Genomic DNA, 57,671 nt, shown 5'->3' with positions numbered 1-57,671 from the left:
TCATCAGTCGGTGCGCCCATGGACGCACCCGGAAAAATTCTATCGATCGGTGCCTATCTTTCTACAAACAGCACCAATACATCGGTACTGAACGAACCATCGGCCTCAATCTCGAAATATTCGCGCACTTCATTGCCCATCGACTGCTGCAACTCGCGGATCGCCGCGCGCATCACTTCAGGCGTGCGCATGCGCTCGACCCAGCTGTTGTACTCCAGGCGAAGACGCTGACGGGTGGTGCTGCGGGTGTGCAACCCTGCCTCGCTGACCTGGCGCAACCATTCGCCGGCGGAATAATCGCGCACATGGCTGGTATCGCGAAGCACTTCGACGCTCTGCAGGTAAGTGTCGAACAACGGGCTACCCGGTGACAACACATCCACGAACGCAGCAACGCCACCCGGTTTCAAGACCCGACGCACTTCGCGCAGTGCCAGGCCGAGATCGCTCCAATGGTGCGCCGAATAACGGCTGAAGACGAAATCGAATTCACCATCGGCGAACGGCAGGCGCTCAGCGGCACCATTGACCGTGGTCACGTTGCTCAAGCCCCGGTCGACAGCCGCGGCCGTCACCACGTCGAGCATCTGCTGCGACAGGTCATAGGCCACCACTTCTTTCACCAATGAGGCTACGTGAAAACTCACATGGCCGGCGCCACACCCCAGGTCCAGAACCCTGGCATCACCCTGCCCCGCCAGCTCAGCCTGTAGCAACGCGAACTCGGCACCTTGAGCGTGGACGGCGCTGCTCAGGTAGGCCGAAGCCTGTTCGCCGAATTGCTTTTGGACTACCTGGCTGTGCTGGGCGGTGCTGGTCATGGGGACTTCCTTTTTGGGGTGAGTCTTGGGGTGTTCATTCGGGCCTCATCGGCCGGTCCTGACTACATCAATATCGGATCAATCACGCGTCGCGAAACAACCAAGGCTGGCTCGCACGATGCTTGGCCTCAAACGTCGCAATCGCATCGCCGTCCTGCAAGGTCAGGCCGATATCGTCGAGGCCGTTGAGCAGGCAATGCTTGCGGAACGCATCGATTTCGAAGTTCAACACCTTGCCATCCGGACGGGTCACGGTCTGGGCTTGCAGATCGACCTGCAACTGATAGCCCGGATTGGCCTCGACCTGCTGGAACAGCTCATCGACTTCGGCATCGCTCAAAATGATCGGCAACAAGCCGTTCTTGAAGCTGTTGTTGAAGAAGATGTCGGCGTAGCTCGGCGCAATGATGCTGCGGAAACCGTACTCTTCCAGCGCCCACGGCGCGTGCTCACGACTGGAGCCGCAACCGAAGTTCTCACGGGCCAACAAGACGCTGGCGCCTTGATAACGCTCGGCGTTGAGGACGAAGTCCTTGTTCAGCGGACGCTTGGAGTTGTCCTGGTAAGGCTGGCCCACATCCAGGTAGCGCCATTCATCGAACAGGTTCGGGCCAAAACCTGTGCGCTTGATTGACTTCAAGAATTGCTTCGGGATGATCTGGTCAGTGTCGACGTTGGCACGATCCAAAGGCGCGACAAGTCCAGTGTGCTGGGTAAAAGCTTTCATGCTGCGCTCCTTTAGATCAATTCACGGACGTCGATGAAACGACCGTTCACAGCGGCGGCCGCGGCCATGGCCGGGCTAACGAGGTGCGTACGGCCACCGGCGCCCTGACGGCCTTCGAAGTTACGGTTGGAGGTCGAGGCGCAATGCTCGCCGGACTCCAAACGGTCCGGGTTCATCGCCAGGCACATCGAGCAACCCGGCTCGCGCCATTCGAAACCGGCTTCGAGGAAAATCTTGTCCAGGCCTTCCGATTCAGCCTGCGCTTTCACCAGACCCGAACCCGGCACCACGATCGCCTGCTTGATGGTCGAGGCCACTTTTCGGCCCTTGGCGATCACCGCAGCAGCGCGCAAATCTTCGATCCGCGAGTTGGTGCAGGAACCAATGAACACGCGGTCCAACTGAATGTCGGTGATCGCCTGATTGGCGGTCAAACCCATGTATTTCAAGGCACGGACGATGGAATCGCGCTTGACCAGATCCATTTCCTTGGCAGGATCCGGTACGTTCTGGTCCACCGCCAACACCATCTCAGGCGAAGTGCCCCAGCTGACTTGCGGCTTGATCTGGGTCGCGTCAAGTTCAACGACGGTGTCGAACACTGCATCGGCGTCGGACACCAGGTCTTTCCACGCCTGGACAGCCAATTCCCATTCCGCACCCTTCGGAGCGAAAGGGCGGCCCTTGACGTAAGCCACGGTTTTTTCGTCAGCCGCCACCAGACCTACGCGAGCGCCGGCCTCGATGGACATGTTGCAGATGGTCATGCGGCCTTCAACGGACAAATCGCGGATCGCACTACCGGCGAATTCGATGGCGTGGCCGTTACCGCCAGCCGTGCCGATCTTGCCGATTACCGCGAGGACGATGTCCTTGGCAGTCACACCGAACGGCAATTGGCCTTCGACGGACACCAGCATGTTTTTCATTTTCTTGGCAACCAGGCACTGGGTGGCGAGCACGTGCTCAACCTCGGAAGTGCCGATACCGTGAGCCAGAGCACCAAATGCGCCGTGGGTCGAGGTATGGGAGTCGCCACAGACCACGGTCATGCCCGGCAAGGTCGCGCCCTGCTCAGGGCCGATGACGTGGACGATGCCTTGGCGGACATCGTTCATCTTGAATTCGACGATGCCGTACTCATCGCAGTTGTCGTCGAGAGTCTGGACCTGCAAACGCGAGACCTCGTCGGCAATGGCTTCGATGCCGCCCTTGCGCTCCGGCGTGGTCGGTACGTTGTGGTCCGGGGTCGCGATGTTGGCATCGATGCGCCATGGCTTGCGCCCGGCCAGGCGCAGGCCTTCGAAGGCTTGCGGCGAGGTCACTTCGTGAATGATATGACGATCGATATAGATCAGCGCAGAGCCATCGTCGCGCTGCTTGACCAAATGCGAATCCCAGAGCTTGTCGTAGAGCGTTTTGCCGGCCATCAGACGGTTCCTCATCAGCTTGTTTCTATGCCCCGGGTTTTGACTTTTTCAATAACCCTTTGGCTTGTGAGGCTGATCCTATGGGGTTACATTAAATAACTCAAATTCATATTTTTTATGCTTTGGATAACCAACTGGAATACACCCATGGACCTGGCCAATCTCAATGCCTTTATCGCTATCGCCGAGACTGGAAGTTTCTCCGGCGCGGGCGAACGCTTGCACCTGACCCAACCGGCTATCAGCAAACGCATCGCCGGGCTGGAGCAGCAATTGAAGGTGCGACTGTTCGATCGATTGGGCCGAGAGGTCGGGCTGACCGAAGCTGGTCGCGCGCTGCTGCCACGGGCTTACCAGATCCTGAATGTCCTTGATGATACGCGCCGCGCCCTGACCAACCTCACGGGCGAAGTGACCGGTCGTCTGACCCTGGCCACCAGTCACCACATCGGCCTGCACCGTTTGCCTCCCTTATTAAGGGAGTTCACCCGGCGCTATCCCGAGGTGGCGCTGGATATTCAGTTTCTCGATTCGGAAGTGGCCTACGAAGAAATTCTCCATGGCCGCGCCGAACTGGCTGTCATCACCTTGGCGCCCGAACCGCACGCATTGGTCAAAGCCACTCCAGTCTGGGACGATCCGCTGGACTTCGTGGTTGCCCCGGAGCATTCGCTGCTCACCAACGGCAGGGTCAGCCTGGCGGACATTGCCCGGCATCCCGCCGTGTTCCCCGGCGGCAACACGTTCACCCATCACATCGTGCAGCGCCTGTTTGAAGCCCAGGGTCTGACGCCAAACATTGCCATGAGCACCAACTACCTGGAAACGATCAAAATGATGGTCTCGATCGGCCTGGCCTGGAGCGTTCTGCCGCGCACCATGCTTGATGATCAGGTGGCGCGGATACCTTTGCCGGGCATACAACTCACTCGCCAGCTAGGCTATATCCTGCACACGGAAAGGACACTGTCGAATGCTGCACGGGCCTTCATGGCCCTGCTGGACGCTCAACTCGATCTGCCAGGGATTCAAGGCTGATTTGTGCTACGCCTGTAAAGCCGCGAAATCCTGTGCCAAACGCCCATTCAGCCCAAGGCTTGCCAATGCCGAAATCTGTTGACCGTATTCCGCCCATGCCGCGTATTCAGGCGCTTGATCCAAAAAACTCGGAACAGAGTTGGGAAAGCGCCTCGCAATTGCTGGCCGCGCTTAACGGCGCGCGTCTGGGTGCGTGGTACTGGGACATTGAGCGCGGGCAGATCAGCTGGTCCCGAGGCACGCAGGCGTTGTTCGGCTTCGATCCCCGGCAACCGTTGCCGGCCAACCTGGAATACCTCGACCTGCTGCCCCCGGAAGACCGGGCGAAAACCATTCGCGCCTTCCACGCCGTGATCGGTGGCGCGCCGCTGGAGCAGGCCATGCACCACCGTATCCGCTGGCCCGATGGCAGCCTGCACTGGCTGGAAGTCAGCGGCAGCCTGTTGCCGGACAAGCACGGCCGGCCACGCATGATTGGCGTGATCCGCGAGATCACTCACCAGCGTCAGCGCGAGCAAGCGTTGAGCAGTTCGGAAAAACGCTTCGCCACGCTGTTTCACCTGTGCCCGAACATGGTGCTGTTGACCCGCCAGGAAGATGGCCTGATCACCGAAGCCAACCAGTATTTCGAAAGCCTCTTCGGCTGGCCGGTACAAGATGCGATTGGCCGCACGACGCTCGAGCTGGGCCTATGGGTGCAGCCTGAACAGCGGGCAGCACTGGTCAAGGCCACCAAGGCCAAAGGCGAGCTGGTCAGCATGGAGGTGCAATTTCGGGCCAGTAACGGGCAGATCCACGACGGCATCCTCAGCGCTCAAAAGGTCGAACTTGAAGGCCAGCCGTACCTGCTCAGCACCTTCCTCGACACCACCGAACGCAAAATTGCCGAACACGCCCTCAAGGACAGCCAGGAGCGTCTGGACCTGGCCCTGGACTCGGCGCAACTCGGCACCTGGGATTGGCACATTCCCAGCGGCATGCTTTACGGCTCGGCACGCGCGGCTCAACTGCACGGGATGGATGCCAAACCTTTCCATGAATCCTTTGACGCGTTTTTCGAAGGGGTACCCGATGAAGAACGCGACACCATGCGCGACGCTTACCGCAGCTTGCGCGAAGGTCCGGCCGGCAATTATCAATTGACCTACCGCGTGCAACTGCCGGACGGCACCTCACGCTATCTGGAAAGCCGCGCCCGCCTTTATCGGGATGAAAACGGCGTACCGTTGCGCATGGCCGGCACGCTGCTGGACATCACTGATCAGGTTGAACGCGAACAGAAAGTGGTGGCTTCAGAAGAAAAATTCGCCACCTTGTTTCAAGTCAGTCCGGACCCGATCTGCGTCACCGGACAGGACACAGGCCAGTTCATCGAGATCAATTCCAGTTTCACCCAGACGTTCGGCTGGAATACCGCCGACGTAATCGGTCGCAGCGCCGATGAAATCGGGCTGTGGGATGCATCGTCGAAAAGTTTGCGCCGGATCGAACAAGTCATTCGCGAACAAGGCCTGAACAATGTGGCGATACAGGTCATGCACAAGGACGGGCAGTCCCTGACCTGCGTCATTTCCAGCCGACAGATCAACGTCGGCGAACAGCCGTGCGTCGTCACCACCTTGCGCGATATCACCCAGCAGCAGCGCTCGGAAGCCGCACTCAAGGCCAGTGAGGAGAAATTTGCCAAGGCATTCCACTCAAGCCCCGACGCCATCACCATCACCGAGCGTGATACTGGATGCTACCTGGAGGTCAACGACGGGTTTTCGCGCCTGACCGGTTACCTCGCCGAAGAGGTGGTGGGTCGTACGGTGTACGAAATCGGGATTTGGGCCGAAGAAAAACAACGTTCAGCGTTGTTGGCTGAACTGCATACCAAGGGCCGGGTTCATCACCGGGAAATGCTCGGACGCAACAAGCGCGGCGAGTTGCTGACCGTGGAGGTCTCGGTCGAGCCGATCACCCTCAACGAAACCGCGTGCCTGCTGCTGACCGCACGGGACGTCAGCCTGTTGAAAAACGCCGAAGCGCAAATTCGTCACCTGGCCTACCATGACCCCTTGACCAACCTGCCCAACCGCGCGCTGCTGATGGATCGCCTGAGCCAACAGCTCGCCCTGCTCAAACGCCACAATTTGCGTGGTGCACTGATGTTCCTCGACCTCGACCATTTCAAGCACATCAATGACTCCCTCGGCCATCCAGTGGGCGATACCGTGCTGAAAATCATCACCGCCCGCCTTGAGGCCAGCGTGCGCATGGAGGACACCGTCGCACGTCTGGGCGGTGATGAATTCGTGGTGCTGCTCAGTGGGCTCGAAGGTTCGCGCAACGAGGTCAGTGATCAGGTGTGCGAATTGGCCGACACCCTGCGCGAACTGCTTTCCGAACCGATGTTTCTCGATGGTCAGCGCCTGCAGGTCACGCCAAGTATCGGCATTGCACTGATTCCCGATCACGGCTCGACGCCAACGGATCTGCTCAAGCGTGCCGATATTGCGCTCTATCGCGCAAAAGACTCGGGGCGTAATACCGCGCAGATGTATCACAACACCATGCAGAAGGCCGCGAGCGAGCGATTGCGCATGGAAACCGACTTGCGCCTGGCGCTTTCCCGGGGCGAGTTTCGCGTTCACTACCAACCCCAGATCGACGCCCGGGGCGACCGCATCGTCGGTGCCGAGGCCCTGGTGCGCTGGACTCACCCCCAACTCGGCGTGCAATCACCCCACGAGTTCATCAAGGTCCTGGAAGACAGCGGGCTGATTCTGGAGGTCGGCAACTGGATTCTCAATGAAGCTTGCCATGCTTTTAAAAAGCTGGTCGATAAACGCCTGGTTGACCCGCACCGGTTCAGCTTGTGCGTAAACATCAGCCCGCGTCAGTTCCGTCAAAACGACTTTGTCGAACGCGTCGAAAGCAGCCTCAGCAGTCATGGATTGCCCTGCTCGATTCTGAAACTGGAAATTACCGAAGGCATCGTCATCCAGAACCTGGAAGACACCATCGGCAAAATGCGTCGCCTGAAAAAACTTGGCGTGAGCTTCGCCATGGATGATTTCGGCACGGGTTACTCGTCGCTGACCTACCTCAAGCGCCTGCCGGTCGACACCTTGAAAATCGATCAATCGTTCATCCGCGACGCGACCAGCGACCCGAACGACGCGGAAATCATTCGCGCTATCGTCGCTATGGCCCGCAGCCTGGACCTGAAAGTGATTGCCGAAGGGGTGGAAACCGCGGAGCAGCTTGAGTTCTTGCAGGGGCTGGAGTGTCACTTCTATCAAGGGTATCTGCACAGTCTGCCGTTGCCGGTGGAAGAGTTTCAGAAACTGCTGAAATGATCCCGTAGGAGCTGCCGAAGGCTGCGATCTTTTGATTGTGCAATTTGAAGATCAAAAGATCGCAGCCTTCGGCAGCTCCTACCAAGAAGGTAAAAAAAGGGCGCCGATGGCGCCCTTTTCTAGCTCTGGCTTAGTGTTGCAGAGCTGGCTTTTGCGTCCCGTTGATCGGGATGCGCTTGGCTTTCGCCTCTTCAGGAATTACCCGCAGCAGGTCGATGCTCAACAGACCGTTGTTCAGACCGGCAGCCTTGATCTCGATATGGTCCGCCAGACGGAAGGACAGCTTGAATGCACGCTGGGCAATGCCTTGATGCAGGAAGGTCACGCCTTCGTTGGCGTCACGCTTGCCACCACTGATGGTCAGCACACCTTTCTCGACCTGCAGCTCCAGATCTTCTTCCTGGAAGCCGGCGGCCGCTACAACGATGCGGTATTGATCGTCGCCGTGTTTTTCCACGTTATAGGGTGGGTAGGTGCTGCCTGGCTCGTTACGCAGGGCGGTTTCGAACAGGTCGTTGAAACGGTCGAAACCTACCGAGGAACGGAACAGTGGTGCCAGGGAAAATGCAGTACTCATGGTTCAAATCTCCTGAAAACAATCAGCAAGGTTTTTTATCTCCGCGACCCGAATTCGGCATCGCGTAACCCTTAGATAAGGACCGTTGATTGCATTTCAAGAGGTTTTTTTGAAGATTTTTTCAGGCCGCTTCGGCCACCTGCAAACCCAGCAGACGCGAAACCTGATCCAGCTCCGTCTCACGTCGCAGGACGGAAAACAGCTCTGCCGCCTCGGGATAATTGCGGGTCAGCATCGCCAACCATTGTTTCAGGCGGCCCGGAGATTGACGTGCTGTCATCTGCGCCCTGGCTTGCAGCCAGAAGTCCTGGATCAGCGGCAGCAGCTCGCTCCAGGTCATCTCGACCACTTCCTCACCGGCACGTGCAGCAGCAATCTGTCGAGCGAGATCCGGGCGCGAAACCAGACCGCGGCCGAGCATGATGTCTTCCACGCCGCTGATTTCGCGGCAACGGCGCCAGTCCTCGACGCTCCAGATATCACCATTGGCGAACACCGGGACCTTGACCACGTCTTGTACCCGGGGAATCCACTCCCAGTGAGCGGGCGGTTTATAACCATCAACCTTGGTCCGCGCGTGCACCACGATGTGCTCGGCACCACCTTCGGCCAAAGCCGTGGCACAGACCAACGAACCGTCCGGGCTGTCGAAGCCCAGGCGCATCTTGGCAGTGACGGGAATGTGCGCGGGCACGGCGCGACGAACGTGTTCGACGATCTGGTTGAGCAGCTCAGGCTCTTTGAGCAACACCGCGCCGCCACGGGATTTGTTGACGGTCTTGGCCGGACAGCCGAAATTCAGGTCGATCACCTCGGAGCCCAGCTCGCAGGCCAACGCCGCGTTTTCCGCCAGGCACACCGGGTCGGAACCCAACAACTGAACGCGCAGCGGCACGCCAGACGCGGTTCGAGCGCCGTTGAGTAACTCGGGGCCGAACTTGTGGAAATAGGCCGGCGTGAGCAACTGGTCGTTGACCCGGATGAATTCGGTCACGCACCAATCGATGCCACCCACCCGGGTCAGCACGTCGCGCAGGATGTCGTCGACCAACCCCTCCATGGGCGCCAAAGCAATTTGCATGAAAAACACACTCAAGGAAAAACGTGCGGCAGTTTACAGGTTTCCCCCCGCAGGAGCTGCCGAAGGCTGCGATCTTTTGATCTTCAAAAAGCAAAATCAAAAGATCGCAGCCTTCGGCAGCTCCTACAAGGATTGTGTCAGGCAGGGACTTGTAATGCCGGGCCATAACCCTCAATGAATTCTGGCGGCATACGCTTGGGTCTGCCCGTGGACAACTCGATGCAAACGAACGTGGTCTGTGCGCGCAACAGCGTTGTGTTGTCGCTCGGGCGAACCAACTGAAAGTGTCGGGTCATCTTGAGGCGCTCATCCCAGTCGACGATCCAGGTCGCCAACTGCAACTCGTCTCCCTCGTAGGCCGCAGCCAGGTAATCGATCTCGTGTCGCACCACCGCCATGGCGCGGTCCAGTCGACGGTACTCGACCAGATCCAGCCCCAGCCGCTGGGAGTGGCGCCAGGCACAACGTTCGAGCCAGGTCACGTACACCGCGTTGTTCGCATGGCCCAACCCATCGATGTCCTCGGCGCCCACTTGCAGATCAATGATAAATGGCGTTTCCCGATCCCAGCCCATGCCCCACTCCGGTCAGATAGTTTCGACTGGAGCAGTGTAACGGATGCTCAGGCCGATTGGCGCGATTGCAGACTGCGACCGGCCAGCAGTGATAACACCCCATCAATGACCTGAGGATCGGCCAGTACGCGCTGATGCCCGCCCTCTTGCAGACGCATCAGACGACTGTCGAACCACGCCTCATGGATCAGTTGCGATTCCTGAACAGCGACCAGGTGATCATCCTCGGCATGGACAATCAGGCCGGGCATGTCGAGTTGATAGTGAGCGACATCGAGCATCGCAGCGCGCATGCCGACATCATTCTCGACCTGACGAATGAAGGCTGAACGAGCCTTGGGGGGCAAACCCACATAGCGGGCGAACCCGCGCAAAACGCCAAGAAGGCGGGCCGGGGCGGAAATGGTGACCAGTGTCTCTGTGCGCAGCCCCAATTGCACCGCAAGCATTGCGCTGGCGCCCCCCATGGAATGACCAATGACCGCTTGCAGCGGTGGCAGTTCGGCGGCGGCTTCAAGCATGGCACGGGCGAACAGCACCACATTCGCTTCGCTGCCCGGTGAGCGCCCGTGAGCCGGAGCATCCAACGCTACGACCGAATAACCGGCATCGACCAGCGCCGTGATCAGGCTGGCGAACTGCGTCGGGCGCCCTTCCCAACCATGCATCAGCAACACCGCAGGCCCCTGCCCCCAGCGCAGTGCTGACAGGCCGAAACGCAAAGTGATGCGTTCGGACCTGGCCAGCAGTGGCAATTCCCAATCACGCGGCGGCAGGTCCCGCGGTGTCATGTAGGCCAGGCGCATTTTGCTTGCGACCAGCCTCGGTGCAAACCAGCCCAAGGTACCATTAACGCCACGAACCCACTTCAACGTGCTCATCGCATTCTCCCCAGGCCGCAGCCTTCAGGTCAACGCACTGCCGATTTGGCGGCGCGCAGCAATCGATCGGACAATTCTCCCGGCCCCAGCGCCCGCGCCAGAGCCAGACCACCCACCATCAAGGCCATGTCGGCCAAGGCTTTATCAGTTTCTTCAGGGCTGGCCGCCAACTGCGCGACCATCAATTCCATGTGCTCATTGAGAGCCTCACGGAAGGCATCCGGCAGTCGGCCAAGCTCACCGACTGATGCAGGAATCGGGCAGGCTGATTCGGAGGAGTCGCGATGCTTGCGAGACAGATAGAACGCTGCCACCAACGCACGACGCTCTTCGCCGGTCAGTTCAGCATCCATGTCGGCAATCAGGTCACGTCGGTGACCGAGCAATTGCCTGAAGGCCTCCAGCATCATGGCGTCCTTGCTTTCGAAGTGCGCGTAGAAACCGCCGACCGTCAGGCCCGCCGCGCCCATCACCTCGCCCACGCTCGGTTCGGCCGGGCCACGCTGAATCAGCGCTGCGCTGGCGGCCTTGAGGATGCGTTCGCGGGTTTGAGCTTTTTTATCGTTCATCGTTGCCTCCGAATATTACGACTAGAATATTATTCTCATAATAATTTTCCGCAAGTCGTGGATGTGACCGCTGGTCTGAAGAATAGTTTGAAAGAGATAGGGGAGATTTGGCCAAACGCCAGACAAACAAAAGGGCCATTCAATAATTGAATGACCCTTATAAAATCCCGCAGAGCGGGTAATCGTGGCGTCCCCTAGGGGACTCGAACCCCTGTTACCGCCGTGAAAGGGCGGTGTCCTAGGCCACTAGACGAAGGGGACACAAACCCTTCTATACAACTGATCAGTGCTGAGTGCTGATCGATTCAAGGCCGGTGTGGCCAGACCTTGAACTGTAAAATTGGTGGAGCTTAGCGGGATCGAACCGCTGACCTCCTGCATGCCATGCAGGCGCTCTCCCAGCTGAGCTAAAGCCCCGGATTTTTCGCCTCTCGGCGGAGTGACATCTTGCAACATCACTTCTGTAAAACTGGCGTCCCCTAGGGGACTCGAACCCCTGTTACCGCCGTGAAAGGGCGGTGTCCTAGGCCACTAGACGAAGGGGACGCAAACCCTTCTATACAACAGATCAACGCTGAGTGCTGATCGCTTCAAGGCCGGTGTGGCCAGACCTCGAAGTGTAAATTGGTGGAGCTAGACGGGATCGAACCGTCGACCTCTTGCATGCCATGCAAGCGCTCTCCCAGCTGAGCTATAGCCCCTCATCGTTGATGTCATCGCTGAGGACGGGGCGAATCTTAAGGGTGTATCGAAAGCCTGTCAAACTTATTTTGCAAAAAAACTAAAATTTTTTGCCGACATAACAATCACTTACCGCCCTCCCCCGACAAATCAGGGGTTTTCCCCAACTGTAGGAGCTGGCTTGCCAGCGATGGCGGCCGCAAGGTCGCTTCGCCAGCAAGCCGGCTCCTACAGGTCAACCCTGTGGGATCAGGCGATAGAGCCCAACAGCTTTTCCCACTCCTTGTTTTCTTTCTTCGAAACGCCGCCCAGCAGGTCAATGGCCTGGCGCAGACGGAAACGGGTCAGGTCCGGCCCAAGGATTTCCATCGCATCGAGCACCGACACCGAGCTGGCCTGACCGGTGATCGCAGCGAACATCAGCGGCATCGCGTCACGCAGCTTCAGCTCCAGGGATTCGACCACGGCCTGGATAGTCGCAGTGATGCTGTCCTTCTCCCACTGACGCAGGCTTTCAAGTTTCCACAGGATCAACTGCATCAACTGACGAACCTGATCGCCCGAGAGCTTCTTGGATTCGAACAGCTTGGCATCCGGGTTTACACCACCGGCAAAGAAGAAGCAGGCCAACGGGGCAACCTGGCTGAAGGTTTCAACCCGACCCTGCACGTGTGGCGCGATCTTCATCATGTATTCAGGATTGAGCGCCCACTTCTGCACGCGCGCGGCGAACTCTTCAACCGGCAGGTCACGCAGCCATTGGCCGTTGAGCCACGACAGTTTCTCGATGTCGAAGATCGGCCCGCCGAGGGAGACTCGCTTCAGATCGAAGTTATCGACCATTTCCTGCAGCGAGAACTTCTCGCGCTCGTCCGGCATCGACCAACCCATGCGCCCCAGGTAGTTGAGCATCGCTTCCGGCATGAAGCCCATGCGCTCGTAGAAGGTCACCGAGGTCGGGTTCTTGCGTTTTGACAGCTTGCTCTTGTCCGGGTTACGCAGCAGCGGCATGTAACACAGCTCCGGCTGTTCCCAGCCGAAGTATTCGTAGAGCAGGATCAGCTTCGGTGCCGATGGCAGCCACTCTTCGCCACGCAATACGTGGGTAATGCCCATCAGGTGGTCGTCGACCACGTTGGCCAGGAAGTACGTCGGCAGGCCGTCGGTCTTCATCAGGACCTGCATGTCCATGCGGTCCCACGGGATTTCAACGTCGCCACGCAGCATGTCGGGCACCACGCAGACGCCTTCGCTCGGCACCTTCATGCGGATCACGTGCGGTTCGCCTGCTGCCAGGCGACGATCGACTTCTTCTTTGGATAACAACAGCGCCCGGCCGTCGTAACGCGGGGTTTCACCGCGAGCCATTTGCTCGGCGCGCATCTGGTCCAGTTCTTCGGCGGTGCAGAAGCACGGGAAGGCATGTCCCATGTCGACCAGTTGCTGGCAGTACTTCTGATAAATATCGCCGCGTTCGCTTTGACGATAAGGCCCGTGCGGGCCGCCGACGTCCGGGCCTTCGCTCCAGTCGATACCGAGCCAGCGCAGGGCGTCGAAGATCTGTTGTTCGGACTCGCGGGTCGAACGCAACTGGTCGGTGTCTTCGATCCGCAGGATGAACTCACCGCCATGCTGCTTGGCAAAGCAGTAATTGAACAATGCGATGTAAGCGGTACCTACGTGGGGATCCCCGGTAGGCGATGGCGCGATGCGAGTGCGGACGGTGGTCATGGCATGTCTCGAAAAGAATAAAAAGCGAATTTCAAACAAGGCGCGAATGGTAACAGGCGACACCCGCCCGGCTCCAGTGAACAGGGCATTTAAGCCAAGGTTGCGACTGGAAGGCCGGTATGGAGCGCTGAATGGCCGAACATCAGTGAATGGCATTTACCGCTTATCGGCTATATGACAGATTTGCGAGCTGTTAACTTCTCTTACAATTTATCGACTACAGTTTGCCCCATGCCTGCCCAACTCCAGCGCCGCCTGTTTACCTTCCTGCTGATTGTCCTGTTGATTGCCGGGGGGCTGTTTGCTCACTGGTTTCTCAACGGTCGCTTTTATGAAAGCACCGATAACGCCTACGTCCAGGGTGAAATCACCCGTGTGTCCAGCCAGTTGGGCGCGCGCATCGATGTGGTGCTGGTGCAGGACAACCAGCATGTCGAGAAAGGCCAACTGCTGATCAGGCTCGAAGGTGATGACTTCCGACTCGCCGTCGACCGCGCCAACGCAGCCCTCGCCACCCGCCAGGCCGAACGTCTGCAAGCCCAGAGCAAGCTGACTCAGCAAGCCAGCCTGATTGCCGCCAGCGAAGCACAAGTCGCGTCAAGCCAGGCAAGCCTGGGACGCTCGCAAATCGACCTGACTCGCGCCGAAACCTTGCGCAAACCCGGCTACATCTCTGAAGAACGGGTGACCAGCCTTTCTGCCGACAATCACATTGCCCGCTCGCAAGTGGCCAAGGCCCAGGCCGACGCACAAAGCCAGCGCCAGCAAGTCAACGCGCTGAACGCCGAGATCAAACGCCTCGACGCGCAGATCGCCAATGCCAAAACCGACCTGGCCCAAGCCGAACTGAACCTGACCCGCAGTGAAATCCACGCCCCCATCGGCGGCCTGATCGGCCAGCGTGCCGCGCGCAACGGGCAAGTCGTGCAGGCCGGCGCCTATCTGTTGTCGATCGTGCCGGACGAAGACATCTGGATTCAGGCCAACTTCAAGGAAACCCAGATCGGCCACATGCAGCCTGGCCAGAAAGCCGAGCTGACTTTCGACGCCTATGGCGATACGCCTATCGAAGCCCGGGTCGACAGCCTGTTTGCCGCTTCCGGCGCGCAGTTCAGCCTGTTGCCGCCGGACAATGCCACGGGCAACTTCACCAAAGTTGTACAACGGATTCCGGTCAAACTGACCTTCGCTGCGGACAATCCGCTGCGCGGCAAGATTCGTCCGGGCATGTCGGTCACCGCCAAGGTGAACATCAAGGACGCCCCGCAAGACGTCAGCGCAAAAGTGAGCATCAAAGACGCCCCTGACGATGGCCGGTGATCAACTGATCCGCCCGGTCGGAGAACCGAGCCGGCGGGACTGGATTGCGGTGATGAGCGTGATGCTCGGCGCCTTCATGGCGGTGCTGGACATCCAGATCACCAACTCGTCGCTCAAGGACATTCAGGGTGCGTTGTCGGCGACCCTGGAAGAAGGCTCGTGGATTTCCACCTCGTACCTGGTGGCCGAGATCGTCATGATTCCGTTGACCGCGTGGCTGGTGCAGCTGTTGTCTGCGCGGCGCCTGGCGGTGTGGGTGTCCTTCGGGTTTCTGGTCGCTTCCCTGCTCTGCTCCATGGCGTGGAGCCTGGAAAGCATGATCGTGTTTCGCGCCTTGCAGGGTTTTACCGGCGGCGCACTGATCCCGCTGGCCTTCACCCTGACCCTGATCAAACTCCCGGAGCATCACCGCGCCAAAGGCATGGCCATGTTTGCCATGACGGCGACCTTCGCGCCCTCCATCGGCCCGACTCTTGGCGGTTGGCTGACGGAAAACTGGGGCTGGGAATACATCTTCTATATCAACGTTCCACCCGGCCTGCTCATGATCGCCGGCCTGATGTACAGCCTGGAGAAGAAAGAAGCGCACTGGGAACTGCTCAAAAGCACCGACTACGCCGGCATTCTCACCCTCGGCGTGGGGCTCGGCTGTTTGCAGGTGTTTCTGGAAGAAGGTCATCGCAAGGACTGGCTGGAATCGAACCTGATCGTGGCCCTGGGCAGCATCGCGCTGATCAGCCTGATCACTTTCGTCATCGTGCAGACTTCCAGACCCAATCCGCTGATCAACCTCGGCATCCTGCGCAATCGCAACTTTGGCTTATCGAGCATTTCCAGCATCGGGATGGGAGTCGGATTGTACGGCTCGATCTATTTACTGCCGCTGTATCTGGCGCAGATCCAGAACTACAACGCCTTGCAGATCGGCGAAGTGATCATGTGGATGGGCGTGCCGCAGCTGTTTCTGATTCCGCTGGTGCCGAAGCTGATGAAGTACGTCTCGCCCAAATGGCTGTGCACGCTGGGCTTCGGGTTGTTCGGACTGGCTAGTTTTTCCTCGGGCGTGCTGAACCCGGACTTTGCCGGACCGCAGTTCAATCAGATCCAGATCATCCGCGCCCTCGGCCAGCCGCTGATCATGGTCACCATTTCGTTGATCGCTACGGCGTACATTCTTCCGCAGGACGCGGGATCGGCGTCGAGCCTGTTCAACATCCTGCGCAACCTCGGCGGCGCCATCGGCATCGCCCTCCTCGCCACGCTGCTGGATGAACGGACCAAGGTTTACTTTGATTACTTGCGCGAAGCCCTGGTGCCGAGCAATCCGCAGGTCGCCGAGCGCATCGCTTCGCTGAGTGATCGATTGGGCAATGAAACCGCGGCACTGGGCAAGCTCAGTGAGATCGCCCATCAGCAGGCGTCGATCATGGCCTACAACGACGCGTTTCATTTTGTCGGGATCGTGCTGGGGATCAGCATGGTTGCGGTGTTGCTGACCAGGAAATTGCCGGAGGGGTTGAAGGCTGGCGAGGCGCACTAACTGGTTTTTGTACCGCCCTGACTGGCCTCATCGCGGGCTTGCCCGCGATGAGGCCGGATCAGGCACTGCAAATCAAACGGTAATCAACCGCTCGCGCAACTTGGCAATCTCGTCGCGCATCTGCGCCGCCGCTTCGAACTCCAGATCCCGAGCAAGCTGATACATCTTCTCTTCCAGGGCTTTGATGCGCTTGGCGATCTCGCCCGGCGAGCGCAGTTCGGCTTCGTATTTGGCGTTTTCCTCGGCGGCCTTGGCCATGCCCTTGCGCTTCTTGCTGCGCGAACCCGGTACGGTGGCACCTTCCATGATGTCGGCAACGTCCTTGAACACACCTTTGGGCGTAATGCCGTTTGCCAGGTTGAAGGCGATCTGCTTGTCGCGACGGCGCTCGGTTTCGCCGATCGCGCGCTCCATGGAACCGGTAATGCGGTCGGCATACAGGATCGCCCGACCATTGAGGTTACGCGCTGCCCGGCCAATGGTCTGGATCAACGAACGCTCGGACCGCAGGAAGCCTTCCTTGTCCGCATCGAGGATAGCCACCAGCGAGACTTCCGGCATGTCCAGGCCTTCGCGCAGAAGGTTGATACCGACCAGCACATCGAAGGTGCCAAGACGCAAATCGCGGATGATTTCGACCCGCTCCACGGTGTCGATATCCGAGTGCAGATAGCGTACTCGCACACCGTGATCGGCCAGGTAATCGGTCAAGTCCTCGGCCATGCGCTTAGTCAGCGTGGTGACCAGCACCCGCTCTTCGACCGCCACACGCTTGCTGATTTCCGACAACAAGTCGTCGACCTGGGTCAGTGCCGGGCGAATCTCGATTTGCGGGTCCACCAGCCCGGTCGGACGCACCACCATGTCAATGACACGGCCTGCGTGTTCGGCTTCATAGTTGCCTGGCGTCGCCGAGACGAAAATCGTCTGCGGGCTGATGCTTTCCCACTCATCAAAGCGCATCGGCCGGTTGTCCAGCGCCGACGGCAGGCGGAAGCCGTATTCCACAAGGGTTTCCTTGCGCGATCGGTCGCCTTTGTACATCGCGCCGACCTGCGGCACGCTGACGTGAGATTCGTCGATTACCAGCAAAGCATCGGCCGGAAGGTAATCGTAAAGGGTTGGCGGCGGCGCGCCGGCTTCGCGGCCGGACAGGTAGCGCGAATAGTTTTCGATGCCGTTGCAGTAGCCCAGTTCGAGGATCATCTCCAGATCGAATCGGGTGCGCTGCTCAAGGCGCTGTGCCTCGACCAGTTTGTTGTTGGAACGCAGGTACTCCAGGCGCTCCTTCAATTCCTCCTTGATCCCTTCTACGGCACCCATCAGGGTTTCCCGTGGTGTTACGTAGTGGCTTTTCGGGTAGAAGGTGAAGCGCGGCAGCTTGCGGATGACTTCGCCGGTCAATGGATCGAACGCCGACAGACTTTCCACCTCGTCGTCGAACAGCTCGATACGGATCGCTTCGAAATCAGATTCAGCCGGGTGGATATCAATCACATCGCCGCGCACGCGGAAGGTGGCACGGGCGAATTCCATGTCGTTGCGGGTGTATTGCAGATCCGCCAGGCGCCGCAGCAATTCACGCTGATCGAGCCGATCGCCGCGATCCACGTGCAACACCATTTTCAGATAGGTTTCCGGACTGCCCAGACCATAGATGCACGAGACCGTGGTGACGATGATCGCGTCTTTGCGTTCCAGCAATGCCTTGGTCGCGGAAAGGCGCATCTGCTCGATGTGATCGTTGATCGAGGCATCTTTCTCGATGAAGGTATCCGAGGACGGCACATAGGCTTCAGGCTGATAGTAGTCGTAATAGGAGACGAAATACTCCACGGCGTTGTTCGGAAAGAAGGCCTTGAATTCCCCGTACAACTGCGCCGCCAGGGTCTTGTTTGGTGCCAGCACCAGGGTCGGACGCTGCACTTGGGCAATCACGTTGGCGATGCTGAAGGTCTTGCCCGAGCCGGTCACACCGAGCAGCGTCTGGTGCGCCAGCCCGGCTTCGATGCCCTCGACCATCAGGCGAATGGCTTCCGGCTGATCGCCGGCGGGCTCGAAACGGGTGACTAGCTGGAATTCAGACATGAAATACCTCTGGATCACTCTTGCCGGCAAACCGACACGAACGAGAAAGACCGCAAACGACCATTGTCGCCCGAGGAAAAAACTGGATTGCGCTCAATGTGGTGCCGATTGCCGGAGCTTTCAAGGCAAACGTCCTACAACGCGTAAAGACTTTGACGACCACAATCGACTAACGGTCGAAAAATAATCGGAAAAACTTAACGTAAAAGCCGATTCGCCTGTCGCCATCAATCGCCGATGGCCTCTATACTAGCTCCCCGTTTGTGCACCGCTCTAGTGCATTCGGCTGGAGCGCGACACGTCCCTCCATTTTCCATTCAGAGCCGCCGCAATAATGAGCCTGTTCTCCGCTGTCGAAATGGCACCACGCGATCCAATCCTGGGCCTCAACGAAGCATTCAACGCCGATACCCGTACCAACAAGGTCAACCTGGGGGTCGGTGTTTACTGCAACGAGGAGGGGCGAATTCCACTCCTGCGCGCCGTTGTCGAAGCCGAAACCATTCGCGTTGCTCAACACGCTTCCCGTGGCTACTTGCCAATCGACGGTATCGCCGCCTACGACCAGGCCGTGCAGAAACTGTTGTTCGGCAATGACTCGCCGCTGATCGCCGCTGGCCGCGTGATCACCACCCAGGCCGTTGGCGGTACTGGCGCCCTGAAAATCGGTGCGGACTTCCTCAAGCAACTGCTGCCGAACGCCGTCGTTGCGATCAGCGACCCGAGCTGGGAAAACCACCGCGCCCTGTTCGAAACCGCGGGTTTCCCGGTGCAGAACTATCGCTATTACGACGCCGCCACCCACGACGTAAACCGTGCCGGCCTGCTGGAAGACTTGAACGCACTGCCAAACGGCTCGATCGTTGTGCTGCACGCCTGCTGCCACAACCCGACCGGTGTAGACCTGAGCCCGGCGGACTGGAACAACGTGCTGGACGTGGTGAAAGCCAAAGGCCACGTGCCGTTCCTCGACATGGCCTACCAGGGCTTTGGCGACGGCATCGACGAAGACGCCGCCGCCGTGCGCCTGTTTGCTGAATCGGGCCTGACCTTCTTCGTTTCCAGCTCGTTCTCCAAATCGTTCTCGCTGTACGGCGAACGCGTTGGCGCACTGTCGATCGTCAGCGAATCGAAAGAAGAAAGCGCGCGCGTGCTGTCGCAAGTCAAACGCGTGATCCGCACCAACTACTCCAACCCGCCGACCCACGGTGCAAGCATCGTCGCTGCAGTACTGAACAGCCCGGAACTGCGTGCTCAATGGGAAGCCGAACTGGCCGAAATGCGCCTGCGCATTCGCGGCATGCGCATCCAGATGGTCGACACCCTGGCGAAAAACGCGCCGCATCGCGATTTCAGCTTCGTTGGTCGTCAGCGCGGCATGTTCTCGTACTCCGGCCTGAGCGTTGAGCAGGTTCATCGTCTGCGCAACGAGTTCGGCATCTATGCCCTGGACACCGGCCGCATCTGCGTGGCTGCGCTGAACCAGAGCAACATCAAGGCGGTTACGGATGCTATCGTTCAGGTGATCTGAACCGCACCGTGAGACAAAAAACGGGAGGCCTATGGGCTTCCCGTTTTTTATTTGTCTTGTTGATCGCTCAATTCCCGGCCCAAGCCCTTAGACTGCACACAAAACCTTGTAGGAGCCGGCTTGCTGGCGATGGCGGCCGGCCGACACCAATGTCGAACATTCTGGCCTGTTCGCCAGCAAGCCGGCTCCCACGGGTTTTGTGTAGACCCTGGAATTCTTGCGAGAACGATATGAAAAACGATGACCTTCGCGCCGACCGCGATGACCTGGATGACCTGGATCGCTTCAGCCCCCGCGCGCCCGCCAAACGCGGCAACAACCTGGTCATGCAAGTCGCTGCCGGTGTCTTTCTTGGCGGCCTGGCCCTGTGGCTGGTACAACTGGGTGCCACGGCGCTTTACGCCAAGCTGATGCTCGGCACAATTACCTTCGGCGGTTAAGCCAGTTCGATCGCACGCTGGCTGGCTGCGTCGTCAAAGGCAACGTACAGCGACTCGGCGACCTGGCTCTTGATCGCTTTGGTGCTTTCCAGGCCCAGGACAAAGCCCTCGGCCTTGCCGCCTGCACGGTTCAACTCCTCGGCGTTGCTGGCCTGTGTAATGGCGTCGAACAGCTTTTCGGCATGAGGGCCGACACCTTTGGGCAGACTGATTTGAGCAATGCTCATGCGAACACCTCGTTGTTGCGAGGTGTTGTCGGGGTCAAGCAAGTCATGGCGCGTACCTTTTCGGCGAATGGCCGGTAGCGCGTGTTACCACTTCCGGGCAGCCATGTTAGCCTCCGCAAGCGAATCCGGTAACCGCCAATCACCGATAAACCGCCATCCATCCCGATTTTGCCAACACGCGCTTGACTTCTCTTTTTGAATCAGTAACATAGACGCCATTCCGCGATAGCTCAGTTGGTAGAGCAAGTGACTGTTAATCACTGGGTCCCTGGTTCGAGTCCAGGTCGTGGAGCAATTTTCATGCTTTTACATGTTCACACATGACCAAAAAGCAGCCGCAAGCCCCGCCTAGTGCGGGGTTTGTCGTTTCTGGGTGTATATTTATGCACCCGGATACCTTCACTGTTTAAGGGTACGTGAAGGGGTACGCCGGTTCGATTTGGAGGCATACCCCTATGGCGCGCACCGTCACCCCCCTTTCCGATTCCAAGTGCGAGGCAGCCAAGCCCCGCGACAAGGATTACAAGCTATTCGACGGCCAAGGCCTGTTCCTGCTAGTAAAACCCTCTGGAGTGAAAACCTGGCGGTTCAAGTTCATCCGTCCTGATGGCCGCGAGGGGCTGGCTACGTTTGGAAACTATCCTGCGCTAGGCCTGAAGGCCGCTCGTGAACGTCGAGCGGATGCCCTTGAGCTGCTGGCCCACCGGCAAGACCCCATCGAGCACGCCAAGCAAGCCAAGGTCGAGGTGTCCAATGCCCGCAATCACACCTTCAAGGCGCTGGCGCTTCAGTGGCACGCTACGAACGCCCGCAAGTGGTCGGAGGGGTACGCGCATAGCGTCCTGCGCCGACTGGAAACCCACCTCTTCCCCAGCCTTGGAGCCCGCCCCGTCTCCGATCTGAAAGTCCGCGACCTGGTCGCACCGCTCAAGGCCGTGGAAAAGCTCGACGCCCTGGATCTGGCCAATCGCCTGCGCCAGTACCAAGACGGCATCATGCGCTATGCCGTTCAACACGGCCATATCGACAGCAACCCAGCCCGCGACCTAGTGGGCACGACCGCCACGGGAAAAACCAAGCGCCGCCCTGCACTGCCCTTCGATCAAATCCCCGACCTGCTGGGGCGCCTCGAAGTCTACAAAGGGCGTCCACTCACTCGTCTGGCGGTTCACCTGTCACTGCTGCTGTTTATCCGCTCCAGTGAACTGCGCTTTGCCCGCTGGCCTGAAATCGATCTGAAACGGGGTGTATGGACGATCCCCGGCAAGCGGGCACCCATCGAGGGCGTGAAATACTCCCATCGAGGCGCCAAGATGGCCACAGCCCACGTGGTGCCGCTGAGCCGACAGGCCGTCGCCATGCTTAAGCAAATACAGCAGATGACCGGACACCTTGACCTGGTGTTTGCCGGCGACCACTACTACTGGAAGCCGATGTCGGAGAACACTGTGAACAAGGCCCTCAGCCTGATGGGGTACGACACCAAGACGGAATTGTGCGGCCACGGCTTCCGTGCCATGGCCTGCTCCGCCCTGACGGTATCCAGGCTGTGGGGCGAAGACGCGGTAGAACATCAAATGAGCCACCTAGAGCGCAACAAAACGCGAGGCGCCTATACCCACCTGGCTGAACACATGGAGGAGCGCCGGCTTATGATGCAGTGGTGGGCCGACTACCTGGACGCCAATCGGAAACAGCACATTACCCCATACGACTTTGCCCACCCGGAGGCCGAAGGCGACAACGTGGTGTCGATCCTGCGCGGCTAACTCACTTTCGAAGGCGTACCCCCACCTGCTGACCTACTCTATAGGGCGTCATATGGAGGCACGCCGACCCATGAAAGAAGACAAAAAACAGCAGGCGCTCAACGAGCTTTCCCAGCGACTCGCTCAGTCGTTTCAACAAATCACTCAGCCGTTTCTACCCCTTGGCAAGTTAATTGGGCATATAGGGGCCAGTCTTTATGCCGATTATCAAGAGTGCTTGGACGCAGAAAGGAAGCTCGAAAACTTACCGATGGATGAATACAAGATGATCCCTCAGCTCCTGGAGCAGAAACGCGAACAAAGAAAATCAGGCGGACGTGTGACAGGGGAGCAGCGGAAACAAAAAAAAGAGGTGGATCACGCCGAAGTAATAAAAATGTTCCACACACTGAAAACAAAAATGTCAGAGCGTGGCATCGCTGCAAAGATTGCCGAGCTGACCAAACTTCACCCAACCACGGTTCGGCGAATCTTGCGTGAGGCAGGGCTCAAGAAAAAAAAGCGAACACAAGCTTGAGCAGGTGCTCGTTGTGACTCCTAACGTATGGGTGTTCATACACATTTGGAGACACCCAAAATGCTATCGCAATCGCTCATCGACAAAGGTCTGATTCCACAACCTGATACCTTTAAATTGATGGGAGTTTCTCGTTCCGGCGGGGAAAAACTCAAGCAAAACGACCCAGACTTCCCACAACCGATCAAATACGGCGAAAGCCGCCAAGCCGCCGTTTACTATGTCGTGGCCGAGGTCGAAGCGTACCTGGCGGCCAAGATCGCAGCACGCGACACTCGCTACAAAATGAGTAAGGAATCCCACCCCACTCAATACAAAGAAAATGCGGAATCCCACCCCAGCTCGCCTCCTGAACAACCCCTGTAATCGCCCATAACGACCCAACCTGCATATCAGCGGGGCGCTCCCGGCTTGCCCAGAAAACGCCCCATGAGGACTAGCTATGTCTCATAAACATATGTCCCAAAAACAAAGCCCGCTGAGGAACTGGCTGGACTCTCACAACAACTCACAGCAATACCTTACGACTCCATCCGACTGCCGCCCAGCGTTCTGCACTGCCATGCAGGCCGTCTACGGGCCGCTTGATTGGCTGCCCGTGGCCGATGGCACCATTCACCGTTTCCGTGTACCTGATGACAAGCCCGGAAGCCTCAACGGCTGGTACATCTTGTATCTGGATGGCATCGCCTCGGGTGCGTTCGGTAGCTGGAAGACTGGCGGCTCCAACACCTGGAGCAGTCGCGAACCTGCCGATCACCGCGAAGCCGAACAGGTGCGCCAGCGCATCGAGCAAGCCCGGCGCCTGCGCGAATCCGAACGTCTCCAGCGCCAGCAGAAGGCCGCGCAACGTGCCGCATATCTCTGGCGCAACGCTCGCCCCGCCGACCCTGCACACCCGTATCTGGTGGCCAAGCGTGTAGGCCCGCACGACCTGCGCCAGCGCGGTGACGAACTGCTGGTGCCCCTGCGCAACGTGGCGGGCGATCTGGTCAACCTGCAACGTATCGGCGCCGACGGGAGCAAACGCTTTCTGTTCGGTGGTCAGGTGCAAGGCGCCTTCCATTTGCTGGGACAGATTGACCCCAGCAATACGCTGTTCATTTGCGAGGGGTTCGCTACGGGCGCCACGCTGATCGAGCAATACCGGGGCGTCTATGGTGTGGCCTGTGCGATGAATGCCGGGAACCTTCAGCCACTGGCGCTGGCGTTGCGCGAGCGATTCGCCGAGGGCCTAGACCTGCTGATCGCCGGGGACGACGACCGCCTAACTTCCGGCAACCCCGGACGCAAAGCCGCCAACGCCACCGCCGTAGCGGCGGCCTGTTTTGCGGTATTTCCCGAGTGGCCCGCCAATGCGCCCGACCACCTTACCGACTTCAACGACTTGCAGTGCTGGATTGCCAGCCAGGAGAACCCCCATGTCTGATCGCCCAGCCTTGACGACCAATCACGTCGACATCGATGCCGCGCTGAATAGCTTCATCGACCTGCTCCCGCCTGGCTGCCGCGAGCTGTTTCCGGCAATCGAAGACGCGTTGCTGGCGCTGGAGAAGGCCATCGACAAAGACGCCGCCCGCCAGCACCTGGCGCAGACCATCAAGCCGTTGCAAGCGCTCATTGTCGCCGCCTCACCATTCACACAACGGGGCCCCGACCATGACTGACACCACACTCCCAAACGAGCCAGCCCGCGCCGTTGGTTCCGCCAGCGATAGCGAAGGAAAGCCCGCCAGCAAGCGTCCGGCGAAGGCTGCTAAAGCGCCTGACAAGCGTTTGGCATCCGTGGTCAATCCGCGCCGCACGGTCACACCGTCGCGTCCCTGCTATGCGACCTATTCCACTTGGGTGCAAACCGAGTGTGGCCACATCCTGCCACCGGGGCTGTACTTCCACGGCATCCGCGACGAAAAGGAGACGGACAACTTGATCTGCTCGCCTTTGGAAATCATGGCGATCACCAGCGACGAACGCGGGGAAAACTTCGGACGCCTGATTCGCCTGATGTCCAGTGGCGGCGGCTGGCGCGAATGGGCCGCCCCCATGGAAATGCTGGCCGGTGATGGTTCCGAACTGCGCGCGGTGCTGCTCAACCTCGGCGCCACCATTCCGTTTGGCCAGCGCCGGGCGCTGATGGATTACATCATGGCGAGCAACCCGAAACGCCATGCCATGGCCGCCACCCGCACCGGCTGGCACGGGCCGGCATTGTTCGTGATGCCGCGCAAGGTCATTGGCGCCGGCGACGTGGTGTTTCAGTCGTCTGAATCGGGCGGTCACGAATACTCACAGGGAGGTAATTTAACCGCGTGGCAAGCCGAGGTGGCAGATCGCTGTGTTGGCAACCCCGTGCTGATTCTTTCTGTCTGCGCCGCGCTGGCCGGCCCGCTGCTAGCTCAATTGGATATGGATGGTGGCGGCTTTCACTTATTGGGTGACAGCTCTGGTGGTAAGAGCATCGCGCTCTTGGCGTCTGCCAGTGTGTGGGGCAAGCCACTCGACTTCTGGCGCACCTGGAACGCCACCAGCACCGGACTGGAAGGCGTGGCCACCCTGCGCAATGACACCTTGCTGGTGCTGGACGAAATCGGCGAGGCCAAGCCACAGGACTTGGGCGGGATCATTTACGCCCTGGGCAACGGCACCGGACGCCAGCGCGGCAAGGTGTCGGGATTGCCACGTCCCACACAGAAGTGGCGCGTCATTGTGTTTTCCAGCGGTGAATACACCATTGGCAAACACATGGCCACTGCTGGCGCGCACATCAAGGCCGGTCAGGAACTGCGCCTGCTCGACGTTCCGGTCAATCGGCATTACGGCGTCTTCGACAATCTGCACGGCCTGGAACTGCCGCACGATCCGAACAACGTGGAGGACTGCAAGGGGGCCGGTCGCGTCTTCGCTGAAACCCTAAAACATGCTGCTGCCAAGCACTATGGGCATCTTGGCCCGGCCTTTGTCGAGCTGCTAATAAAGCGTGTCCAGCGTCCCGATGGCAGTCCGATGAATGCCGAGGAGATCGAGCGCGCCAATCTAGAATTAAGGGCGGTCTACGCCGAGATGCGCAAAGCGTTCCCCGTCGGCACAGGGCAGGAGGCACGCGCCGCCGCACGCTTTGCTATCGCGGCGCTGGCCGGTGAAATGGCGATACAGGCGGGGTTGCTGCCTTGGGCACCGGGGACGGCGCGCGAAGCCATGGTGGAGCTGTACAACGACTGGGCCGACTACCGTGGGCGCGGCCAGTCGGAGGACATCAAGATTCTGCGCGCCGTGCTGGGGTTCATTGATCGTCACGTCTCCCGCTTCGCCAACGCGGAAGGCACCGACACCGCGCCGACTCACAACCGTGCGGGCTGGTACCGCGCTCACGGCGATGGCCGCTTGTACCTGTTCAACTCTGACGCTTTGGCCGAGGCAGCCCAAGGGTTTGACCTCAAGCGCGTATTGGCCTGCCTGGACAACGCCGGGGCCATTGAGGAGCACCGCACCAATGGCAGTCCCTGCAAGCAGGTGCGCATCCCCGGAGAAGGTCGACCCTACGTTTACGTTATCAACCCCGCTGCCTTGCAAGCCGCTTTGGAGGAGTAGCCGTGTTGAATCAAGCAACCACAACCGGAAATGGGTTGAAGACATGGAAGACAGCCAGAAAAAGCCTGTATTTATGCGGCCTGCAAGCAATTCAGGATGGAAGACAGATAGGAGACAGATGGAAGACAACAGAAGACAGTCAAATAATCTTGATACCTGTTCTGTCTTCATTGTCTTCCATCGTTTTCATCATTGAAGATAGCTGTAGGCCCCGTATTTACTGGCTGTCTTCCATGTCTTCCATGTCTTCACGCAAAACAACATACCCAACACCGAATTTTGACCACCCGAAAACAACGAAAGCCCCGTATCTATTGGAGTTCACCATATTTTCACCTTCGAAAAACATGCAAAAAGAGGTGGTTTTTGACTGATCACCTCGACTTGCCCGCCCTGGGCAACTTCCTGCGCCACAGCGCACCGTCACAGATCATTCATGACGACATCGCACCAGGGCAACGGAACGCCGCACACCAGCTCGACGCCACCCGTTGGCTGGAGAGGCTGGCCGATGTGCTGGGATGCTCACCTGCCTGGCTGATCGAGACGGGCCGAGTGACCGCCGAGGACTTGGCCACCATGGGCCCCATCGGTCGAGCGGCTCGGTTGATTCGCTCCTACGGTTGGGAGGCACCACCAGCGCCAGCGATTGACCGATTCAAGCAAACGGCGACACACGACCATGGAACGCACCGCTCCGCCGAAACTGCCACACCTGAGTGGCGCCACGCTCGTGACCAATACCTCAACCACATCATGGCCTGTCGGGCCTGCTACGCGCCGAGAGCTCGTCACTGCTTGGCTGGTGCCGACCTGCGCGCCAGCTACGAGAATACGCCCATGGCGTCGCACCACGCTTGATACCCAGGTCAGTACGTTTAACGAGCAGCTCGAAGCTATCGAACTGAGGGGTTAACCCATGAACATTCAAAACAGCGTTCAACCGCTGGCGGATTCGCTCAGCCCGAAGAAAGCCTCTGTCTGGTACGTCACCCATCCCAAGGTGCCCAAAGCGCTGCTGGGGCCGTTCCTGACTGAGGAAGACGCGGAGTGTGGCCGCGTAGTGATGCGCAGTGCCGATGCCGTGGTGACGGCCTGTCTGGTCGATTCAATCGACGACATCACTTACGGCCACGCCGTGAACAACGGGAAGGTTTTCCGAGCCTTTGCTGGCGCTGCTGGCGAGGGGCCTGAAACATTCGACGCCTCCCCCCACCACCCATGCCAGTAGTTGCACGCCACTGACGTGCTACTCACCCCCCCGGTAGAGGTTCTTTTTTTAGGCATGATGACCGGGGGTAGTTCGAAGCCCGGAATTCGCCGACTTTGTCGTGAAAAAATAGTGACCATTAATAGACATACTTTCCATACTTCCGTTAGAAGCATCTATTCGGTTTTCGACCTAAGCGGAGTTGCGCTTCAACAGCAATCGGCCAGAAGCAGCTATCCGATGCTTTCAACTCTTGGACCGATTCAATTTGTATGTTTGCAAATACAAACACTCAACCATGCAGCACTCAGCTGTCGAAGCGGCTCAACGTTCTGTAATAGTCAAAGGGGATATAGCGCGATTGTCGGTCGCGCATTACCCTGACCATCGTCACATCGGGATCGCGAGCAAAAAACAGACGTCCACCGTTGGCCACAAGGTTGTCGAGCACGTGCTCCTTTTCATCGATCACGCATTCAGGGTTGCGGTCAAACGCGCTGGTCATTGCCAGGTTCAACCAATGGGTCCCTGGTATCAGATCGCCCGCAAACAACACCGGACCACCAGGCAGTTGAACTTCGGGCAACAGTTGTCCCGGGGTATAACCATCGCTGGTGTGAAACCGCCAGCCCTCACCGAACGCCTCGCAGCCGGAATCACCGATCAACGTCAACCGCCCACTGCCTTCAAGCCGGTGATTTAGAGGTGAAACGAACAAATCCCGGTCGCGTGGATGCGGATGGCGTGCCCGCAGCCAATGACGTTCGCCGCAGAAGTAACGCGCGCGGGGAAATAAAAGGCGTGGCATCTCCCCGTCCCTGATCAGTTCACTAAGTTCACTGGAAAGATGCGCCTGTAGATGGGTCAACACCACGGCGTCCACCGCGTTTTCATCCAGACCATGTTGCGCCAGACTTTCGAGCAATCCCGGTTTGCGCGGCTGACAGCGGCAATTGCGATTCGCAGCTACCAGCAGCCCGTCGGCGCCAGCCATGACCAGCGTGTTCTTGCCCTGTTCTTGCACCAGCATTGTTCGCGCCGCGATCTCCACCAGGTTGTCGTGGTCGGGCCTCATCAAATCTGCCCAACGCCGGCGCGGGGTCTGGCCGAACAAAATGCCGCCATCAAGCCTGCGAGATGTGCCCGCCAGGGTGGAAATAGTACGTTCCACGATGCCTACCTTTTTAATTTTGTCATCTCGACGACCGTTTGAAGTGTTGCCTCGGGCGTCAGGTTAAGCCCGCGCACTCACCCGCCACACCCCCCTTTTGGGGGGAAGGTTAACCACTGACAGGTGGCCCGAATACGCCATATAACATTGGCAAGCTAAGCTATAGGCGGTGTTTCGACCTGTGCAGCCATCCGGAGGTAATCATGATCAATCAACATCGTCGTGCATCTTCACCTCGACTGCGCCGGTTATTAAAACAGTGTTGCGTGGCTCTGAGCCTGTGCGCTCCGGCCGGTCTGACCAGCGCTGCGATCAACGCGCCGGTCTCTGCGCAGCAAGCGCAAACCCTGGCGAAGGAGGCTTATGTCTTTGGCTTGCCGCTGGTGTACATACAGACCCAGAGTGACATACAGACTCACGTCACCAAGGTCGGAAAGCTTCAAGCGCCCCTCAACCAGTTCGTCCACTATCGCGAGTTTCCCAACGCGGATAACAAGACCGTCGTCGGTCTGAATGTCGACACGCTGTATTCGCTGGCCAACCTGGATTTATCCAGAGAACCGATGGTTTTGTTCGTCCCGCCGATGGGCGACCGGTTCTGGATCATGCAATTGATCGACGCATGGAACAACGTGCCGCACGCGCCCGGCTCGCGCACACTGGGTGGCAAAGGTGGCACGTTCGCCATCGTTGGCCCCGACTGGCGCGGGACGTTGCCCAAGGGCATGACCGAACTGCGCATGCCTACCAGTCTTGCGCTACTGGGGGGCCGCACCTATACCGCAGGAACCGAGGATTACGCCGCCGTTCACGCGCTGCAAGACCAGTACAAACTGGTGCCGCTTTCGGCGTGGGGCAATGCCTACACACCACCGGACAACCTGCCGCTTAAACCCGGTGTGGATAGCAAGACCCCCGTGCCGGCCCAAGTGGACGTCATGCCGGCTCAAGTGTTTTTTCAACGTTTGAATGCATTGATGGTGCATAACCCACCCTACCCGGCGGACAGCCCTGTGATGACTCGAATTGCGCAGATAGGTATCAAGCCCGGCGTAGCATTCGACATGCAGCGATTCACACCGCAAGTACAACAGGCGATCGAGCGCGGGGTTGCAGAAGGTCGACAAGCTGTTCACGACGAAGAAGCAAAACTGGGCAAGCGAGTAAACGGCTGGAACCTGACCCGTGACATGGGTCGCTATGGCACCCAGTACACCTATCGGGCCGCATGGACCTATTTTGGTGTCGGTGGCAATTTGATCGAGGACGCCTTTTATCCACTATCGCTGATAGACGGCGACGGCAAACCTTATGACGCGGCTCACCGATACGTCCTGCACTTCACCAAGGAGCAGCTGCCTCCAGTCAATGCCTTCTGGTCTTTGACGATGTACGACAAGGAATCGTATCTGGTTCCCAACACGCTAAACCGTTACGCATTGGGTGATCGAAGTCACCTCACATTTGACGACGACGGCTCTCTCACGCTTTACATCCAGAAGGATTCGCCAGGAGGCGACAAGAAAGCGAACTGGCTGCCGACGCCAGCACAAGGTGGGTTCAAGTTGGCATTGCGCCTATACGCGCCGAAATCGGAAGTAACTAACGGCGAATGGGTACCACCGGCCGTCAAACGCATTGATTGAAAATGAGGACGCTTTGCTGCCTCTGGCTGCAAAGCGTCCTCTTTTCTCAGCGCCTGCCTTCGATCCACTGGCTTGCACGTTCGAAAAGCTTCAGCGCAGCCTGATGCAACTGCACCCCGATTTCTCTGGATGCCTTGCCGGCGCAGGCACGAGCGTGGGTACCCTCAAGCACGATACCCAGCTTGTAGCAGGCCAAAACCGCGTACCACTGCACGTGGCTCAGGTCGCGTTTACTGCCCATGGCGTAACGGGCTATCAGCGCCCCGGCGTCAGGAAATCCGCTCCATGGCTGCGGGGTAGCCGGGCCCGTGGCGATGCCATCAGCATCCGGCCAGGTCGCGAGCATCCAGCCGAGGTCCAGCAATGGATCCCCTGCCGTGGTCATTTCCCAGTCGACGATGGCACCTAATTGCGGCCCGTCATTGCGGAACATTACGTTGGCCAAGTGATAGTCACCATGCATCAGTCCCGGTTCGAACGTTGGGGGTCGTCGTTGCTCCAGCCAACGCCCGATGGCGCCCACATCGCCCAACGCCTGCGAACCACTCCAGCCGGTGAACTCCTCGTAACTATGGAGCAACGCTTGCCAGCGCGGGACCTGGCGTTCGAGGAAACCCTCGACCTTGCCCAGGTCGCTCAAGCCAACCCGTGCCAGATCGACCCGACCCAAGGCCGCGGCACCATCAGCCAAGGCCAGGCCCATGGCATGCCGTACGGCCAGGTCGCCGGCATGCAGGGCCGGCATCCGCTCGCACGCGTTGAACCCCTCAATGGGCTCCATCAGATAAAACGCCGAACCCAACACCTCAGTGTCTTTACACCCGGCGATGAATCCCGCATGCGGCACGTCGGTGGCGGCCAGCGCCTGCAAGACTCGCATTTCACGGCGCATCGTGGCGTTGCCGTCCATGCGCGGATGCAGCGGCGGCCGGCGCAGGACATAGTCGCGGCCGCTACGGTGCAGAAGTAGTAGCAGGTTCTGGGTGCCACCGGCCAGTGGTTGCGCACCACTGATCGGCCCCTCGCCCAGCCCCTCGACGTCCATCCACCGTTGCAGCCGAGGGATATCCACCAGTGTCTGCCAATCCAGGCCGTTTTCCATTTTGCTCATCAGGCACTCCCGTCATTCATGCCAAGAGCGCCCGTCACAGGACACCTTGCAGGTCTTCGAGCACATCGCTGTACTGGTTCAATGCACGGGCACGTTGACGCGGCAGGTGGTACGCCGGGAACAACTCGTCGCACGCCTGATAGGTATCGAGGATCTCTCGGGCCACGGTGACTTTGTGCACTTCGGTAGGACCGTCGGCCAGTCCCAGGAAATACGAGTTGACCACGCTATGTACAAATGGCATTTCATCGGACACGCCGATCGAGCCATGCAGGTGCAGGGCGCGGGAGGCGATATCGTGCAGGACCTTGGGCATGACGGCCTTGACGGCAGCGATGTCCTTGCGCACGCGTTTGTAGTCCTGGTGTTTGTCAATCAGCCAGGCAGTTCGCAATACCAGCAGACGGAATTGCTCCAGCTCGATCCAGCTGTCGGCGATCTTCTCCTGCACCATCTGCTTGCGGGCCAGGCGTTCGCCCTTGGTCACCCGCGACAGTACCCGTTCGCAGGCCATGTCGAGGATCATTTTTGCCTCACCGATAGTGCGCATCGCATGGTGAATGCGACCTCCACCAAGGCGTGTTTGTGCGACCACGAAGGCCTGGCCGACGCCACCGAGAATATGATCGGCCGGCACGCGGACGTTGGTGTAGCGCACGTAGGCATGGGTGGCGACTTTCTCGGAGGCAAAGCCCACATCACGAACAATCTCCAGGCCCGGTGTACCTGCCGGAACGATAAACATCGACTGACTGGAAATCAGTGGGGCTTCAGGATCGGTCACGGCCATCACGATGAAGAAGTCGGCATAGCGAGCGTTGGATGAAAACCACTTTTCGCCATTGATGACCCACTCGTCACCCTCGAGGACAGCCCGAGTGGTGAACACCTGAGGATCTGAACCACCCTGGGGTTCAGTCATTGAAAAGCACGAAACAATATCGTTGGCCAACAACGGTTCCAGCCAGCGTCGCTTCTGTTCCGGGGTACCGAAGTGGGCGAGGATTTCCGCATTGCCGGTATCAGGCGCCTGGCAACCGAATACGATCGGGGCAAAGTCTGAGCGCCCGAGAATTTCGTTCATCAAGCCCAGCTTCACCTGCCCAAAACCTTGCCCGCCGAGTTCAGGTCCCAAATGGCTGGCCCACAGGCCACGGGCCTTGACCTCAGCCTGCAACCAGGCGCACGTTGGCCGGGTTCTTCACGTCATAGGCGCAGTCCAGAATATGGTCGAGCGGCTCAACGCGGGTGCGCACGAATTCATCCATCCAGTCGAGTTCAGCCTGGAATTGGGCATCGGTTTCAAAGGACCAGCTCATGTCATTACTCCGTCGCAATTAACGCCACCGAGCGGTGGCCAATGTAGGGTTTCGAAGGGTTCAGGCCAGCGTAAGTCCGCCGTCCACCAGCAAGGTTTGCCCCACCATGTAGGAGGACAAAGGCGAGGCCAGGAACACCGCTGCACCCGCCATCTCCTCGGGCAGGCCCATGCGCCTGAGTGGGATACGTGCCAATAGTCCCTGCAGGCGCTCTGGTGATTGCGTGCTGACCCGTGTCAACTTGGTATCGACCAATCCCGGAGCAATGCCATTGACCCGAATACCCTGATTTGCCCAAGCGTCGCCCAGGGTGGCGGTGAGCCCGACGACGCCCGACTTGGAGGCGGCATAGGCCGGGTTGCCACGGGTCGTGCGAAAACCCGCCGTAGAACTCAGAGTGATCAATGCCCCTTGGCTGCGTTGCAGCATGTCCTGGAACTTGAGCGAGCACGCCATCATGCTGCCCAGATTGACCCGCATGACTTTGTCGAAGCCCTGCATATCGAATTCGGCGCGCTTGTACAAAATCGTGCCTTGGGCCAGTACCAACACATCAAGACGCTCGAATGCCGGCTGAACCTCTTCGATAGCCGACTGTTCGTTCAAATCGACCTGGGCATAGTGCAAGCCTTGCAAGTCCGAGCCTTCTTCCATGCTGTAGTCGCAGGCGTGCGAGCGAGTGCCCCACACATGCACCTGGGCGCCGAGTTCGCGGAAGCTTTGGGCGATGCCATTACCAATGCCACTGGAGCCACCGACCACCAAAACAGTCTTGCCGGTGAAGTCGAGCGCGTTGGCGAAGTTGCGCGCGGGGGCGCACGATAGCGGTTGCGGCATGAATGAAATCTCTCTCGTTGAATACACAGTCTGGATGCAGTGCAGAATCAGCCGGCGCTCAATCCGCCATCGACGGCGAGCGCGTGCCCGGTGATGAAACTGGCACCGTCGCTGCACAGGAACAGCACGGCGTTGGCCACCTCGTCGGCACGCCCCAGCCGGCCGATGGGATGCATGGCCGCAGAGCGTTCCGCCACTAAGGGATCGATCTTGATCATCTGCTCGAGCATGGGCGTCTCGATGACCGCCGGGCACACGGCATTGATGCGGATACCCTTTTTCGCGTACTCGATGGCCGCGGATTTGGTCAGTGCGACTACGGCGTGTTTACTGGCACTGTAAATGCCCATTTTGCGAACGCCGCGCAGGCCAGCGACCGATGCGGTGTTGACAATCGCCCCACGCCCCTGGGCCAGCATTACTTCCAGCTGGTACTTCATGCACATCCAGACGCCTTTGACGTTCACGTCCATCAGCGCGTCGTAAACCTCCTCACCACTGTCACCCACTCGGCCTTTCTCGCGCTCGATTCCGGCGTTGTTGTGGGCATAGTCAATGGCCCCATAAGTAGCGAGCACCTGTTCAGTGAGTTGCTTGACCTGGGCATCAGAGGTCACGTCGCAGGGGAAAAAGCTGGCTTCCCCACCCGCCTCGCGAATCATCCGCACGGTGTTTTCGCCACCGTCGCGCTGACAATCGACCACCGCAACCTTCAAGCCTGCCGCTGCGAAAGCCATGGCCGCGGCCCTGCCAATTCCACCCGCAGCCCCCGTAACCAGAGCGACCTGACCGGAAAAACTACTGTTCATCATTTTTGCTCCAATGGCTTGCGACGCTGTGCCAGCGCCTGTCATAGCGAAATAGTCAGTGAGTGTTCATGACGCCGGATTCGCGCCCGGGAAACTGCGGCTCGCGTTTCGCCAGAAACGCCTGGGCACCCTGTTCGAAGGTGGGCCTGTCCAAAAGCTCGCGCTGGCGATCAGTCTCATAGGTCAACTGTTGCGCCAGCGAATTGCCTCTGGCCGCATCGAATACACTACGCGCCTCGATCACCCCGTGGGCGGGTAGAGCAGCCAGTTGACGGGCCACGTCCATGGCCTGGCCCGACAAGGCTTCAGCGTCCACGCAGGCGTGAATCATGCCCCAGCGTTCGGCCTGTTCAGCCGACCAGCGCCCGCCCGTCAACGTCAGGGCCAACGCCCGTGGACCACCGAGCAGACGTTCGAGGAACCACGACGAACCGAGGTCCGGCACCAGGCCGAGTTTCGGCACGAACGGCAAATAGAAGTACGCCGAACGCGCGGCGATGATGACGTCTGCCGCCAGAGCCAGCCCCACGGCGCCCCCGGCGACACCACCGTTCAAGGCAACGACTACGGGTACCGGCAACTCGCGCAGTTGGGCTACAACTGGGTTGAACACCCCGTCCATCATCCGCGCGACATTGGCCCCGCGGCTTAGCCCCGCCTCACCACCGTGTAAAAGTTCGTTCAATTGAGCGCCAGCGCTAAACAGCTTGCCGTTGGCGGTCAACACCAAGGCCCGCACGCGGTTGTCCTGGCGCACCTCGGCCAAGGCTTCGAGGACTTCCTCCAGCATCGCCGCGTTCAAGGCATTGAGCAGTTCCGGCTGGTTGAGCGTGAGGACGGCGACGGCGTCGCGTTTTTCGTAGGTGATCATCTGGTAGTTCACGGTGGCTGGTTTTCCTGAAAAAAGGGCCCGAGAACCCATAAAGAAGCAAAGCGATGCCCAACTGTGTCAGTCGACCCGCATCAGTCGGCTGTATGTCTTGAGGTGATGGTCATCGTTACCGAACTGATGGTTGAGCATCAGCAAGTGCTTGGCGTGGTGCGACAACACGTACTCCCAGGTCAGGCCGATGCCACCGTGCAACTGAATACCCTGGTCGGCGATGAACCGGCCGGCGCGCACGATCAGGACTTTGGCGGCTGCCAGGGTGCGGCTGCGGTCGTCGTTGTCCGGTGCGTCCGCTGCGCAAGAGGCGAGGATGGCCATCGATGTGGCCTGGTCCAGTTCGATGCGCATGTCCACCATGCGGTGCTGCAAAACCTGGAACTTGCCGATCGCCTGGCCGAACTGTTTGCGCGTCTTCAGATAGTCGAGGGTCAGGTCGCACACCGCTTCCATGCTGCCCACCGCTTCGGCGCACTGCGCCGCAATCGCTCGGCCCTGCTGATAACGCAAAGCCGTCAGGGCCTGGCCCGCTTCACCGAGCATCGCGGCAGCGCTGACAACAACGTTTTCAAGGTACAGGTCGCAAGCCTTGCGTCCGTCCATGGTGGGATAGGCACGACGGCTGACGCCCGGTGCATTGGGGTCGAGCAAGAACAGGCTGACACCTTTTTCATCGCGCTCGCTGCCGGCAGTGCGCGCCGACACTACGATCATCCCGGCGCTGTGGCCGGCGACTACCACCGATTTACGGCCATTGAGTTTCCAGCCGCCGCTTACCGCCTCGGCGCTAGTACGCACATCGTGCAATTGGTAATGACTGGTCGGCTCATCGACAGCGACCGCCAGTTGCAATTGACCGCTGGCGACCTGCGGCAGCAATTCGCTGCGCTGCTCGTCGTTGCCAAGCTGGCTCAGCAGGCCACCGGCAAAAATCACCGAATGAAGGTAGGGTTCCAGGCACAAGCCACGGCCCAGCTCGGTCATGGTCAGCAGGGTCTCTACTCCACCGCCGCCGAAGCCGCCGTACTCGGACGCAAATGGCACGGCGGTCAGCCCAAGTTCGCCGAGCTGCTGCCAGAACGCGACACTGAAACCCTCTTCACTTGCGGCAAAGCGCTCGCGCAACTCGAAATCGTAGCTGTCACGCACCAGACGGGAGACGGTGTCTTGCAGCATCTGCTGCTCTTCGGAAAGTTTGAAGTCCATGATCGATAAGCCCCTTACAACTCAAGAATCATCTTGGCGATGATGTTCTTCTGGATTTCGTTGGAACCGCCGTAGACCGAGGTCTTGCGCATGTCCAGGTACTGGCTGAATGGTGCGGTGCTGTAGTCGCGGTACAGGTCCGGTTGGTCGCCGTAACCGAGTTCTTCTTCGACAAAAGGCATGGCATACGGGCCCAGCGTCTTGCTCATCAGGTAGGTGATGGCCTGGCGAATCTCCGAGCCCTTGATCTTCAGGAACGAACTCTCGGCACCGGGAACCCCACCGTCACGGGCGGACGCAAGGGTGCGCAAGTTGCTCATCTCGATTGCTCTCAGCTGGATCTCCAGATCGGCGATTTGCAGGCGCAATTGATCGTCATCGATCAAGGGCAAACCGTCTCGCTGCTCCTGGCTTGCGATCTGCTTGAGCCGCGAAAGCATCTGTTTGGCTTGGCCGATGCCGACAATGCTGGTGCGCTCGTGGGTCAACAGATACTTGGCGCAGGTCCAGCCCTTGTTTTCTTCACCGACCAGGTTCTGCACCGGCACCCGCACGTCGTCGAGGAACACTTCATTGACTTCGTGTTCACCGTCGAGGGTGATGATCGGCCGAACGGTGATGCCCGGGGTTTTCATATCGATCAGCAAGAAGCTGATACCGCGTTGCTGTTGTGCGTCGGGGTCGGTACGGACCAGGCAAAACATCCAGTCAGCGTAATGGGCCGTGGTGGTCCAGGTTTTCTGGCCATTGACCACGTAGTGATCGCCATCGCGAACAGCACGTGTCTTCAAGGCGGCAAGGTCAGAACCGGCCCCCGGCTCGGAATAGCCCTGGCACCACCAGTCTTCGCAACTGAGAATGCGCGGCAGGAAACGCGCCTGCTGCTCGGGTGTACCAAACTTGATGATCACCGGAGCGACCATGTTGACACCGAATGGCACGATGCCCGGTGCACCGAACGCGGCGCACTCTTCCTCGAAAATATGCTTCTCGACCACCCCCCACCCGGTGCCACCAAACTCCACGGGCCATCCGGCGGCCAGCCATCCCCGCTCATTGAGCAGGCGCATCCAGGCCACTTGGTCCTCTTTATTGAAATGCTTGCCATGGCGTCCGCGTGCAGCAATATCGGCCGGCACTGTGTGACGCAAAAACGCGCGAACTTCCTCGCGGAAGGCCTGTTCGGCAGGGGTGAACTGGATATCCACTGATGTACTCCTCGCATTCGGCTGAAGGGGGTCAGGAACGGCCCGACTCGCCCACCGACAGCCACGGTAGAGGAATGAACCGAGCGCGCACCCACCCGGTCAGGGGGAAAAAACCCACCCCCCTCTCCTGCTGGCGGTAGCACCACAGGAACACCGCCATGGCGTCAAATGACGACGCTTTGGCGTCCAATGACGAGACTCATGGCTATCGCCGCGCCGGCTCTCTAAACAACCATTGGGAGGTGAAATAACTGGCTGCCACAGACAGTCACTCAACAAGAAAAACAGACGCGCCGTCTTCACTGGCGCCAACTGGAACACTGCCCATGAAGTTCAATCGACGCCAAACCCTTACCCTGCTGGCCGCCGCCAGCGCCACGCCCCTGCTTGGCATCAGTGCCTACAAGGCCAGTGCCGATGCCAAGCCAGCCGATCTGCCGCTAACACCCGAACAGGCCCGCGAGATTGCCCGGGAAGCGTTTCTCTGGGGCATGCACCCGGTGGCGATTTATCACTTTCGCTACAACCTCGTGCAGAACGAACAGAACCCCCGCTATGTTGGCCTCAACCGCCTACGGCTGGCACGTGCGCCCTACTCTGCCAAGCAACGCGGGGCCACGACGCCGAACGCCACCACGCTTTATGGCAACGCCATGCTCGACCTGAGTGCGGAACCGGTGGTGGTCACGATCCCGGCAGTCGACCAGCGTTACTGGAGCCTGCAGATGGCCGACAACTATTCGCGCTGGTGGCACATGATCGGCAGCCAGTTCAATGCGCCCGGCCCGGTGCGCCGTTTGTTCGTCGGTCCGAACTGGAGAGGAAAGTTACCCGCCGACTTTGTCGGCGAAGAAATCGTGCAATCGGATTCGGACTTTGCCGTAGCGTTGTTGCGCATCGCCCTGACCGACGACACCGCGCAAGAGCTTAAGACCATCAACGCAATCATGGACCGCGTCACACTCATGCCCCTGAGCCAATGGATCGCAGCGGGTAAAAAAGAGATCAGGGCTGAAGACGTGCCGCTGATGCGCGCCAGCTATCCGACGTTCCCGGGCATGGAGAACATGCGCGAGCCAGGTCGCCTCAAGGGTACGGACTTTCTGCGTTGGGTCAGCCTGATCCTCAATGATCCGAGCTTCACCAAGCAAGCGGACGGACACAAGGAAATTGCTGCCTTCGCCCGCTTCGAGCGACTGGGCCTCAAAGCTGGGCAAACCTTCGAACCGGGCAGTCTATCGGCTCCAGTTTTGGCGGCTATCGAAGCGGGGATCGAGGATGGCAGAAAGGCGGTCCAGGCACAGATTGCCAAGGGCCTGGGGGCTGACATGAACGGCTGGTCGCTCTCCACCAATCTGGGTTACCAGGACAGCGACTGGTTGATGCGTGCCGTGTACGGCTACGTCGCAATACTCGGGCCGATTCCTTCGCGCTCGCACACCGCCGGCTTTGCCCTCAGCGATTCCCGGGGCCAGCCGCTGCACGGCGAGCACCGCTACACCCTCACGTTCGATCTGGCCGACATGCCGCCCGTCACCGAATTCTGGGAACTGCCGCTGTACGACCGCGAAGGTTACTTCGTCGACAACCCAATCAACCGCTACTCGCTCAACAGCTACATGCTCCAGCGCGGCAAGTTGCACACCGCAGGGGGCAAACTGGTGATTTATGTGCAGCACGAGGCGCCGACCGACCCTGACCAACGCCGCAACTGGCTGCCGGCACCCAAGGAAGGCTTCCAGTTCGCCGCGCGTTTCTATGGACCCCGCGGACCGCTGATCGACGCCAGCTACGCCATGCCCGGTGCCGTTCGAGTGAGTTGATCCCTGAGGTATTCATGACGACCTTTAGCGCCAGTTTTAACTCTTCAGAGAACCCGTGATGAAATTCACCCGTAGAGACTTCTTGCCCCTGCTGACCGGTGCGGTGATCGCCCCGACCTTGACCTTCGGCGGGTTCATACCCAAGCCCGCTCAAGCCAACCCGGCCACCGCCCCCCTGACACCCAAAGAGGCCCGTGCCATTGCCCGGGAAGTGTTCCTCTGGGGCATGCACCCGGTGGCGCTTTATCACCTGCGCTACATCCACGCGCAAAATCCGAAAAGCCCGCGTTTCGTGGGCCTGAACCGCTTCAAATGGTCACGCCAGCCCGCCAAGGCCCTGCCGCGTTTTGCGACCACACCCAATGCCACGACGCTGTACGGTCTGGCGATGCTAGACCTCAGCCAGGAACCCGTCGTGTTGACAATGTCCAAGGCCGACGAGCGCTATTGGAGCGTGCAAATGGCTGACAACTATTCGCGCTGGTGGCACATGATCGGCAGTCAGTTCAATGCGCCTGGCCCGGTGCGCCGCCTGTTCGTCGGGCCGAACTGGAGCGGCACTCTCCCCGCCGAATTCGTTGGTGAAGAGGTCGTGCAGTCGCCCTCCGATTTCGCCGTGGCCCTCGGCCGCCTCGCCCTGACGGACGACACCCCGGAAGAACTCAAGGCGATCAATGCCTTCATGGACCGCATCACGTTGATGCCGCTGAGCCAGTGGCTGGCCACAGGCAAAAAAGATGTGCGTGCCGAAGACGTGGTGCCGGGCAAGGCCGAATATCCGACGTATAGCGGCATGGAAAATGTGCGCGAGCCGAGTCGCCTGCGGGGCACGGAGTTTCTGCAATGGGTCAGCCTGATCCTCAACGATCCGAGCTTCACCAAGCAGGCCGACGGGCATAAGGAACTGCAAGCGTTCGCTCGCTTTGAACGGCTTGGTCTCAAGGCCGGGCAATCTTTCGATCCGACCAGTCTCTCCCCTGCGTTGCAAACCGCCGTGGCCGAGGGCATCGAGGACGGCGTCACCGCGCTAAAGGCACAATTGACCAAGGGTACGGGCAAACCAATGAATGGCTGGTCGCTGGCCACAGACATCGGTTACCACGATACCGACTGGATGCGCCGCGCACTGGCCGGTTATATCGCCGTGCTTGGCCCGGTGCCCGTTCGCTCACACACCGCCGCGCGCATGTACAACGATGCAGCGGGGCAACCGCTCAATGGGAAGAACCGCTACACCATCACCTTCGACCTCAAAGACATGCCACCGGTGACGGAGTTCTGGGAGTTGCCGCTGTACGACCAGGAAGGGTTTTTCGTCGACAATCCAATCGATCGTTACTCGCTCAACAGCTACATGCTGCAACGCGGCAAGTTGCACACGGTCGACGGCAAATTGGTGATCTACGTCCAGGCTGACGAACCCGGTGACCCCGATCAACGGCGCAACTGGCTGCCCGCCCCACGGGATGCCTTCCAGTTCACCGCACGTTTTTATGGGCCTCGTGGGCCACTGATCGATGGCAGCTATGCGATGCCTGGAATCGTCAAGGTCGGCTGACAGAAAAACGCCCGGGCCAGCATTCCTGGCCCGGGCGTAACATCAACTGTAGGAGCGAGCTTGCTCGCGATGGCGGTGTATCAGTCAACCTAGATGTTGGATCAGATTGCCTCATCGTCAGATCGCCTCCCCGACCAAGCTCACTCGCACAGTGTCCGCGTGTGCCGAATCAATATTCCAAAATCAAGGTTGAGTACCCCAGAAAGGTTTGCGCAATTCAGTCTTCAACACTTTACCGACACCGGATAGCGGTAGCTCGGAGCGAAACTCGACGCTGCGCGGGCATTTATAGCCGGCGATGCGTTCACGGCAGTGGACGAGAATGTCATCGAAGCCTGTATCGGCATCAGGTTTGAGGACGATGACGGCATGCACGGCCTCTCCCCATTTTTCGCTGGGAATGCCGATCACCGCGCACTGCGCCACTGCCTGATGGCTGGCGATGGCTGTCTCGACTTCGGCGCTGTAGATGTTTTCGCCACCGCTGATGATCATGTCCTTGAGCCGGTCGCAAATATGGATAAAGCCATCGGCGTCCATGTAGCCGCCATCACCGGTGTGCATCCAGCCGTTTTTCAGGGCGGCCTCGGTGGCTTGCGGCTTTTTCCAATAACCGAGCATTACATTGGGCCCGCGCACGATCACCTCGCCGACGCAGCCACGGGGCACTTCACTATCGTTTTCATCGACGATGCGCACCTCGGTGCAGACCGATGCCTGTCCGGCGGAATACATCTTGCCGCTGGCCTGGTGTTCGACGCTGTGAAATTCGCCACTCAAGGTGCTGGCCATCGGTGACAGCTCGGTCATGCCATACCCCTGGAAAAACTGCGCCCGAGGGAAAGCCTTGCACGCCCGGTCCAGCAATGCGGGGGTGATGGTCGACGCGCCGTAATACAAGGTGGTCAACGAGCCCAGGTCCAGCGCGGCAGATTGCGGATGATTGTCGCGCCAGTCCAGCAGCATCTGGATCATGGTCGGCGCTAGCAGTAACTGATTGACCCGCTCTTCGGAGATGGTCCGCAACACCATGGCCGGATCGAACGCCGGCAATACCACATGACTGCCACCGCTGATGAACAGCCCGGTCATGGCCCAGATATCGGCCAGGTGAAACATCGGCATCACATGCAAAAACACCGCGTCGGCGCCATAGGAACCCATCGCCACGGTAGCCATCGAGGAGCTGGCCACGTTGTTGTGGCTGAGCATGACGCCTTTGGGGAATCCGGTGGTTCCGCCGGTATAAAAAATCCCCAGCAACGCATTACCACGCCGACGCGCATCCTCCACCGGTGGATTTTCAGCGATCAGCGTTTCGTAATCGAGCATGAGGGGCGGTGTTTCGTCGATACCGACATGAATGACGTGTTCGACCGTCATCGCTTGAACCGCGATCTGTTTACCCTGCTCCATGAACGCGTCATCAACGATCAACACCGAGGTTTCAGAGTCGTCCAGTGAATACAGAATTTCACTGAGGCTCCAACGGCTATTGACCGGATTGAGCACCGCGTTCGCCCAAGGTACGGCCAGGAAATATTCGATGTAGCGCACCGAGTTTTGCGCCAGCATTGCCACCCGGTCCCCGGGTTTGACCCCGAGTCGTTGCAGCGCCGCGGCCAGTCTTGCGACCCGCTCGCCGAGTTGCACGAAGGTCAGTGCCTGACCTCGGTCACGCACGGCTATCGCGTTGGGTTTCTGCTGGATATGCCGATGCAGCCCTTGAGTGATGTACATGCGATTCCCCTGTTTTTTGTTCTGGACGGGCCGCCGAAGCGACCCTTGCACATCACTTCACCGACGTTTCGCTTTCGGCTGCCACGGGCTTCTTGACTGCGCCAGCCGTCATGCGAGGCATGCCGGTCGGATCCAGCAACATGCCGAAGCGCTGGGTGTTGTGGGCGTGGGTGACCTGATGCAGGGCGAAGGCGGTCTGCATGGCGCTGACCCGGCCTTGTGCGTCCTGGGCGGCGTTGAGCGCTTCCTTGGCCAGCTTGAGTGCAAACGATGGTTTCTGGGCGATGTTGGTGGCCAGGGCGAGGGTGAAATCAGCCAGTTTCTCCGGGGCCACGACATGGTTGACCATGCCCATGCGCCAGGCGTCCTGGGCATTCACCCAACCGGAGGTGAAAAGAAATTCCTTGGCCTGGCGCAGGCCCATTTCCCACGGGTGGGCGAAGAATTCGATGCCGCACACGCCCATCGCCACGGTGTTGTCCATGAACGAGGCGTCTTCACTGGCCACGATCAGGTCACATGGCCAGACCAGCATCAGGCCGCCGGCAATGCACTTGCCCTGGACCTGGGCGATGGTCGGCTTGGCAATGTTGCGCCAGCGCTCGGAAAAGCCAATGTAGATTTCCTTTTCCCGGGTCATCTGCGACTCGACGGTTGATGTGGCGCAACCGTATCCGCAGAAGGTGCCGATCGTGTCCCACTGGGCCATGGCGTCGGTGGGGTCCACCTCGCTCACGTCGTGGCCGGCAGAGAAATGCTCACCCTTGGCCGCGAGGATGATGACCTTGACTTCGTCATCGCGGTTGGCGCAATCCATCGCGGCATTGAGCTCGTATAACAGATGGGTGTCCTGGGCGTTGCGCTTGTCGACGCGGTCGAGGCTGATGCGGGCGATGTGCTGCGCCGGTTTTTCGTAGGCGATGGTCTTGTATTCAAGAACAAGTGGCTGGCTCATGGTGAATGCTCTCATGAATGATTGTCAGGGTTAAGCAGTTGGGTCGCAGGCACACCGAACCAGTCGCGACAGGTGCGGGCGAAGTTGCTCAGGTCCTGGAATCCGAGCAGGTAGGCCACTTCCTTGATGCTATGGCGCCCTTCGCTGAAGTAGCGTGTGGCCTTTTGTCGACGCGCCTCGCGCAATAGCGTCTTGAAGCTGGTGCCATCGGCGGCCAGCCGACGCTGCAACGTGCGCACGCTGACGCCCAGGCGCTGCGTCACCGCGTGCTGATCGAAAAGACCGGCATCGAGCTGATGCATTACGGCGTCAGTCATTGACTGCGCGATTGGCATTGACGGTGTCATCACTGATGTCCTTGCGATGCCCGAGGGCAACACGAAGCCCGCCCTCCGAGGAAGGCGAGACAACGGTCGCAATGGGCTGCCTGTCGAGGCTCAGGCGATATGACGCGAGCGGTTTTCCCAGAAGGGTTTGCGCAGTTCGGTCTTCAGCACTTTACCGACGCTGGACAATGGCAAGGTGTCGCGCAGCTCCACACTGCGAGGGACTTTGTAGCTCGCGATGCGCTCGCGACAATGCGAGATGATTTCGTGCTCGCTGATGCACGACTCTGCCCGGCAGACGATGACGGCATGCACCGACTCACCCCACTTGTCACAGGGAATCCCGATCACGGCGCACTGCGCGACCGCCGGATGACTGGCGATGGCGCTCTCGACCTCGGCAGTGAAGATGTTCTCGCCGCCACTGACGATCATGTCCTTGAGGCGGTCGCAGATGTAGATGAACCCGTCCTCATCCATGTAGCCACCGTCGCCGGTGTGCATCCAGCCACCACGTAGCGTTTCGGCGGTCGCTTCGGGTTTGTTCCAGTACCCGAGCATGACGTTCGGGCCTCGTGCCACCACCTCACCCACCGTGCCTCGCGGCACCTCGCGGTCTTCACTGTCGACGATGCGCACCTCGACGCAATTGATTGGCAGCCCTGCCGAATACATCTTGCCGCTGCGCTGGTGGGCTTCGCTGTGATGCTCGGGCGCAAGCAGACTGATGCTCGGGGACATTTCGGTCATGCCGTAGCCTTGCTGGAAATCTGCTGCCGAGAAGGCCCGGCGGGCACGATCGAGCAACGCCGGTGAAATCACCGAAGCGCCATAGGTGATTTCCCGCAGTGGACTCAAGTCAAGCGCGGCGACGGCCGGGTCCGCCTCCCGTGCATCCAGCAACATCTGGATCATGGTCGGTGCCAGCAAGGTGTCGCTGGCTTGCTCCCCGCTGATCAATTCCAATGCCTCCCGGGGCTTGAACGCCGGTAACACCACATGGGTGCCGCCACTGATGAACAGCGCAACCATTGCCGCCAGGTCAGCCAGGTGGAACATCGGCATGGCATGCAGATACACGGTGTGCGGGCCAAAAAGCGCCTGACCGAGGACGGCCAAGGCAGAAAAACCGATGTTGTTGTGGCTGAGCATCACCCCCTTGGGAAAGCCCGTGGTGCCTCCGGTGTAGAACAGCCCCAACAGTGAATCGCCGCCACGCCGGGCATCTTCCACCGGCGCATGATTGGCGATCAAGGACTCGTAATTGAGCATGCCGGCGGGCGTTTCACCGTCACCGGCATAAATCATCAGGCGCAGGGTTTTCGCCGTGCTGACGATTTTTTCAGCCAGCGCCAGGAAGGTGTCGTCGACGATCAGTACCGACGTTTGCGAATCGTCCAGCGAGTAAACTATCTCCGCCGCGCTCCAGCGAATGTTCACCGGATTGAGCACGGCGTCGGCCCAAGGCACCGCCAGGTAATACTCGATAAAGCGTTGCGAGTTCAGCGAAAGCATCGCCACGCGCTCGTCGCTGGCCACACCCAATGACTTGAGTGCGCCCGCGAGTCGGGCTACCCGATTGCCCAGTTGGGCAAACGTCACACCGCCGCCTTGGTAGCGAATGGCCGTGGCATCGGGGCGCTGCTGCATATGGCGATGCAGCCCTTGAGTCATGTACATCGAAACCTCCCACTCTTATTTTTATACGGAGTTCAACTGATGTGTTTTGCAGCCAAGACTTGTCAGAGCGAGCGGCCCACCAGCTCGCGCTGAATTTCGTTGGCACCACCGTAGATGCGTGTGACGCGTATTTCTGTCCACATGCGGCCGATCGGGTACTCGTTCATGTAGCCGTAGCCGCCGAAGAACTGCAGGCATTTATCGACCACTTCACCTGCCCTTTCGGTCAGCCAGAATTTGCCCATCGAGGCCTGGCTGGAGTCGAGCTTGCCGTCCACCCATTGCTGGATCAGGCAGTCACAGAAGGCCCGCGACGCGAGGGTGGTGGCCTTGATGTCTGCCAGGGTGAAGCGAGTGTTCTGGAAATCCAGGACGCGCTGGCCAAACACCTTGCGTTCCTTGGTGTAATCGAGCGTCAGCGCCAGGGCACGCTCCATGGTGGCGGTGGCGTTGATGGCGATCTGCATGCGCTCATAAGGCAGTTGGTTCATCAGGGTGAAGAACCCTTTACCTTCGACACCGCCGAGCAGGCAGTCGGCCGATACCGTACAGTCGTCGAAGAACAGTTCCGCGGTGTCCTGGGCCTCCCACCCGAGCTTGTCCAGGGTCTTGCCCCGACGGAAACCCGGCAAACGCGTATCCACCAGGAAGATCGACAGGCCCTTGGCACCGCCGTCCTGGTCGGTCTTGGCCACGACCGCCACCATGTCGCAGATCTGGCCGTTGGTGATGAAGGTCTTGGCACCGTTGATGACGTATTGGTCGCCCTGCTTTACCGCCCGCGTGCGGATGGCTTGCAGGTCGGAACCGGTGCCCGGCTCGGTCATGGCCACCGCGCAGATCACTTCGCCCGAGGCGATTTTCGGCAACCACTCCTGTTTCTGCGCTTCGGTGCCGTCGGCCAGAATATAGTGACCGACGATGTGGCTGATACCCAGCCCCAGCCCGGTTACACCGGCATAGGTCATTTCATTGATCACGGCTGCCAGATGCGCCGGCGTTCCGCCAGAGCCACCGTATTGCACCGGCACATCGGGCAGGATCATGCCCATCTCACCAGCGCTCAGCCAGGAAGCACGGTCAACCTGATGTTGCTCGCGCCATTGCTCTTCCAGTGGTAGCAGCGATTGGGTGACAAAGCGGCGAACGCTGTCGGCAAAAGGTACAACGTCATCGTCCAGCCAGGGCGAACGGTAGTTATCCAGCATGGTGAAGGCCTCGAGTGCTTTGGAAGGGACTCCCGGATACCACTAGGGCATCCGGGATACGACGTCGCTTTAGAGAGTGCCGTGGCCGCCGCCGCAGACCAGGGTCTGGCCGGAAACGTAGTTGGCTTCCGGCAGGCACAGCATCACCACCGAACCTGCGGCTTCGTCCGGGGTGCCCGGACGGCCCAGCGGGATTACCTGGCTGGCGCCGTCGATCATGGCCTTCTGCACGCCGACCTTGATCTCGCGGCCTTCAATGGTGACGGTCTTGCTTTCATCGCCGGCCAGCGCCTGCGTCAGGCGGGTTTCGATAAAGCCGAAGGCCACGGCGTTGACGCACACCTTCATGCGCCCCCATTCCTTGGCCAGGGTCTTGGTCATGCCGAGGATGCCGGCCTTGGCGGCGGAGTAGTTGGACTGCCCGGCATTGCCGCCGGCGGCGATGGAGGAAATGTTGATGACCTTGCGGAACACTTCGCGGCCTTCGGCAGCCTCTTTCTTGGCCTGGGCGCTGATCACCGGTTGAGCGGCGCGCAAGATGCGAAACGGCGCGGTCAGGTGGCAGTCGATGATCGCGTACCACTGCTCATCGGTCATTTTCTGGATGACGTTGTCCCAGGTGTAGCCGGCGTTGTTGATGATGATGTCGATGCCACCGAAGCTTTCAACGGCAGTCTTGACGAAGCGCTCGGCGAAGTCGGGGGTGGTCACGCTGCCCACGCAGGCCACGGCATCGCCACCGGCGTTGCGAATCTCGGCGACCACTTCTTCGGCCGGAGCGGCATCTAGGTCATTGACCACGATCTTGGCGCCATAACTTGCCAGTTGCAGGGCAACGCTGCGACCAATGCCACGACCGGAACCGGTCACCAGGGCTACTTTGCCTTCAAGCTTTTTCATTGTTCTGTTCTCATTTCTTGTTCGAATGTGGGTGTTCACGGCAGCTTCAGGCCAAAGCCACCACCGCGCTGCCTGCGAGTTTTTCTTCGCCGTACTGGTTGCTGCAGGTGATGTCGATGCGCACACATTGCTCGCCATCGACTTCGAACTTCTCGGTGATGGTGCCGCTGCAGGTCGGGACGTGAGCCAGTTGGGTGATGCCGGTGAAACGCATGGACAACGAACGGATCTGCCGCTGTGGCACCCAGTTGGTCAGCAAGCGGCCCAGATAGGCCGCCGACAACATGCCGTGGGCAAACACATCGGGCATGCGCGCCTTACGGGCAAAGTCGATGTCGACATGGATCGGGTTGTGGTCACCCGAAGCACCACAGTAAAGGGCCAGGGTTGTGCGGTTGATCGCAGGCAGTTGCAGCAACGGAATCTGGTCACCGACCCGGATATCGCTGTATTGAGTGCCGCACTTCAGAAAATTGCTCATCGACTGCTCCTCAACGCTGAACCAGCGTGCCGCGGATATCGGCAACATGTTCGCCGTGCTGATTGGTCACACGGGTTTCGTTGACCACGAACTGCAACGCGCCGCCCTTCTTCTCGTAAACGTCGGCAACGCGGCTGTCAAAAGTCAGGACATCGCCGGCCACCGCAGGCTTGTGGTAAACGAACGATTGCTCGGCGTGCAGGATGCGACCCAGATCGAAGCCGTAGACGTTCAACTGCTCAACCAGGTCCCGGCCCTCGCCCTGCAGGCAAAAAAGGAACGTCGCAGGCACCGGTAGCGACGGATAGCCGGCGGCCTTGGCGGCAACTTCGTCGGTGTAGATCGGGTCGGTTTCACCGATGGCCTTGGCGAAAAACCGCAAGCGACCCTTTTCCACTTCTACCTGGGTGACGCCCATGGAGCGCCCGATCAGACTCTTGTCTGCCATTTCACTTGTCTCCTCTGCGGTTGTTTAAATCCCGCAATGCTGCTCAAACCCCTGTAGGAGCGAGCCTGCTCGCGATGGTTGTCAACGATGACACTGGCGTTCTGAATGAACGCGGCGCTTTCAAGTCCATCGCGAGCGAGCTCGCTCCTACAGGGATCAGCATTACGGCCAGGACTCAGGCGCGACCGTAAAGGGTCACGACACAAGCACCGCCCAGGCCGAGGTTGTGTTGCAGGGCCAGGTTTACGCCTTCAACCTGACGCGCCTCGGCGCTGCCGCGCAGCTGATGGGTCAGCTCGTAGCACTGGGCCAGGCCGGTGGCGCCCAGTGGGTGGCCCTTGGAGAGCAAACCTCCCGACGGGTTGGTGACCACCTGCCCGCCATAGGTGTTGTCACCATCGAGCACGAAGCGCTCAGCGCCGCCCACCGGACACAGGCCGAGGGATTCGTAGGTCAGCAATTCGTTGTGCGCGAAGCAGTCGTGCATTTCGGCGACACGGATGTCCTGCGGGCCGACGCCGGCCTTCTCATACACTTCACCGGCCGCGCGCTGGGCCATGTCGAAACCGACCATCTGGATCATCGATGGCGGCTCGTAGGCAATCGGCGCGTCGGTGGTCATCGACTGGGCGAGGATCACCACGTCGGTGCGCAGGCCGTGCTTTTTGGCGAAGGCTTCGCTGCAAATGATCGCCGCCGCAGCGCCGCAAGTCGGTGGGCAGGCCATCAGGCGGGTCATCACGCCCGGCCAAACCACTTGGTCGTTCATCACGTCTTCAGTGGTGACGATCTTGCGGAACAGCGCCAATGGGTTGTTGGCAGCGTGGCGGCTGGCCTTGGCGCGGATCGCGGCAAAGGTGCTCATCTGCGTTCCGTACTTGTGCATGTGCTCACGGCCGGCGCCGCCAAACATACGCAGCGCCATGGGCACACCTTCGGCATCCGCGGTCAGCAGGTTCGCCACTTCGGAGCATTTGCCCATCGCCATCGGGCGGTCTTCCCACTGGTTTTTCAGGGCACCGGGCTGCATCTGTTCAAAGCCCAGGGCCAACGCGCATTCGACCGCCCCGCTTTCCACGGCCTGACGCGCCAGGAACAAGGCGCTGGAGCCGGTGGAGCAGTTGTTGTTGACGTTGACCACCGGAACACCGCTCAGGCCGACCTCATACAGTGCCGACTGGCCCGCAGTGGAGTCTCCGTAGACGTAGCCGACATAGGCCTGCTGCACCAGGCGATAGTCCAGGCCCGCATCCTTGAGCGCCCGGCGCGTGGCTTCGGCGCCCATTTCAATGTAGGAACCGCTGGCTCCCGGCTTGAGGAATGGGATCATGCCGACACCGGCGACGTAAGGTTTGTGCGACATACATACTCCTTGGAATTTCTTTGTTGTTTTTGTTGATCGGCGGTCCCGAGCAAACCACCCTCTTATCCTTGCGCAGCCGCTCCGGGCTGTACCCGCTCGGACGGGGGGAGCTCGGGTGGGGTGGGATGCGTCAGCGCTGGTGGTTCAGTGCGTACTCAAACAATCGCGCCAACGCTGCGCAGCTCATCGATCTGCGCAACGCTAAGCCCCAGTTGCTCAAGGATTTCCAGGGTATTTTCGCCGTTTCTCACCAGACCACCCGCCTGCGCCGGTGTACGACTCAGGCGTGGCGCCGGGGCCGGATGCAGCACGCCGGCGGTCTCCATGAACAGGCCGCGCCCCTGATTGTGCGGGTGGGTGGGTGCTTCACTGAAGTCCAGCACCGGGGCGAAGCAGGCATCGGTGCCTTCGAGCAGCTGGGTCCAGGTATCGCGGGTACGGGTCAGGAACAGGGCCTCAAGCTTCTCTCGCAGAAGCGGCCACGCTTGCTGCTGCCACTGTTGCTTGAAGTCCGGATCGTCGATTTCGCACAGCTCGAGCAGGAGCTGATAGAACTGCGGCTCGATGGCGCCAATCGACACGAATTTGCCGTCGGCGCAGCTGTAGCAACCGTAGAAAGGCGCGCCGCCATCGAGCATGTTGCTCTGGCGCTGGTCGCCCCATTGGCCCTGATGACGCAGGTCGTAGTACATGCTGCCCAGCAGCGTGGTGCCGTCGCAGATGGCGGCGTCAACCACTTGTCCGAGGCCGGACTTTTGCGCCTCGAACAGCGCAGCGAGTATGCCGGTCAGCAGAAACATCGCGCCGCCGCCCATGTCACCCACCAGATGCAGTGGCGGGGTCGGCGGACGGTCGGCATGACCCATGGCGTTGAGTACGCCGGACAGTGCGATGTAATTCAGGTCATGCCCAGCCGCAGGAGCCAGCGGCCCGCTCTGGCCCCAACCGGTCATGCGTCCATAGATCAATTTGGGATTGCGCTCAAGGCAGACTTCCGGTCCCAGGCCCAGGCGTTCCATGACGCCGGGACGGAAGCCCTCGATCAGCACATCGGCGCCGTCGATCAGTTTGAGCAGCACTTCATCGGCGCCGGGTTTACGCGGGTCGATAGCAATACTGCGCCGTCCGCGTCCAAGCAGGCTGCCATCGGCATTGAGAAAACCGGCCACCTGACGGTCGACACGAATAACCTGCGCGCCCATGTCCGCCAGCATCATGGCGGCGAACGGCGCAGGGCCGATCGCATTCATTTCAACTACTTTCACACCTGCCAAAGGTCCGGGCATTGTCGGTACTCTGCTCTTGTCATGAGGGGACAGGCGAATCTGGCCAGTCCATTTAGGTCGCTGAGGGCGACTGGAAATACAGGCAGCACGCGGGTAGCATCACGGCGTCGATCTGCTGCGCGTCTGCTCGTCAGCCGGCACTGATTCAGCACACTAGACGTACGGTGTGATGGCGTACCCACTCCACTTGGGGGAACCGCCCCACCCCCCCCGTCCATAACAAGAACTGCTGTCGTCCGGATTCCCATGCCTGCCACCCGCCCCTTGATCACCACCCGTTTTTCACCGCCGCGCATCAGCAGCCATGCGGTATTGCGTGCGCCGCTGTTGTCGCGCTTGCTGGCCGCGCGCAACTGCCGTCTCACGCTGATCAACGGCAGCGCCGGTTTCGGCAAGACCACGCTGCTTGCGCAGTGGCGTCAGAGCCTGCTCAAGGAAGGCAGTGGCGTGGTGTGGTTGTCACTGTCCCAGGAGGACGCAACGCTGGAGTCGTTCTGCGCCAACCTGATCGGCGCGCTGCAACAGGCCGGCCTGCCGCTGGATGACGACCTGCTGTTGCTGGTCAAGGGGGATGCACAGAACGGCTCGCTGGCCCTCGCGTCGGTGATGATCAACACGCTGGCGCGGGTCGATACGGCGCTGTACCTGATGATCGATGATTTTCAGTTCGCCACGGACCCCGCCATTTCAATGCTCATGCAGACCATGGTCGACAGTGCGCCGACGCAACTGCATGTGGTGCTTGCGTCGCGGGTGTTTCCCGAGTTGAAACTGGGCAGGCTGCGGGCCATGGCCGAGCTGTGCGAAATCAGCAGCACCGACCTGGGCTTCAGCTTCGACGAATCGCTGGCATTCCTGAAGGCCTATCTGGACGACGACGTCGACATCGATCTGGCCCACAGCATTCATGCCTCGACCGACGGCTGGCCCATCGGCCTGCAAATGATGTCGATCTCGCTCAAGGCCAACCCGCGTAAAGGCCTCAATAGCGAACGACTGCTGTCGAGCAAGGCCGGCCTGGTGGATTACCTGGTCGAAGACGTGATCAGCGATCTGCCGGCAGCGACGCTCACCTTCCTGGAACAGGTTTCGATCCTGCGCCGCTTCAACGAGAAGGTGGCCGCCGAAGTCAGCCAGAGTTGCGACGCACCAGCGCTGATTGCCAATATCGAGGCGCGCAACCTGTTCATCGTGCCCATGGACATGGAGTGCCGGAACCCGTGGTATCGCCTGCATCCGTTGTTCGCCGAGTTTCTGCAGCAGCGCCTGAGCGCCTCGGGCGCTGATCTGCAAGCGCTGCATCTGCGCGCTTCGGCGTGGTTCGAGCAGGCCGGCGTTGTCAACGAAGCCGTGCATCACGCGGTGCAGAGCGAGAATTTCGAAGCCTTGGTGGCGCTGCTTGAACGCAGCCAACCCGACCAGCACAACATCAGTTATCTCGGTCAGTTTGTGCGCTGGCTCGACTGCGTGCCGCTCGAGCGCTTGGTGCAACATCCCGGTGTGTTGCTGCAAGGCGCCTGGGGTTGTGTGCTGACGATGATGACCGGCAAGGCGAAGGCCTGGATCGATGCGCTGGAACAGAGTCCCCACGACGAAGCCCAGTTGAGCCCGCACATCGCGTTGGTCAGGGCGTCGATCGCCACGCAACAGGACAACCTGCCCCTGTGCCAACAACTGCTGGAAGGCATCCGCGGGCATCGCTTCAATCATCCATTCAATGAGCAGATGCGTGCGTGCCTGCACGTCCACTGCCTCAATCAAACCGGTCAGCAGCAAGCGGCCTGGGATTACATCAACGCACCCCAGGCCCGGGCCATACGCATCAGTCATGACGAAGTGGCGCTGCTGGCCGTCGTCACCGCCGCCCATGGCGCCATGCTCAGCGGGAATGTGCGTGAAGCATCGCGCAATATCGTCGACGTACTGCTCGTGGCCGAGCGCGCCCATGGCCATCGCTCCATCAGCGCCACTTGCTGTGGCGTAGGAGCCGCCGAGACGCATTACGAAATGGACCGTATCGACGATGCGCGACAGGTGTTGGGCAATCGCCTCAATCTGCTGCACCTGTCGCCACCGGATATCACTATCAGCGCGATGATCAGCAATGCGCGTCTCAATTGCCTGCAGGAGTCTTCGGCGGCCGCATTGGCCTACCTGGCCAGCAAGGCGATCGGGCTACGCGCACAAGGTTTCGACCGCGCCGTGGCGTACAACCTGGCCGAGCAGATCCGTATCCTGTTGGGCAGTGGCGACTGGCGCCAATGCGAAAGCCAGCGCGCGGCACTGGAAGCGCTGGCCCATCGTCATGATGGCGACAGTCCGGCCGCCCACCAGATCGCCGCCCTCGCCGCCTTGTCGCGAGCCCGCACCTCGCTGGCCCGGCAAGAGCCGGAACGGGCACTGGTGGCCCTCGACAACCTGGAGCAACTGGCGACGCGTTACGCTCGCGGAATATGGAAAGTGCAGTCGCAATTGCTGCGCGCCGTAGCGCTCAATGATCTGGGGCAAACGGGAGAGGCCCGGATACTGTTGCGTCAGGTCGTGGCCGAAAGCCTGCGTCTTGGCCTGGTGCGTACCTTGCTGGACGAAGGCGCGCCACTGATCTCGCTGCTGGCTGAGCTGGAGTGCGAGGATGATCCGGTCTTGGAGAGCTATCGCAGTCGCCTGATCGCAGCGCCGCTGAACTTCAGCGTTGTGCCTTCGATGTCGGCGCGGGCCGCGACGGAAAGCGGCGTCAGCGAGTCTGCGCTATTCACCAAGCGCGAGATGGAAATCATCAGTCTGCTTGAGCAAGCCATGTCCAACAAACGCATGGCCCAGACCCTGAACCTGAGTCAGGAAACCATCAAGTGGAACCTCAAGAACATCTACGCCAAGCTTGGAGTGTCCGGGCGGTACGAAGCGCTGATCGCTGCCCGGCAACGCATCTCCCCAAACGAGTAGTGCCCCTGCAGGGAGCGAGCCTGTTCGCGATGGCGGCTTAACATTCAACAGATAAGTTGACGGTCAGGTTGCTATCGCGAGCAGGCTCGCTCCTACAGGGGTGCGGTGCTCAATCGGTGTTTCGATTGTTATCGAATACCGGCGCTACGCAGTGCTGCCGGGGTGTAATCGGCGAGATTCGCCGCGTTACCGTAAATGCTGCCGTGCCGGGATTCGTTCATCAAGGCATTGACCAGGTAGCGCCCGGCAATCAGGTCGTACAACGCCTGGGCCGCATAGGTACTGACGCCGTTGGCATAATCGTTATAGGCCATGCCTTCGGCCACCCGCCACAACTGCCCGCGGCCATCGTAATGGTCGATCAGTGCCGCCTGCCAGGTGTCTTCATCGATGTACATATGGCGTTTTGCATAAATGTTGCGCATGCCAGGTTTCAGGGTTGCCTCAACTTCCCAGACGCGGTGCAATTCATAGCGCGTCAGGTCCTGATTGATATGGCCAGGCTTGAGGATATCGGCGTATTTGAGCGATGGTGAAGCCAACCGGTAGTTGTTGTAGGGAATGTACATTTCCTTCTTGCCGATCAGTTTCCAGTCGTAGCGGTCGGGCGAACCATTGAACAGGTCGCCGTTATCCGTGGTGCGCATGCCGTCCGACGCGGTGCCCGGTCCGTCATAAGCGACCTGCGGGGCCCGACGAACCCGTCGTTGACCGGCGCTGTAGACCCACGCCAGGCGCGGTTCTTTCACCTGGTCGATGGTCTCGTGAATCAACGTCACGCTACCGGCCAGTCGCGGTGGTGCCGTCACTTCCTGCTTGTAGTAGAACAGGATGTTAGTTGCGTCAGCTTGGGCATCGGCAGGCATGAACTGCGGATACGCGATCTCATCGTTCAATTGGACAATGGTGAACGAACCATTGACCTGCGGCACCGCCTGCACTGTTTCGCGTTTCTGGTTCAAACCACGGTAGCGCGTCAAATGGTTCCATAACACTTCGACGCCACTCTTGGGGATCGGAAACGCGTAATAACGCGAGTCGGCGAAGTTCAGCAAGCCATTGCCGCCATCGGCCGGCTGGGTATTGAGCGCACTTTTCTTCGCCGCATCATAGACATTCTGCGGGTTAGCCGCGGTGCGGTGGCTTGCATATACCGGTATCTTGTAGGTATCGGGATAGCGTTTGAACATGGCCACCTGCCCCTCGCTTAGTCGGGCCTTGTATTGCCCGACGTTGGCAGCGGTAATGGTGAACAGTGGTTTCTCGCCGGCAAACGGGTCGCCGACGAACAGGTTCGTCACCGGCGCCGCATCCTGCTTGAGCCCACCAGTCCAGGCCGGAATGCTGCCTTCGGCATTACCTTCTTTCTGGGCGCCGAGCGGGGTCAGGCTGGAGCCTAGCTTGGCTGCTTCCTCCGGAGTAACGGCGGCCATTGCCTGGCTGACGATCAGGGCCAATGACAACGCCCATGTTTGCATCATTGTTTTTGTTTTCATGCTGAGGTTCTCTCGCCTGTCTTCGTTTAGAAGTTCGCGCCAAAGCTGAGCGCGACGAAGTCACGATCACCGTTGGTATTGAAATGACCACCGAAGAAATCGGTGTAACTGAGGCTTGCGGTGTAAGTGCTGGCATAGTCGGCATCCAGGCCGACGCTGACGGCCTTGAGGCCTTCCTCGAAGTTGGGTCCATTGCCATTCACGTCATGGGACCAGGCCATGTTCGGCGCCAGGTTGATACCGGCGAACACGTTCGGATAATCCAAACGCGCACGGGCACGGTAGCCCCACGAATCGGTGTCGTAGAAGCCCTTGTCGTTACACTCCTGTTGCGGGTTAGTCGGCGTGGTTACGCCTGCCGGTTGCCCTGGAACCTGCGACACCGAACCCCGACAAGCCGCCAAACCGGCAGCACCAGGCAGGATGCCGCTGCCGAAGATGCCGCTGCGGCCGAAGCGCAGGTCGGTACCGTCGGTCTCGCCCAGACCGTTGATTCGGTTGTACCCGACCTCACCCACCAGGGTCAGACGGCTTGCACCAAAGACCTGATCGAAGAATTGGGTAGCGGTCATCTGCGTCTGCAACACCGGCATGCGTTTGTAACCATTGATCACGCCGCCCGGCGTGCTCGTGGCGAAACCTGTGGAAACCAGTGGTGACGTGGCGGTGCCGATGCTGCCGTTGATCAAGTCCTGGCTGTTGAGTTGCAGCGGCATGTTGGGACGATAACTGACCTCACCGCCCAGGGAAGTACCGCCCAGGTTGGTTTGGAAGCTCAAGCCGTACAGGCGGATGTCTTCCGGGTAATCCACGAAGTAGCGTGAATTGCGTATGACATTCAATGAGCTGGCCGGCGTACCCGGCCCCGTTGTGCGAACCGCGCTGAGCAATGGGTTGCGACTGTGGTAGTTCATGAAATAGGCAGCGACTTCGGTGTCATTCATTTCCGGAACGAACCAGCGCAATGCCACGCCGAACTGACCGCTATCACTCGGCTCATTGTCTTTGACTCGCGGAATGTAGACGTCGTCGACACCGCCACCCTGAGCCGCTGAGCCACCGACTGCCGCTGCGCCACCGGTATTTCTGGCCACGCCTGGCGCCAAGTCCAGACCGGAAACCACCAGTCGGTCATTGCACCCCTTGGCCACCGCATCAGAGCCGAAGAAGGTGCCGCAGTTATCGACGACGGTGCTTTCCCATTCCAATTGATAGAAGGCCTCCGCGCTCAAGTTCTCGGTGAAATTCTGCGACAGGTAGAACATGTTGACCGGGATCAGCCCTTCCTTGACCTCGGCGCCCGGGCGGCGCAATGCCGCGGCGTCCGTCGGGTTGATCGAGTTGATACCGTTACCGATGAAGGTACTTTCGCCCCAGCTCACCACCTGTTTGCCCAGGCGCACATTGCCCGGCAAATTGCCGATGGTGTAGTTGTGATAGACAAAAGCATCGAGGAATTCTGCGCCGGACGCCTTGGCCAGATCATTGCGGCCACTGTCGTCAATGTCATAGAACAGGCGATGTTCATCCTTGAGTTCGAAGTCGTACCAGTACTTGCCACGCACGAACACGCCGCTTTCGCCGTA

General features: G+C 59.7%; 51 protein-coding genes and 5 tRNA genes (1 of these 56 running past the window's edge). 20 read left to right on the top strand and 36 right to left on the bottom strand.

Annotated features, from left to right (window positions below):
* Positions 1-53: 53 nt before the first annotated feature.
* The 3 genes from QMK58_RS10600 to leuC all read right to left on the bottom strand — a co-directional run bounded on the left by QMK58_RS10600 (position 54) and on the right by leuC (position 2,978).
* Positions 54-821, bottom strand: a complete 768-nt coding sequence (locus tag QMK58_RS10600) for a class I SAM-dependent methyltransferase (protein WP_320396251.1) — start codon at positions 819-821, stop codon at positions 54-56.
* Positions 822-903: 82 nt separating this feature from the next.
* Positions 904-1,548, bottom strand: coding sequence for a 3-isopropylmalate dehydratase small subunit (gene leuD, locus QMK58_RS10595; RefSeq protein ID WP_053157879.1), 645 nt, complete (start codon positions 1,546-1,548; stop codon positions 904-906).
* An 11-nt stretch (positions 1,549-1,559) separates the two neighbouring features.
* Entirely contained in the window at positions 1,560-2,978 is a 1,419-nt protein-coding gene (gene leuC, locus QMK58_RS10590; RefSeq protein ID WP_053157876.1) for a 3-isopropylmalate dehydratase large subunit, read from the bottom strand.
* 147 nt (positions 2,979-3,125) lie between these two features.
* On the opposite strand from leuC, the gene QMK58_RS10585 reads away from it, so the two are divergent.
* Complete coding sequence (locus tag QMK58_RS10585) at positions 3,126-4,016, top strand: LysR family transcriptional regulator (protein ID WP_053157872.1); 891 nt, start codon at positions 3,126-3,128, stop codon at positions 4,014-4,016.
* A gap of 65 nt (positions 4,017-4,081) precedes the next feature.
* The gene (locus QMK58_RS10580) at positions 4,082-7,360 is read left to right on the top strand and encodes a PAS domain S-box protein (protein ID WP_053157871.1); all 3,279 of its coding nucleotides are present in this window, start codon (positions 4,082-4,084) and stop codon (positions 7,358-7,360) included.
* 130 nt (positions 7,361-7,490) lie between these two features.
* Here QMK58_RS10580 and QMK58_RS10575 read toward each other — a convergent pair whose 3' ends face one another.
* From QMK58_RS10575 to gltX, 10 genes are all read right to left on the bottom strand, one after another.
* Positions 7,491-7,937: an Hsp20 family protein gene (locus tag QMK58_RS10575; RefSeq protein WP_053157868.1), complete on the bottom strand. Its 447-nt coding sequence runs from the start codon at positions 7,935-7,937 to the stop codon at positions 7,491-7,493.
* A gap of 121 nt (positions 7,938-8,058) precedes the next feature.
* Positions 8,059-9,018, bottom strand: coding sequence for a tRNA dihydrouridine synthase (locus QMK58_RS10570; RefSeq protein WP_053157865.1), 960 nt, complete (start codon positions 9,016-9,018; stop codon positions 8,059-8,061).
* A gap of 137 nt (positions 9,019-9,155) precedes the next feature.
* On the bottom strand, positions 9,156-9,593 hold the full coding sequence (locus QMK58_RS10565; protein WP_053157862.1) for an acyl-CoA thioesterase: 438 nt from the start codon (positions 9,591-9,593) through the stop codon (positions 9,156-9,158).
* 47 nt (positions 9,594-9,640) lie between these two features.
* Positions 9,641-10,474: an alpha/beta fold hydrolase gene (locus QMK58_RS10560; protein ID WP_053157859.1), complete on the bottom strand. Its 834-nt coding sequence runs from the start codon at positions 10,472-10,474 to the stop codon at positions 9,641-9,643.
* A gap of 29 nt (positions 10,475-10,503) precedes the next feature.
* Positions 10,504-11,043 (bottom strand): TetR/AcrR family transcriptional regulator, encoded by a 540-nt coding sequence (locus tag QMK58_RS10555; protein WP_053157856.1) that lies wholly within the window; start codon positions 11,041-11,043, stop codon positions 10,504-10,506.
* 185 nt (positions 11,044-11,228) lie between these two features.
* Positions 11,229-11,304, bottom strand: a tRNA-Glu gene (locus tag QMK58_RS10550).
* A gap of 80 nt (positions 11,305-11,384) precedes the next feature.
* Positions 11,385-11,460, bottom strand: a tRNA-Ala gene (locus QMK58_RS10545).
* 53 nt (positions 11,461-11,513) lie between these two features.
* Positions 11,514-11,589 (bottom strand) — tRNA-Glu (locus tag QMK58_RS10540).
* A gap of 79 nt (positions 11,590-11,668) precedes the next feature.
* A tRNA-Ala gene (locus QMK58_RS10535) sits at positions 11,669-11,744 on the bottom strand.
* Positions 11,745-11,973: 229 nt separating this feature from the next.
* Complete coding sequence (gene gltX / locus QMK58_RS10530) at positions 11,974-13,455, bottom strand: glutamate--tRNA ligase (RefSeq protein ID WP_053157853.1); 1,482 nt, start codon at positions 13,453-13,455, stop codon at positions 11,974-11,976.
* Between the two features lie 231 nt (positions 13,456-13,686).
* Here gltX and QMK58_RS10525 point away from each other — a divergent pair, with 231 nt between their 5' ends.
* A complete protein-coding gene (locus tag QMK58_RS10525) occupies positions 13,687-14,775 on the top strand; it encodes an HlyD family secretion protein (RefSeq protein WP_320396250.1) in 1,089 nt (362 codons plus the stop codon).
* Positions 14,776-14,824: 49 nt separating this feature from the next.
* A complete protein-coding gene (locus tag QMK58_RS10520; RefSeq protein ID WP_320396524.1) occupies positions 14,825-16,315 on the top strand; it encodes an MDR family MFS transporter in 1,491 nt (496 codons plus the stop codon).
* A 72-nt stretch (positions 16,316-16,387) separates the two neighbouring features.
* On the opposite strand, the gene uvrB is transcribed toward QMK58_RS10520, so the two are convergent.
* Entirely contained in the window at positions 16,388-18,403 is a 2,016-nt protein-coding gene (gene uvrB, locus QMK58_RS10515; RefSeq protein WP_053157844.1) for an excinuclease ABC subunit UvrB, read from the bottom strand.
* 334 nt (positions 18,404-18,737) lie between these two features.
* Between uvrB and QMK58_RS10510 the strand changes: the two genes are divergently transcribed.
* Positions 18,738-19,934, top strand: coding sequence for an amino acid aminotransferase (locus QMK58_RS10510; protein ID WP_053157841.1), 1,197 nt, complete (start codon positions 18,738-18,740; stop codon positions 19,932-19,934).
* Between the two features lie 230 nt (positions 19,935-20,164).
* Positions 20,165-20,374, top strand: a complete 210-nt coding sequence (locus tag QMK58_RS10505; RefSeq protein WP_053157838.1) for a hypothetical protein — start codon at positions 20,165-20,167, stop codon at positions 20,372-20,374.
* On the opposite strand, the gene QMK58_RS10500 is transcribed toward QMK58_RS10505, so the two are convergent.
* Positions 20,371-20,601, bottom strand: coding sequence for a hypothetical protein (locus QMK58_RS10500; RefSeq protein WP_053157835.1), 231 nt, complete (start codon positions 20,599-20,601; stop codon positions 20,371-20,373). The two genes, QMK58_RS10505 and QMK58_RS10500, sit on opposite strands and share 4 nt — an antisense overlap.
* Before the next feature lie 219 nt (positions 20,602-20,820).
* Here QMK58_RS10500 and QMK58_RS10495 point away from each other — a divergent pair.
* The 10 genes from QMK58_RS10495 to QMK58_RS10450 all read left to right on the top strand — a co-directional run bounded on the left by QMK58_RS10495 (position 20,821) and on the right by QMK58_RS10450 (position 27,706).
* Positions 20,821-20,893: transfer RNA gene (locus QMK58_RS10495), tRNA-Asn, on the top strand.
* A 163-nt stretch (positions 20,894-21,056) separates the two neighbouring features.
* Entirely contained in the window at positions 21,057-22,370 is a 1,314-nt protein-coding gene (locus QMK58_RS10490) for a tyrosine-type recombinase/integrase (RefSeq protein ID WP_034150898.1), read from the top strand.
* A 70-nt stretch (positions 22,371-22,440) separates the two neighbouring features.
* Positions 22,441-22,887 carry a hypothetical protein gene (locus tag QMK58_RS10485; RefSeq protein ID WP_320396249.1) on the top strand — a complete coding sequence of 149 codons (447 nt, stop codon included), beginning with the start codon at positions 22,441-22,443 and terminating at the stop codon, positions 22,885-22,887.
* 60 nt (positions 22,888-22,947) lie between these two features.
* A complete protein-coding gene (locus QMK58_RS10480) occupies positions 22,948-23,253 on the top strand; it encodes a transcriptional regulator (protein ID WP_320396248.1) in 306 nt (101 codons plus the stop codon).
* A 196-nt stretch (positions 23,254-23,449) separates the two neighbouring features.
* Positions 23,450-24,316: a toprim domain-containing protein gene (locus tag QMK58_RS10475; protein WP_320396247.1), complete on the top strand. Its 867-nt coding sequence runs from the start codon at positions 23,450-23,452 to the stop codon at positions 24,314-24,316.
* Complete coding sequence (locus tag QMK58_RS10470; protein WP_034150895.1) at positions 24,309-24,554, top strand: hypothetical protein; 246 nt, start codon at positions 24,309-24,311, stop codon at positions 24,552-24,554. The genes QMK58_RS10475 and QMK58_RS10470 overlap by 8 nt, the downstream gene beginning before the upstream one ends.
* Positions 24,547-26,475, top strand: coding sequence for a DUF927 domain-containing protein (locus QMK58_RS10465; RefSeq protein WP_320396246.1), 1,929 nt, complete (start codon positions 24,547-24,549; stop codon positions 26,473-26,475). Before QMK58_RS10470 ends, QMK58_RS10465 begins: the two co-directional genes overlap by 8 nt.
* 5 nt (positions 26,476-26,480) lie before the next feature.
* Positions 26,481-26,849, top strand: a complete 369-nt coding sequence (locus QMK58_RS10460; protein WP_320396245.1) for a hypothetical protein — start codon at positions 26,481-26,483, stop codon at positions 26,847-26,849.
* Positions 26,842-27,336, top strand: coding sequence for a hypothetical protein (locus QMK58_RS10455; RefSeq protein ID WP_320396244.1), 495 nt, complete (start codon positions 26,842-26,844; stop codon positions 27,334-27,336). The genes QMK58_RS10460 and QMK58_RS10455 overlap by 8 nt, the downstream gene beginning before the upstream one ends.
* A 58-nt stretch (positions 27,337-27,394) precedes the next feature.
* A complete protein-coding gene (locus QMK58_RS10450) occupies positions 27,395-27,706 on the top strand; it encodes a hypothetical protein (RefSeq protein WP_052321309.1) in 312 nt (103 codons plus the stop codon).
* Positions 27,707-27,992: 286 nt separating this feature from the next.
* On the opposite strand, the gene QMK58_RS10445 is transcribed toward QMK58_RS10450, so the two are convergent.
* Positions 27,993-28,856 (bottom strand): MBL fold metallo-hydrolase, encoded by an 864-nt coding sequence (locus tag QMK58_RS10445; protein ID WP_007942986.1) that lies wholly within the window; start codon positions 28,854-28,856, stop codon positions 27,993-27,995.
* 203 nt (positions 28,857-29,059) lie between these two features.
* Between QMK58_RS10445 and QMK58_RS10440 the strand changes: the two genes are divergently transcribed.
* Positions 29,060-30,502, top strand: a complete 1,443-nt coding sequence (locus QMK58_RS10440) for a DUF1254 domain-containing protein (protein ID WP_080758132.1) — start codon at positions 29,060-29,062, stop codon at positions 30,500-30,502.
* Between the two features lie 46 nt (positions 30,503-30,548).
* On the opposite strand, the gene QMK58_RS10435 is transcribed toward QMK58_RS10440, so the two are convergent.
* From QMK58_RS10435 to QMK58_RS10400, 8 genes are all read right to left on the bottom strand, one after another.
* Positions 30,549-31,613 carry a phosphotransferase family protein gene (locus QMK58_RS10435; protein WP_007942989.1) on the bottom strand — a complete coding sequence of 355 codons (1,065 nt, stop codon included), beginning with the start codon at positions 31,611-31,613 and terminating at the stop codon, positions 30,549-30,551.
* Between the two features lie 34 nt (positions 31,614-31,647).
* Positions 31,648-32,790 (bottom strand): acyl-CoA dehydrogenase family protein, encoded by a 1,143-nt coding sequence (locus QMK58_RS10430; protein WP_320396243.1) that lies wholly within the window; start codon positions 32,788-32,790, stop codon positions 31,648-31,650.
* Entirely contained in the window at positions 32,780-32,932 is a 153-nt protein-coding gene (locus QMK58_RS10425; protein ID WP_320396242.1) for a hypothetical protein, read from the bottom strand. The genes QMK58_RS10430 and QMK58_RS10425 overlap by 11 nt, the downstream gene beginning before the upstream one ends.
* Positions 32,933-32,992: 60 nt before the next feature.
* Complete coding sequence (locus QMK58_RS10420; RefSeq protein WP_320396241.1) at positions 32,993-33,769, bottom strand: SDR family oxidoreductase; 777 nt, start codon at positions 33,767-33,769, stop codon at positions 32,993-32,995.
* Positions 33,770-33,816: 47 nt separating this feature from the next.
* A complete protein-coding gene (locus QMK58_RS10415) occupies positions 33,817-34,578 on the bottom strand; it encodes an SDR family oxidoreductase (protein WP_034150950.1) in 762 nt (253 codons plus the stop codon).
* Between the two features lie 55 nt (positions 34,579-34,633).
* Entirely contained in the window at positions 34,634-35,461 is an 828-nt protein-coding gene (locus tag QMK58_RS10410) for an enoyl-CoA hydratase-related protein (RefSeq protein ID WP_320396240.1), read from the bottom strand.
* A gap of 66 nt (positions 35,462-35,527) precedes the next feature.
* On the bottom strand, positions 35,528-36,670 hold the full coding sequence (locus tag QMK58_RS10405) for an acyl-CoA dehydrogenase (RefSeq protein WP_320396239.1): 1,143 nt from the start codon (positions 36,668-36,670) through the stop codon (positions 35,528-35,530).
* A gap of 14 nt (positions 36,671-36,684) precedes the next feature.
* Positions 36,685-37,878 carry an acyl-CoA dehydrogenase family protein gene (locus tag QMK58_RS10400; RefSeq protein WP_320396238.1) on the bottom strand — a complete coding sequence of 398 codons (1,194 nt, stop codon included), beginning with the start codon at positions 37,876-37,878 and terminating at the stop codon, positions 36,685-36,687.
* Positions 37,879-38,204: 326 nt separating this feature from the next.
* Here QMK58_RS10400 and QMK58_RS10395 point away from each other — a divergent pair, with 326 nt between their 5' ends.
* A complete protein-coding gene (locus QMK58_RS10395) occupies positions 38,205-39,701 on the top strand; it encodes a DUF1254 domain-containing protein (protein ID WP_320396237.1) in 1,497 nt (498 codons plus the stop codon).
* A 58-nt stretch (positions 39,702-39,759) separates the two neighbouring features.
* On the top strand, positions 39,760-41,259 hold the full coding sequence (locus tag QMK58_RS10390) for a DUF1254 domain-containing protein (RefSeq protein ID WP_320396236.1): 1,500 nt from the start codon (positions 39,760-39,762) through the stop codon (positions 41,257-41,259).
* A 183-nt stretch (positions 41,260-41,442) separates the two neighbouring features.
* Here QMK58_RS10390 and QMK58_RS10385 read toward each other — a convergent pair whose 3' ends face one another.
* The 10 genes from QMK58_RS10385 to QMK58_RS10340 all read right to left on the bottom strand — a co-directional run bounded on the left by QMK58_RS10385 (position 41,443) and on the right by QMK58_RS10340 (position 51,646).
* Complete coding sequence (locus QMK58_RS10385; protein ID WP_320396235.1) at positions 41,443-42,999, bottom strand: long-chain fatty acid--CoA ligase; 1,557 nt, start codon at positions 42,997-42,999, stop codon at positions 41,443-41,445.
* 52 nt (positions 43,000-43,051) lie between these two features.
* Positions 43,052-43,954 (bottom strand): enoyl-CoA hydratase, encoded by a 903-nt coding sequence (locus QMK58_RS10380; protein WP_320396234.1) that lies wholly within the window; start codon positions 43,952-43,954, stop codon positions 43,052-43,054.
* Positions 43,955-43,965: 11 nt separating this feature from the next.
* Positions 43,966-44,271 (bottom strand): helix-turn-helix transcriptional regulator, encoded by a 306-nt coding sequence (locus QMK58_RS10375; RefSeq protein ID WP_320396233.1) that lies wholly within the window; start codon positions 44,269-44,271, stop codon positions 43,966-43,968.
* A 120-nt stretch (positions 44,272-44,391) separates the two neighbouring features.
* A complete protein-coding gene (locus QMK58_RS10370) occupies positions 44,392-45,960 on the bottom strand; it encodes a long-chain-fatty-acid--CoA ligase (RefSeq protein WP_320396232.1) in 1,569 nt (522 codons plus the stop codon).
* Positions 45,961-46,022: 62 nt separating this feature from the next.
* Positions 46,023-47,168: an acyl-CoA dehydrogenase family protein gene (locus QMK58_RS10365; RefSeq protein ID WP_320396231.1), complete on the bottom strand. Its 1,146-nt coding sequence runs from the start codon at positions 47,166-47,168 to the stop codon at positions 46,023-46,025.
* A 69-nt stretch (positions 47,169-47,237) separates the two neighbouring features.
* A complete protein-coding gene (locus QMK58_RS10360) occupies positions 47,238-48,068 on the bottom strand; it encodes an SDR family NAD(P)-dependent oxidoreductase (protein WP_007943005.1) in 831 nt (276 codons plus the stop codon).
* Positions 48,069-48,114: 46 nt separating this feature from the next.
* The gene (locus QMK58_RS10355) at positions 48,115-48,549 is read right to left on the bottom strand and encodes a MaoC family dehydratase (RefSeq protein WP_320396230.1); all 435 of its coding nucleotides are present in this window, start codon (positions 48,547-48,549) and stop codon (positions 48,115-48,117) included.
* A 10-nt stretch (positions 48,550-48,559) separates the two neighbouring features.
* Complete coding sequence (locus QMK58_RS10350; protein ID WP_320396229.1) at positions 48,560-48,997, bottom strand: MaoC family dehydratase N-terminal domain-containing protein; 438 nt, start codon at positions 48,995-48,997, stop codon at positions 48,560-48,562.
* A gap of 175 nt (positions 48,998-49,172) precedes the next feature.
* Positions 49,173-50,360, bottom strand: coding sequence for a lipid-transfer protein (locus tag QMK58_RS10345; protein WP_034150883.1), 1,188 nt, complete (start codon positions 50,358-50,360; stop codon positions 49,173-49,175).
* A gap of 155 nt (positions 50,361-50,515) precedes the next feature.
* Entirely contained in the window at positions 50,516-51,646 is a 1,131-nt protein-coding gene (locus QMK58_RS10340; protein WP_320396228.1) for a CaiB/BaiF CoA-transferase family protein, read from the bottom strand.
* A 246-nt stretch (positions 51,647-51,892) separates the two neighbouring features.
* Between QMK58_RS10340 and QMK58_RS10335 the strand changes: the two genes are divergently transcribed.
* On the top strand, positions 51,893-54,589 hold the full coding sequence (locus QMK58_RS10335) for a LuxR C-terminal-related transcriptional regulator (protein ID WP_320396227.1): 2,697 nt from the start codon (positions 51,893-51,895) through the stop codon (positions 54,587-54,589).
* A 128-nt stretch (positions 54,590-54,717) separates the two neighbouring features.
* Here QMK58_RS10335 and QMK58_RS10330 read toward each other — a convergent pair whose 3' ends face one another.
* Both QMK58_RS10330 and QMK58_RS10325 read right to left on the bottom strand, forming a co-directional pair.
* Entirely contained in the window at positions 54,718-56,085 is a 1,368-nt protein-coding gene (locus QMK58_RS10330) for a DUF1329 domain-containing protein (protein WP_080758130.1), read from the bottom strand.
* Between the two features lie 26 nt (positions 56,086-56,111).
* A protein-coding gene (locus tag QMK58_RS10325) for a DUF1302 domain-containing protein (RefSeq protein WP_320396226.1) crosses the window boundary here: on the bottom strand, positions 56,112-57,671 show its 3' portion. 312 nt of this gene lie beyond the right edge of the window; 1,560 of the gene's 1,872 nt are visible here — the last part of the coding sequence; the start codon falls outside the window, past its right edge — the gene reads right to left on this strand; its stop codon occupies positions 56,112-56,114.

Origin of the sequence: Pseudomonas sp. P8_241, from assembly GCF_034008315.1 — a bacterium.
Classification (GTDB): Bacteria; Pseudomonadota; Gammaproteobacteria; order Pseudomonadales; family Pseudomonadaceae; genus Aquipseudomonas.
This window is presented reverse-complemented; position numbering and strand designations above follow the sequence as displayed.

Excerpts from the sequence above, each read along its gene's own strand:
- QMK58_RS10600 (WP_320396251.1), bottom strand. The coding sequence starts at position 821 with ATGACCAGCACCGCCCAGCACAGCCAGGTAGTCCAAAAGCAATTCGGC.
- leuD (WP_053157879.1), bottom strand. The coding sequence starts at position 1,548 with ATGAAAGCTTTTACCCAGCACACTGGACTTGTCGCGCCTTTGGATCGT.
- leuC (WP_053157876.1), bottom strand. The coding sequence starts at position 2,978 with ATGGCCGGCAAAACGCTCTACGACAAGCTCTGGGATTCGCATTTGGTC.
- QMK58_RS10585 (WP_053157872.1), top strand. The coding sequence starts at position 3,126 with ATGGACCTGGCCAATCTCAATGCCTTTATCGCTATCGCCGAGACTGGA.
- QMK58_RS10580 (WP_053157871.1), top strand. The coding sequence starts at position 4,082 with ATGCCGAAATCTGTTGACCGTATTCCGCCCATGCCGCGTATTCAGGCG.
- QMK58_RS10575 (WP_053157868.1), bottom strand. The coding sequence starts at position 7,937 with ATGAGTACTGCATTTTCCCTGGCACCACTGTTCCGTTCCTCGGTAGGT.
- QMK58_RS10570 (WP_053157865.1), bottom strand. The coding sequence starts at position 9,018 with ATGCAAATTGCTTTGGCGCCCATGGAGGGGTTGGTCGACGACATCCTG.
- QMK58_RS10565 (WP_053157862.1), bottom strand. The coding sequence starts at position 9,593 with ATGGGCTGGGATCGGGAAACGCCATTTATCATTGATCTGCAAGTGGGC.
- QMK58_RS10560 (WP_053157859.1), bottom strand. The coding sequence starts at position 10,474 with ATGAGCACGTTGAAGTGGGTTCGTGGCGTTAATGGTACCTTGGGCTGG.
- QMK58_RS10555 (WP_053157856.1), bottom strand. The coding sequence starts at position 11,043 with ATGAACGATAAAAAAGCTCAAACCCGCGAACGCATCCTCAAGGCCGCC.
- gltX (WP_053157853.1), bottom strand. The coding sequence starts at position 13,455 with ATGACCACCGTCCGCACTCGCATCGCGCCATCGCCTACCGGGGATCCC.
- QMK58_RS10525 (WP_320396250.1), top strand. The coding sequence starts at position 13,687 with ATGCCTGCCCAACTCCAGCGCCGCCTGTTTACCTTCCTGCTGATTGTC.
- uvrB (WP_053157844.1), bottom strand. The coding sequence starts at position 18,403 with ATGTCTGAATTCCAGCTAGTCACCCGTTTCGAGCCCGCCGGCGATCAG.
- QMK58_RS10510 (WP_053157841.1), top strand. The coding sequence starts at position 18,738 with ATGAGCCTGTTCTCCGCTGTCGAAATGGCACCACGCGATCCAATCCTG.
- QMK58_RS10505 (WP_053157838.1), top strand. The coding sequence starts at position 20,165 with ATGAAAAACGATGACCTTCGCGCCGACCGCGATGACCTGGATGACCTG.
- QMK58_RS10500 (WP_053157835.1), bottom strand. The coding sequence starts at position 20,601 with ATGAGCATTGCTCAAATCAGTCTGCCCAAAGGTGTCGGCCCTCATGCC.
- QMK58_RS10490 (WP_034150898.1), top strand. The coding sequence starts at position 21,057 with ATGGCGCGCACCGTCACCCCCCTTTCCGATTCCAAGTGCGAGGCAGCC.
- QMK58_RS10485 (WP_320396249.1), top strand. The coding sequence starts at position 22,441 with ATGAAAGAAGACAAAAAACAGCAGGCGCTCAACGAGCTTTCCCAGCGA.
- QMK58_RS10480 (WP_320396248.1), top strand. The coding sequence starts at position 22,948 with ATGCTATCGCAATCGCTCATCGACAAAGGTCTGATTCCACAACCTGAT.
- QMK58_RS10475 (WP_320396247.1), top strand. The coding sequence starts at position 23,450 with ATGCAGGCCGTCTACGGGCCGCTTGATTGGCTGCCCGTGGCCGATGGC.
- QMK58_RS10470 (WP_034150895.1), top strand. The coding sequence starts at position 24,309 with ATGTCTGATCGCCCAGCCTTGACGACCAATCACGTCGACATCGATGCC.
- QMK58_RS10465 (WP_320396246.1), top strand. The coding sequence starts at position 24,547 with ATGACTGACACCACACTCCCAAACGAGCCAGCCCGCGCCGTTGGTTCC.
- QMK58_RS10450 (WP_052321309.1), top strand. The coding sequence starts at position 27,395 with ATGAACATTCAAAACAGCGTTCAACCGCTGGCGGATTCGCTCAGCCCG.
- QMK58_RS10440 (WP_080758132.1), top strand. The coding sequence starts at position 29,060 with ATGATCAATCAACATCGTCGTGCATCTTCACCTCGACTGCGCCGGTTA.
- QMK58_RS10435 (WP_007942989.1), bottom strand. The coding sequence starts at position 31,613 with ATGAGCAAAATGGAAAACGGCCTGGATTGGCAGACACTGGTGGATATC.
- QMK58_RS10425 (WP_320396242.1), bottom strand. The coding sequence starts at position 32,932 with ATGAGCTGGTCCTTTGAAACCGATGCCCAATTCCAGGCTGAACTCGAC.
- QMK58_RS10420 (WP_320396241.1), bottom strand. The coding sequence starts at position 33,769 with ATGCCGCAACCGCTATCGTGCGCCCCCGCGCGCAACTTCGCCAACGCG.
- QMK58_RS10415 (WP_034150950.1), bottom strand. The coding sequence starts at position 34,578 with ATGAACAGTAGTTTTTCCGGTCAGGTCGCTCTGGTTACGGGGGCTGCG.
- QMK58_RS10405 (WP_320396239.1), bottom strand. The coding sequence starts at position 36,670 with ATGGACTTCAAACTTTCCGAAGAGCAGCAGATGCTGCAAGACACCGTC.
- QMK58_RS10395 (WP_320396237.1), top strand. The coding sequence starts at position 38,205 with ATGAAGTTCAATCGACGCCAAACCCTTACCCTGCTGGCCGCCGCCAGC.
- QMK58_RS10390 (WP_320396236.1), top strand. The coding sequence starts at position 39,760 with ATGAAATTCACCCGTAGAGACTTCTTGCCCCTGCTGACCGGTGCGGTG.
- QMK58_RS10385 (WP_320396235.1), bottom strand. The coding sequence starts at position 42,999 with ATGTACATCACTCAAGGGCTGCATCGGCATATCCAGCAGAAACCCAAC.
- QMK58_RS10380 (WP_320396234.1), bottom strand. The coding sequence starts at position 43,954 with ATGAGCCAGCCACTTGTTCTTGAATACAAGACCATCGCCTACGAAAAA.
- QMK58_RS10375 (WP_320396233.1), bottom strand. The coding sequence starts at position 44,271 with ATGACTGACGCCGTAATGCATCAGCTCGATGCCGGTCTTTTCGATCAG.
- QMK58_RS10370 (WP_320396232.1), bottom strand. The coding sequence starts at position 45,960 with ATGTACATGACTCAAGGGCTGCATCGCCATATGCAGCAGCGCCCCGAT.
- QMK58_RS10365 (WP_320396231.1), bottom strand. The coding sequence starts at position 47,168 with ATGCTGGATAACTACCGTTCGCCCTGGCTGGACGATGACGTTGTACCT.
- QMK58_RS10360 (WP_007943005.1), bottom strand. The coding sequence starts at position 48,068 with ATGAAAAAGCTTGAAGGCAAAGTAGCCCTGGTGACCGGTTCCGGTCGT.
- QMK58_RS10355 (WP_320396230.1), bottom strand. The coding sequence starts at position 48,549 with ATGAGCAATTTTCTGAAGTGCGGCACTCAATACAGCGATATCCGGGTC.
- QMK58_RS10350 (WP_320396229.1), bottom strand. The coding sequence starts at position 48,997 with ATGGCAGACAAGAGTCTGATCGGGCGCTCCATGGGCGTCACCCAGGTA.
- QMK58_RS10345 (WP_034150883.1), bottom strand. The coding sequence starts at position 50,360 with ATGTCGCACAAACCTTACGTCGCCGGTGTCGGCATGATCCCATTCCTC.
- QMK58_RS10340 (WP_320396228.1), bottom strand. The coding sequence starts at position 51,646 with ATGCCCGGACCTTTGGCAGGTGTGAAAGTAGTTGAAATGAATGCGATC.
- QMK58_RS10335 (WP_320396227.1), top strand. The coding sequence starts at position 51,893 with ATGCCTGCCACCCGCCCCTTGATCACCACCCGTTTTTCACCGCCGCGC.
- QMK58_RS10330 (WP_080758130.1), bottom strand. The coding sequence starts at position 56,085 with ATGAAAACAAAAACAATGATGCAAACATGGGCGTTGTCATTGGCCCTG.